This window comes from Streptomyces prunicolor, assembly GCF_045162825.1.
Taxonomy (GTDB): Bacteria; Actinomycetota; Actinomycetes; order Streptomycetales; family Streptomycetaceae; genus Streptomyces; species Streptomyces prunicolor.
Window position 1 is genome coordinate 8,153,233 of the sequence record NZ_CP108676.1, and the last position, 56,901, is coordinate 8,210,133.

A 56,901-nucleotide genomic window follows, 5' to 3' on the forward strand; every position below is an offset into this window, starting at 1 on the left:
CCGCCGGAGGCGCAGATGCCCAGCGCCCCGATGCGGCCGGGGTCGACCTCGTCGAGAGTGCCGAGGAAGGATACGGCGGCCTTGAGGTCCTCGACCCGCTGGCCCGGATCCTCCAGGCTGCGTGGCTCACCCTCGCTCTCACCCTGGTGGGCGGCGTCGAAGGCGAGCGTGACGAACCCGCGCTCGGCGAGCAGACGGGCGTACAGACCGGAGGCCTGTTCCTTCACCCCGGTGCCGGGATGCCCGACCACGATCGCGGGACGCGGCACCCCTGGCGTCACCTCGTCCGGGGTGTAGAGGTGGCCGGCGAGCTTCAGGCCCGCGCTGAGGAAGGTGACATCGGTACGCATGGGATGCACTCCAGTCGGAGGTGAGGGGAAGAGGGGGAGAGGAGGCCGGTGTACGGCCATGCACCCACCGTCGCCCCGCCCCATCCGGCGCCACCAGGGACGGCTCTGCCTATGCGGTTCTGTACCAGGCACGCCTGCGCCGACCCGGGGACACTGGACCCATGGCAGACCGTGACGCGCCGCCCCCCGCCGGCCCTGTCGGCCCCTCCGGCCCCTCCGGCAACGAACTGGGCGACTTCCTGCGCGCCCGCCGCGCGGACCGCGACCCGCACCAGGCGGGCTTCCCCGACGACGGCCGACTGCGACGCGTACCCGGCCTGCGCCGGGAGGAACTGGCGTATCTCGCGCACGTGAGCGTCGACTACATCGTCCGCCTGGAACAGGGCCGCACCCGCAGAGGCTCCCGCGCCGTCCTGGACGCCCTGGCCGACGCGCTGCACCTCGCCCCGGACGAGCGCACCTACCTCTTCACGCTGGCCGAGGTCGCGCCGGGCGCCTCCACCCGGCCGCCCGTACGTCGCGAAGTCGCCCCGCGGCTACGGCAGTTGCTGAACACCATGCACGACATCCCGGCGATGGTGCTGCACCGCGGCATGGACGTGCTCGCCTGGAACCGTGCTGCCGTCGCCCTCCTCACCGACTTCGGCGCGCTGCCCCCGGGCGAGTGCAACCTGATCCGGCTCACCTTCCTGGACGCCGACTTCCGGGCGCTGTACGTGGATTGGCCCCGGGCCGCCCGCGAGTGCGTCGCCGTGCTGCGTATGGAGGCGGGCCGCACCCCGCACGACCCGGCACTTGACACCCTGATCGCCGAACTCGCCGCCCGCGACCCGGACTTCCGCACCTGGTGGGCCGAGCACCAGGTACGGGGACCACGGCAACTCACCAAGACGTACGTCCATCCGGTCGCCGGTGAACTCACCCTCGACGTGCAGCAGTTCACCGTCGACACGCATCCGGAGCAGTTCCTCGTCGCGTACACGGCCCCACCGGACTCGCCTTCGTACGAGGCGTTGCGGTTCCTGTTGCAGTGGGCCGGCCTCAGCAGCACCCAAGCGGGGTGAACTGACGCGTTCAGCCGCCGACCGGTGCGCCCGCCACCGCCGAACTGCCGGGCAGGGGCGTACGAGCGGGTCGTTCGGCCAGTACATCGAGGATGTTGTCCACCGCCAGGTCGACCATCGCGGCCCGGGTCGCCTCGGTGGCCGACCCGATGTGCGGCAGCGTGACGATGTGCGGCTCGGCCACCAGCGGGGACAACTCCGTTCCCATCGGCTCCCGTTCGAAGACATCGAGCCCGGCGGAGTGCAGCCGCCCCTCCCGGACGGCGTCCAACAAGGCCTCCTCGTCCACGACTCCGCCGCGCGAGGTGCTGACCAGCGTGGCCGTGGGCTTCATCGCGGCCAGTTCGCGGGCCGAGATCAGATGGCGGGTCTCGTCGGTGAGCGGCACGTGCAGCGACACGACGTCGGAGTCGGCGAGCAGCGCGGCCAGGCCCACCGAGGTCGACAGGTCGTCGTCGGGCGCGTACGGGTCGTGGTGGATCACGCGCATCCCGAAACCGTGGGCGCGGCGGGCCACCGCGCGGCCGATCTGGCCGTAGCCGACCAGGCCGAGGGTGGCTCCGTGGACGTCCTGGCCGAGGTAGTCGTGCATCCGGAACAGTCCCCAGGAGCCGTCCGCGAGGCTCGCGGAGGCCGCGCCGATGCGGCGGCGGGCGGCGAGGATCAGCGCGAAGGTGAGGTCGGCGGTGGTCTCCGCGAGGACGCGGGGCGTGTGCGTGACGACGATGCCGCGTTCGGCGGCGGCGACGCGGTCGACGTTGTCGAAGCCCATGCTGGCCAGCGCGATGACGCGCAGGGAGGGGCCCGCCGCGTCCATGAGGGCGGCGTCCACGGAGTCGTTGCCGAGGGCCAGTACACCGCTCACGCCCGGGGCGATGGCCGCGAGGTCGGCGGGTTCGGGCTTGGCGGCACCGGGCCAGGCCACCAACTCGGCGCTCTCGGACAGGCGTTGCAGGCCTTCGCCGGGCAGGGTTTCACGGGTGGCGAGGACACGATTCTTCATGTTCTTCTCCAGTGACGAGCCATGTACAGCGATGTGCAGCCGTGCATTACCGGCCGGGCGGATCATTCGAAAGACGTTATTCGAAAGACGCTAGCCGCGGCGGTCACCGGAAACAAATAGCGGATTCGTCTGACGCTATCGGCCTTCCTTATTCTTCTCGATTCTTGTCGCTGTCGATCAGCTCCAGGAACAGATCGTGCACGGCCAGCGCGGGCTCCGAGAGCGGCTGATTGTCCGAGGTGACCACGGACAGTTTCACCGTGATCACGGGTTCCACGATCCGCCGTACGGACAGCGTGCGGACGTCGAGAATGGCCCGCGCCGCCGACCACGGCAGGACCGTCGCGCCGATGCCCGCGTCGACGGCGTTGACGAGGGTCAGCGCGGACTCGACCTCGCCGACCACGTTCAGCCGGAGCGAGGCCTGCTGGAAGGCGGCGTCCACGACCTGCCGGATCGTGTGGATACGGCTGGGGAGCAGCAGGGGCAGGTTCGCCAGCTCCGCCAGGTTCACCTCGCCCTTCCCGCATGGTGCCGTGTCGGCGGGCGCGCCGATCAGATACAGGTCCTCGGTGCGGACGGGCTCGAACTGGACGCCCCGGAGCGGACCGGCGCCGTAGATGAAGGCCATGTCCATGCGGCCGGTCATGATCGCCTCGCTGATCACGCCGCCGAAGTTCTCGTTGATGTGCAGCAGGATGTCCGGGTAGCGCTCGCGGACGCTCTTCAGGAGGGGCAGTGCGAGGGCCGCGCCCAGGCTGTACGGGGCGAGGCCCACCGAGACGCTGCCGGCGGGGGCCCGGCCGGAGACGTCGACGGCGGCCTGCGCGAGGTCCACCTGCCGGAGGATGAGCTGCGCGTGCAGGTAAAGCGCCCGGCCCGCCTCGGTCGGGGCGACCCCGCGCTTGCTGCGGATCAGCAGCTGCTGCCCGAACTGCGCCTCCAGGGCGGACAGTTGCTGGCTCAGCGCCGGCTGGGCGATGTGCAGGATGTCGGCCGCGCGCGTGATGCTCCCCGCGTCGATGATCTTGATGAACGAGTAGAGACGCCTGGTGTCCATTGCGCGGGGCCTTCCAGATGGAGCGAAGCCTCATCGTAGGGAGCGTTCACCCCGAAGCACAGCCCTGATGGGTGGAGGGTGTGAGGGGAGTCATAGCCGTTCGCGATAACGCCAGACCGAACGCATATTGGCGATCACGCGACCGGCGGAATAAGTTGAGCGGAACATCCAGACAGGAACACCCGCCCCGGAACATTCTCCGTTCCCGGTGTCACGAAGACGTGCTGGCATCTGTCATCCAGAATTCCCCGCCCCGGAATTCCCCCTTTCCGGCATTCCCTCCCGGAGGACGTCATGACTCCCATGGTTGATCTCGTCGCCGATCTCGGCGAGGGATTCGGCGCCTACACAATGGGCGACGACGCCGCCCTTCTGGAGTTGCTGACGTCCGCGAATGTCGCCTGCGGATTCCACGCCGGTGACCCCCGCATCATGGACGCGACCGTGCGGACGTGCGTGGAGAAGCAGGTCGCCGTGGGCGCCCACCCGAGCTTCCCCGACCTGGTCGGCTTCGGCCGCCGCGCGATGGACCTCACGCCGGAGGAGGTCCGCACGGACGTGCTCTACCAGATCGGCGCCCTCCAGGCCTTCGCCGTCGCCTACGGCACCCGCGTGCACCACGTCGCCCCGCACGGCCGCCTCGGCAACCTGGTCGCCGTCCGCGCCGACTACGCCCGCGCCGTCGTGGACGCCGTAGCGGCGCTGGACGAGTCGCTGATCGTCCTCGCGCAGGACGGCGAACTGGCCGACGCGGCCCGCGCCCGTGGCCTGCGCGTCGGCATCGTCGGCATCGCGGACCGCGCCTACCGCGCCGACGGCACGCTCGTGCCCCGCTCCGAGCCCGGCGCGGTCATCCACGACCCCGACGAGGTCGCCCGGCGCACCCTGCGCATGGTCACCGAGGGCGTCATCCGTAGCGTCGACGACACGGACGTCCAAGTCGCCTGCGACACCGTCCTGTTGCACGGAGACAGCCCCGGCGCCATCGCGCTCGCCGCCCGCATCCGCGAGCAACTCCTCACCGCCGGCGTCGAGATCACCTCCCTCGACAAAGTCCTGAGCGGCAAGGAGTGACCGACATGAACAGCCTCCTCGCGGACGACCCGATCGTGAACGGGCCCACTGCAAAAGGCAGTTACGGCAACACCAATACGAACGCCAATGCCCACGTGACGATCGCCGACTGTGGCGACTCCGCCCTGGTCGCCAAGGCCGTGGGCCTCGCCGCCGAACCCGCGTGGCAACTCGTCCACGCCCTCGCCGACGCCCTCAACGCGGTCCAACTCACCGGCGTCCACGACGTGGTGCCCACCTACGACGCCCTGCTCGTCGAGTTCGACTGCGCCGCCACCGACCACGACACGGTCCGCCGCGTCCTGGCCCACGAGGCGGCCCGCCTCGGCCCGCACCCCGCGCCCACCACACCCCCGCGCCGCTTCGTCGTTCCCGTCGTCTACGGCGGCGAGTACGGCCCCGACCTCCCCGAGGTCGCCGCCCAACTCGGCCTGACCGAGGGCGAGATCATCGCCCTGCACTCCGGTTCCGACCTCACCGTGCGCTGCCTCGGCGCACCCGCCGGAGCCCCGATGACGGACGGCCCGCCCTTCCCGAAACCGGTACCGCGCCTCGCCTCCCCCCGCACCCGGGTCGACGCAGGCTCGGTCGCGGTCGCCGGACGCCAGGCGGTCATCTGCCCGATGCCTTCCCCCGGCGGTTGGCCGCTCCTGGGCCGCACCCCGGTACGCGTCCTCGACCTGCACAGCGACCCGATCACCGCGTACCGCCCCGGCGACACCTTCTGCTTTCGTCCCATCGAGCCCCAACAGTGGGACGACTACGCCGACTTGAGCCTGGCGGACTGTACGGACCCGGCAGACCTGGCGGGCCAGGAGGTCGGCCATGGCTGACACCCTCACCATCCGCACCCCCGGCATCGTCACCGTCCAGGACCTCGGCCGCGTCGGCCGCTCCCGCTACGGCCTGCCCGCCAACGGAGCCGCCGACCAGCACTCGGCGCGCGTCGCCAACGTCCTGTGCGGCAACCACGACCGCGCCCCGCTGCTGGAGATCACCGCCCTCGACTTCGCGTGCGTCCCCTCCGGCGACACCCTCATCGCGGTGACCGGCGCCCCCGCCGAGGTCACCGTGGAAGGCGTCGCACGCCCGCAGTGGGAACCGGTCCCGGTCCGAGCCGGCGAAACCATCAAGATCACCGGCATCCACCGCGGCCTCCGCGTCTACCTGGCGATCCTCGGCTCGTTCGAGGCCGACTACCTCCAGGGCAGCTGCGCCCCCGACACGATCCTCGGCTTCGGCCCCACGCTCCGCGTCGGCGACGAACTCACCCTGCGCACCGCCTGCCCGCCCATCGACCACCCCTTCTCCCGCATCCCCCTGTTCCGCCTGAAGGCGCCGGTCCCCCCGTTCCCCACCAGCTGGACCATCGACGTCACCGACGGCCCCGACCGGGCCGAGTTCGGCGACACGGGCCGGCGCCTGTTCGACGCCCCCTTCACGGTCACCCCGCGAAGCAACCACATAGGCCTGCGCCTCCAGGGCGCGGTACCCCGCCGCGTCACCCAGGGCGAGGTCCTCTCCCGCGGCGTCCCCATCGGCGCCGTGGAAGTACCCGCGGGAGACGAACTCCTCGTCCTGCACCGCGGCCGCGGCGTCACGGCCGGCTACCCCGTCCTGGCCGTGGTCACCGCCACCGGCCTCTCCGCCCTGGCCCAGGTCCGCCCCGGCCAAACCATCCACTTCCGCCACCGCACCCTCACCCAGGCAGTAACCGCCCACCGCACCCAACGCCAAGCGATAGACGCCCTGAGAACCAGAGTCCACACGGCTTTCGAGGCCCTACGCATCCGCGCCCCTGCGGAGGCCTGACCGCCAGCGCCTTTTCGGCACAGGCCCGCTTACGAAGGGGCGCGGGGCTGTGACATTTGCGGCTCCGCCGCGCGGGCGCGACAAGCCCCCACACCTCCTCGCACTTCTCGAACACAGGCCCGCTCACGAAGGGGCGCGGGGAACTGCGCGACAAGCCCCCACCGACCCGCACCAAACCCACAACCGCTCCCCACCTGCACATAGCCCACCCGCACACAAAACCCACCCGCACCCGCTCACCGCTCCCCGCCAACCCGCTGGAAGCACCCCGCACGGAGCCGTCGTAACGCCCCTCATCCCACGCCTGCTGCCCAGACAGGAGACGCCATGAGTACCGTGGCCGCTCAGCCAGTCCCCAACACGGTCGATCCCAGAACTGCCCGCAAGGTCACCCTCGCCGGGTGCGTCGGGATCTTCGCCGAGCTCTACGACAACGGCATCTTCGGCTTCATGGCCGGATCCCTCGCCGCCGTCTTCTTCCCCGGCTCCGACAACGCCGTCCAGCTCGTCTTCCTCGGCTACGCCGTCTCCTTCTTCTTCCGCCCCCTCGGCGCCGTCATCTGCGGCCACCTCGGCGACCGCATCGGCCGCCAGCGCATGCTGGTCTTCGTCATCCTGCTGATCAGCGCCGCCACCGCGGCCATCGGCGTACTCCCCAGCTACGCCAGCATCGGCATCGCCGCCCCCGCCCTGCTGATCCTGCTCCGCGTCGCCCAGGGCTTCTCCGTCGGCGGCGAGGCCTCCGGCGCGATGAGCTTCCTCGCCGAGCACGCCCCGGAGGGCAAGCGCGGCCTGTACACGAGCTACGCGCAGATCGCCTCGTTCCTCGCGCTGCTCACCGGCACCCTGGTCGCCGCCGCGATGACCAGCGGACTCGGCTCCGCCCGCATGGAGTCCTGGGGCTGGCGCATCCCGTTCCTGCTCGCCGTGCCGCTCGGCATCGCCGGCATCTACATCCGCAAGCGCATCAGCGACACCCCCAACTTCACCCGCCTCAAAGAAGAGGACGGCCTCTCCAAGAACCCGCTCAAGGAGGCCTTCGCCTCCGCCGAGCACCGCCGCGCGATGCTGCTGGCCCTCTTCATCCCCCTGATGAACGGCTCCGGCTACTACGTCCTGTTCAGCTACATGCCCACCTTCATGAGCACCGAGCTGCACTTCGGCAAGGTCCAGGGCCTCCTCGTCACCGCCTCCAGCCTGGTCGCGATCTGTATCGCCATCCCCTACATGGGCCGCCTCTCCGACCGCATCGGCCGCAAGAAGGTCCTCGCCGGATCCGCCATCGCGATGGCCATCGTCGGCATCCCCTGTTACCTGCTGATCGGCACCGGCAACGTGGCCCTCGCCGTGATCGGCGCCTGCATCATGGCCGTTGTGTTCGCCGGCCACACAGGCGTCATCCACATACTCCTCGTCGAACTCTTCCCGACCCGTGTGCGCTACTCCGCCTACGGCCTGGGCTACAACGTCTCCTCCGCCCTCTTCGGCGGCACGGCCCCCCTGCTGATGACCTACCTCATCGACCGCACGGGCAACGTCAACATGCCGGCCTTCTACGCCGTGATCACGGCCCTGGGCACCCTGCTCGCCGTGTCCCGCGTGACGGACCGCGCCCACCTGCCCCTGCGCGACGCCTGACCGCACCACGCACCACGCACCACGCAACTCCCGCACCCGCACGTCCGTACAAAGCCCCCCACCCCGCACAGCAAGGAGCCCTCAGCATGCCCATCTCCGACTACAGGACGGCCCTCGTCACCGGAGCGTCGACCGGCATCGGAGCCGTGGTCGTCGAACGGCTCGCCAAGCGCGGCCTCGAAGTCCACGCCGTGGCCCGCAACGCCGACCGGCTCAACACCCTTGCCGACGAGACCGGTTGCATCCCGCACGCCGTCGACGTCACCGACACCGCGGCCCTCACCGCCGCACTCGACGGCCTGGAGATCGACGTCCTCGTCAACAACGCGGGCGTCTCCCGGACCGGCAACATCCTCACCGCCGACGAGTTCGCCGTCGACGAGCAGGTCGCCGTCAACATCCAGGCCGTCCTGCACCTGGTCCGCCTGCTGATGCCCGGCATGGTCGAGCGCGACCGCGGCCACATCGTCAACATCAGCTCCATCGCCGCCGTCTACAACTTCGGCGGCAACACGATCTACCACGCCACCAAGGCCGCCGTGCACACCCTCTCCCGCCAGCTCCGCGTCGACGGCTACGGCAAGCGCCTGCGCGTCACCGAGATCTGCCCCGGCCGCGTGGAGACCGAGATCTTCGGCCGCCTCCTCGGCGACATGGAGGCCGCCCAGCGCGAGTTCTACGACGGCTACGAGTCCCTGAAGCCCGAGGACATCGCCGACTCCATCGAGTTCGCCGTCGACTCGCCCCGGCACGTCAACATCGGCCACATCGAGATCCTGCCCACCTTCCAGGTGCCCGGCGGCCTCAACTTCGAGCGCAGGGAGGGCTGATCACCGTGAAGACGGCAGAGCGCCTGCGCCGTATCAAGCCCTCGCCGAGCACGGCGGCGGCCCAGCGCGTCCGCGAGCTGAAGAGCCAGGGGCTCACCATCCTCGACCTGACCGTGGGCGAGCCCGACTTCGACACCCCGGACCACGTCAAGGCCGCCGCGATCAAGGCCATCGAGGCCGGCGAGACCAAGTACACGCCGGTGAACGGCACTTCGGCCCTGCGCGCCGCGATCACCGGCAAACTCCGCGAGCGCCACGGCCTGGCGGTCACCGACGCGAACATCACCGTCGGCGGCGGCGCGAAGCAGGTCATCTTCCTCGCCCTGATGGCCACGCTGGACGAGGGTGACGAGGTCATCGTCCCCGCCCCGTACTGGGTGTCGTACCCGGACATGGTCCGCGCCAACGACGGCACCCCGGTCATCGTCGACTGCCCCGAGGCGGAGGGCTTCAAGCTCACGCCGGAGCGGCTGAGTTCGGCGATCACCGAGAACACCCGCTGGGTCGTCCTCAACACCCCGGGAAACCCCACCGGATCGGCCTACACCACCGCCGAACTCCAGGCCCTCGCCCAGGTGTTGCTCGCCCACCCGCACGTCGGCGTCCTCACCGACGAGATCTACGACGAGATCTGGTACGGCGACCAGGACGCCCCGTCCCTCGCGGCGGTCGAACCCCGCCTGGCCGACCGGGTGTTCCTCACCAACGGCGTCTCCAAGACGTACGCGATGACGGGCTGGCGTATCGGATACGGGGTGGGCCCGGCCGACCTGGTGACGGCGATCAACACCCTCCAGTCGCAGACCTCCTCGTGCCCCTCGTCCGTGAGCCAGGCCGCCGCTGCCGCCGCGCTCACCGGACCGCAGGACTTCGTCCAGGACACCGTGCGCGTCTACCGCGCCCGCCGCGACGAGACCGTGAAGCTCATCAACGACGTCCCGCAGCTCAGCTGCACCGTCCCGGACGGCGGCTTCTACCTCCTCGTCAACTGCCGGGCGGCCATGGGGCAGTTCACCCCCGCCGGCACCCGGATCGAGAGCGACGAGGACTTCGCCCTGCACCTGCTCGACAGTCGGCAGGTGGCGGTGATCCACGGAACCGCGTACGGCGCCCCGGGCTACTTCCGTATCTCCTTCGCCACGTCGACGGACGTCCTCACCGAGGCCTGCGAGCGCATCGCGACGGCGTGCGCCGAACTGACCTCCGCACCCACCGCCTGATCCCTCCGAAAGGTCATCATGATCCGCGTCAGCACGAAGTTTGAGCGGCCGGAGCCCGCCGTGGTCAAGCAGTTGAGCGCCTTCTCCTCGGCCACCATCCACGAGGCACAGGGCCGTCTCGGGGCGCTCGACTCGGCGATCAAGCCGGTCGACCACACCATGTCCCTGTGCGGCCCGGCGTTCACCGTCCAGTGCGCCCCGCGCGACAACCTGATGCTCCAGACCGCCATCGCCTACGCCCAGCCCGGCGACGTCGTGGTCGTCTCGGCGGGCAACTACGAGGAGGCCGGCTCCTTCGGCGACGTCCTCGCCAACGCCTGCCAGTCCAAGGGCCTCGCCGGTCTGATCACCGACACGGGCGTCCGCGACACCGAGGACCTGCGCGCCCTGGGCTTCCCGGTCTTCTCCCGCAGCGTCTGCATCAAGGGCACGGTCAAGGAGACCGTCGGCCCGATGTGCGAGCCGATCACCGTCGGCGGCGTGCTCGTCCGCCCCGGCGACATCATGCGCGCCGACGCCGACGGCGTGGTCGTCGTCCGCCGCGAGGACGCGGCCGAGGCCGCCACCCTCTCGCAGGAACGGATCGACGCCGAGGCCGGGTTCATCGCCGCGTACCGCGCGGGCAAGACGGTCGTGGAGATGTGCAACCTCGCGCCGGTGCTCGCGGCGAAGGGCCTCGTGATCGAGGAGTAGGACCGATCCGGCGGCGACCGCTCCTGAGCACCGGGCAGGGAAATACCGTACCCACGGCTGAGACCAAGGTTCGGATGTCAGGATGAGGCGCCATGAGGGCAGGGTGGTGTGCGCGCACAGTGAGGGCCGTGATGTTCGCGGCCGTCTGTGTGGTGCTCGCCGCCCTGGGCCACGTCCTGATGTCCGGCCGCCACGTACCCGGATGGGCCCTGGCCGCCGGACTCGCCGCGACCGGAGTGGTCGGCTGGTCCCTGGCGGGCCGTGAACGCGGCCTCCCGCTGATAGTGACCCTGGTGATCGCCACCCAGGCCGCCCTCCACTCGGCGTTCTCGCTCGCGCAGCCCGCGACGGGGACGACGGCGGGGCAGTCGGCGACCATGGACATGGGGTCGGCAGACATGGGCTCCATGCACATGAGTGCCACGGACTCCATGGATATGGGCCATGTGTCGGCCGCCACCACCAGCGGCACGTCCTCGCCCGGAATGCTCACCGCCCACCTGCTCGCCGCCCTGCTCTGCGGCCTGTGGCTGGCACACGGAGAGCGCGCCGCGTTCCGCGTCCTGCGGTCCGTCGCCGGCCGACTCGCGGCTCCGCTACGACTGCTGCTCGCGCTCCCCGTCCCACCGCACCGTCCGCGTCTCCGGCCGCGCCGCCCCCGTTCCGAGCGGGCGCCGCGGCTTCTCCTTCTCGTCCACGCGATCACCTCTCGGGGTCCGCCCCTGGGGACCGCTGTCGCCTGACGACAGCCGGTACCCCGGGCCGCGCCTACGCGCCTCGGGCCCAGGCCGTACCCCCGCGCCACGCCACTGCCGGGCGGCGCGGGACGGCCGATCCCCTTTCACGGTGACCGAGAAGGACCTCAGGTGATCACTCCTACCCTGCCCGCCTCGCCCGACGTGACGGAGTCGAGCGACGAGTCGCTGACCAACTGGGCGCTCGCCGCCCGCCACGGCGACTCCGCCGCCGTCGACCACCTCATGCGCGCCCTGCACCGCGACGTCCTGCGCTACGTCGCGTACCTCGGCGCGGACCCGCAGGCGGTCGACGACCTCGCGCAGGACACCTTCCTGCGGGCACTCGGCAGCCTGCACCGCTTCGAGGGCCGTTCCTCGGCCCGCACCTGGCTGCTGTCCATCGCCCGCCGCGCGGTGATCGACAGCTACCGCCGCGCCGCCGTCCGCCCACGCCTGTCCGACGTCCAGGACTGGCAACTCGCCGTAGAACTGGCCCAGCCCCAGGGCCTCCCCGGCTTCGACGACGGCGTGGCGCTCCTCGACCTCCTCGCCGTCCTGCCCGACGAACGCCGCGAGGCGTTCCTCCTCACCCAACTCCTGGGCCTGCCCTACGAAGAGGCGGCGGAACTCAGCAACTGCCCTGTGGGGACGGTCCGTTCGAGGGTGTCCCGCGCCCGGGCGACCCTCGTGCACCTGCTGGCCGACGAGGATGTCGCGTGCACCCTCTAGCGCGCTGACCTGCCCAGCCCAGTTTCAACGCGTCGGACCACTTCGGAGACGGGTTCGTCCGGGGTGCCATCGCCAGCGGCGGCGATGGCACCGGCGACCATGGACGGCGCGGCACCGGACGCCCGGAGTAGAGGCTGTAGGGGTACGTGGCCTCCTTCAACGGCAGGTCGGGCAGCGGGTGGAGGACCTCGAGGGAAGGGCAGGATCCGACGTGGACGCCGATGAGGTCGGGCATGCCGAGCAGGGCACTGACGTCTTCCAGCTTGTCCATGTCGAGCCACAGGAAGCGGAGGTTCTTGTGACCGGCCAGGCGGGAGAGGTCCCGCCAGTCGACGCCGTCGATCTGCAGCTCGGTGACCGACCCGGCCGGGAGGTCCTCGATGCGCGGGCAGTCGACGAACTCCAGTCTCCGCAGGGCGGAACAGTCCTCCAGGGCACGCAGCGAACCCAGGTTGGGCACCCGGCAGAAGAACAGGTCGTCCACCGGGGCACCGGTCAGGTCGCGGATCCCGGTCCAGCCGAGGTCCAGGTGGGTGAGCCGGGTCAGCCCGGACAGCTGCGCGGGGCTCTTGAAGGAGCGGCAGCCGCGCAGCGACAGGGTCTCCAGCGCCGGGAACGCCGTACCGAAACCGTCGGTGGAGCGCACCTTGGTGATGCTGAGGTCCAGCTCCCGCAGTTTCCGCAGGGCCGGCAGCGGCGTGAGGTCCTCCACGGCCCGGCAGCGGTGCAGGCCCAGCCGGGTCAGCTCGGTGAGGCGGGCGAGCGGGGCCAGGTCCTCGATGCCCGAACAGCCGTTGAGATCCAGGTCGGTGAGGCCGGTGAGCGTGCCGACCTCGCTCAGGTCGGTGATCTCCTCGCAGCGCTCGATGCCCAGCTCGCGCAGCATGGTGAGGTGGCGCAGACCGGTCAGCGAGGTCAGCCGGCGCAGGCGTACCGAGGTCCGGTTCTCACGTACGAGGGTGGGGGCGAGCAGGGCCGCGCAGAAGCCGTCCGGGTCGGCCACCTTGGGCCACAGCCGGATCAGCGCCTCCGCGCTCAACCCGGCCGTGCCGATGTACCGGGCGGCCAGGGCGAGTGCCGATCCGTCGTCCCGGATCAGGATGAGTTCCCCGATGGCCTTGCGTATCCTGGCCGGCTTGCCTGTTTCCAACAGCTCGCGGAGACCGGCGAGTTGGGAGGGATCGGCGCCGCTGCCCACGTCGCTCGAGTCCATGGCTCGACACTGTAGGGGCCGGGTCCGACAGGGGTGTCAGTTGGCCGCGAGGTCGGGGAACAGCGCGGTCAGCGCGTCCCGTTGCTCCCGGCCCACGAACTGGACGAGTCCCCGCTTGACCGTCTCGGCGAGTGACTCCGAGGCCTCGCGCAGGAGTTGGCGGGCCTTCTCGGTGAGGGCGACCTCGATGCCGCGCTTGTCGCCGCAGACGGACTTGCGGGTGACCAGGCCCGCGTGCTGGAGACAGGCGATCTGATACGTCAGCCGGGTCTTCGGGCGGCCGAGCAGCTCGGCGACCCGGGTCATCCGCAGCCCCTCCGGCTGCTCGGCCAGCAGGCAGAGCACCAGGAACTCGTCGTGCGAGACGTCGAGGTTCCCCTTCACGACCGAGCGCAGCTCCTGCTCCACCGAGCCCGTCGCCGCCACCAGCAGCATCCAGGCGCGCAGCTCGGGCGGGAGCAGCCCGTCGCCCCGCATGGAGGGGCATTGGGGCTGGTCGGCGGGGCGCTCAACAGGGTCGGCCATGGTGTCGAGTCTACCTGTTGTCCAATTTTGGAGGAGGTGGTTGTTCAGATTTGGATAATGGGCTAGCGTGGCGCTCATAAGGCTCATTCAAATTTGGACTACTGGAACCAGTGGGAGAGATCATGACCGTCGCCGTCGAAACCGGGGTGTGGCAGCTCGACCAGACCGCCTCCACCGTGGGCATCAGCCACAAGACGATGTGGGGCCTGGTCAATGTGAAGGGCACCTTCGGCACCTTCAACGGTCAGGGCGAGGTCCGGGGCGACGGCTCCGCGGTCGGCACCCTGACCCTGGACGCCGCTTCCCTGGACACCAAGAACGCCAAGCGCGACAAGCACCTGCGGTCCGCCGACCTGTTCGACACCGACAAGTTCCCGGAGATCACCTTCGCGGTGCGCAGCGTCGAGCTGACCGGAGACACCGTGCACGTCGTCGGTCAGCTGACCGTCCACGGCATCAGCCGCCCGCAGACCTTCACGGCCCGCCTCAAGGGCGCGACCGGTGAGGCACTCACGCTGGACGCCGAATTCACCGTGGACCGCGACCAGTTCGGCCTGGGCTGGAACCAGCTCGGCATGCTGCGCGGCCTGACCACCGTCACCACCACGCTCCGCTTCCTGCGTACGGCGGCCTGACGTACCGTCAATTCCTCGGCTGCAGCTTGATGTCCGAGCTCGACAGAGTCTGCGGCGTGGCGGTGAAGGCACGCAGCCGGATGCGGACCTTCTTGTGGGGCAGGACGAACGTCCCGTCGGGCGGCCGGAGTTCGATGGTCGCCGTGCTGTGCGCGGGCAGCGTCGCCGGGCCGCCCACCTGGGACCAGTACTTGCTCATGCCCTGACCCGTGGTGAGCGTGTAGTGGGGCGTGAGGGCGGTGCCGGACGAGTTGGTCACCTGGACCGTCAGCCGGGTCACGACGGTGGACACCGCGCGCCGAACTCCCGTGATTTTCATGGTCATCGGCGGTTCCCCCGTCGCCGCCACGGCCGCGCCCGCCAGCGCGGGCGTGAGCAGGAGCACGGCCGCCGCGACCCTGGCCGGGCGGCGGTGCGGACCGGACAGCAGTCGGGGGCGCGGCTGCCACGCGTCACGGAACTCGGTGATCGGAGCGGTCACCGCCGACGCCAGCCACAACGGCGTCATCATCAGGTAGTAGCCGTCCTGCGAACGCGTCGCCAGATAGAAGGCGCACCACGGCAGAACGGTCGCCGCCGGCCCCAACCGCCGTACGAACAGCACGAACACGGCGAGCAGACCCGCCGCCAGCAGGATGCTCGCGTGGGAGTACCAGTCGAGCCGGTCGCTGCCGTTCGTGAAGTACAGCGAGATGTCCACCAGGCCCTGACCGTGCACCACCGCGCCCTGCGTCAGCGGCAGCGCGATGCCCGCCAGCCAGGTGCGCGGCTCGTGCACGATGAAGTACGTGTTGATCAGCAGCCACACGGTGACGGCGATCCCGACGACCCGCAGGAGCACCAACCCGGCCTGCCGGGCACCGAGTTCACCGCGCCGCACCGCGTAGATCCCGGCCAGCAGGAACGGCGTGAGGAACCACGGGAGTTGCTGTGCCGCGCAGGCCGCCCCGAGGCATGCGGCCTGGGCGATCCCGGCGGGACCGAGGCGGCCGCCCCTGCCGATCCGGGGCCAGCGGATCACCACCGGCACCAGCAACGCCATGGCGAGCACGGCCGGATAGCCCTGACGGCCGTAGGTCGGCAGCAGGCCCAGACCCAGGCATGCCAAGGTGGCCGCCGACCGCCACGGCACCGGCAGCAGCCGCCACATGAGGACGGCGGCGGCGATCAGCGCACCGGTGGCGACGGCGGTCGCGGGGGCGCCGCCGTGCCCGATCCACAGCAGGGGCGCCGTCAGGAGCGTCTCCAGCGGGGGATAGCCGTAGGTGTAGTCGTAGCCGCCGGTCACCGTCGGGGTCAGGGCGACGCCGTGGTTCGGGTGGAAGAGCCACGGCCAGGGCTGGCCGTAGATCGGGTGTCCGGCGACCAGTTCCCTGGCGGCCTGGGTGGTGAGGACCGCCTCGTCGCCGCCGCTGTGGAACACCGACCACGCGGACAGCGTCAGCAGCACCGCCGTCACCAGCACGGCGAGATCGATCCGGGCCAACGACCGCGACCGGCGGACCACCAGGGCCAGCACCCCGCACACCAGGATCGAGGCGTAGCAGAGGCAGACGACCGCCGCCACGGCGAGCCGATGACTGGCCGCCTGCGTCCACACCGAGCGGACGCCGATGAACAGACTGATGTCGGCGAGCAGGGTGAGGACGCGGTGCCACTGCGCGGGGGGTTCCGGGGCGGACACCGCCGACTGTGTCCGCCGACCGGGTGCCACCTGATGTGTTTCTGCCAAGTGCACGACACAAGACGCTAATCCCGCCTGGTGAGCGAGGTGTCGACAATCGAGAAGATTCCGGTGTGAGAGGGGTAAGAAGGCCTCGTTGTGGCCTAAATGGGGCAAACTCGAACGGCGTTGTTCAACTGGCCGTGACCATCAGTTCATTCAGTAAACATCGCGCACATACCGCTTCGCCGCCGCCAGTTGCTTCACATACGCGGCCGCCTCGCCCTCGTCCAGCCCGCCGTGCGCCACCGCGATGTCACGCAACGCCCGCTCCACGTCCTTCGCCATCCGCGAGGCGTCCCCGCACACATAGAAGTGGGCACCCTCCCGCAACCAGTGCCACAACTCCGGCCCGTGCTCCCGCATCCGGTCCTGCACATAGACCTTCGCGCGCTGATCCCGGGAGAACGCCGTGTCCAGCCGGGCGAGCACGCCCTCGTCCAGCAACCCCGCCAGCTCCTCCTCGTAGTAGAAGTCCGTCGCGCGATGCTGCTCCCCGAAGAACAGCCAGTTCGGCGCGGGATGCCCGAGCGCGCGCCGCTCCTGCAGGAAACCGACGAACGGCGCCACTCCGGTGCCGGGCCCGACCATCACCATCGGTGTCGCGGGATCGGCGGGCGGGCGGAAGTGCGGGGAGCGTTGCACGAACACCGGTACCTCCGTGTCCGCCTCCACATCGGCATCCGCCAGGAACGGCGAACAAACCCCGCCGCGCGGACGGCCGTTGAGACCCTCGTACCGCACCACCGACACCGTCAACGAGACGCTTTGCGGGTCGACGAGCGGGCTGGACGAGATCGAATACAGCCGCGGCTGAAGCTTCTTCAGCACCCCGGCCCACTCCTGCGCCCCCGCCTTCACCGGATACTCGGCCAGCACGTCCACCGCCTGCCGCCCCCAACTCCACTGCGCGAGCCGGTCCTTGTTGTCCGGCCGCAGCAGCCCGCGCAACTCCCGGTCGTCCCGGGCCCGTTCGGCCACGAAGCGGAGCAGGTCCGGGGTGATACGGGTGATGTCCAACTGCCGGTGGAGCGCTTCGGCGAAGGTCGACTCCCCAACACCGTCCAGTTCTACGACCGCTGCGGCATCGGTGCCGGTGGCGGCGAGCCATTCGTCCACCAGGGAGGGGGAGTTGACCGGCCGGACGCCGAGTGCGTCACCGGTCTCGTACGTCAGGTCGGTGCCGCTGGTGTCGAAGGTGAAGCGCCGGACCTCCTTGCTCGCGCCGGGGCGGCTGAGCAGTTGGTTGCCGACGAGGCGGGCGCTGGTGGGAGTGGGCTTGGGGGACCGGGTCGGTGACTTGGAGGCTGCGGTCTCGGTGGCCCTTTCGGTGTCCAGTGCCGTGAGCACCTGGCCCAGCCAGGCATCCGCCGACGGCTCGAAGTCCGGCTCGCAGTCGGTGCGCGGGGCCAGCCGCACCCCGCCCAACTCGTCCAGCCGCGCGTCCAGTCGGCGCCCGTGCCCGCAGAAGTCGCCGTACGACGAGTCGCCCAGGGCGAGCACCGCGAACCGCACTCCGTCCAGCCGTGGCGCCTGTTCACCGGCGAGCGTGTCCCAGAACCCGGAGCCGTTGTCGGGGGCGTCGCCGTCGCCGAACGTGCTGGTGATGAAGAGGAGATCGGCGTCGGCGGGGAGCGCGCCGACATCGGCCTCGTCCATGCCGACCAAGGTCGTCCGGTGTCCGGCCGAGCCCAGCCGTTCGGCGGTGGCCGTCGCCAACTCCTCTGCATTGCCGGTCTGCGAGGCCCACAGGACGACTATCTGCCGGGCGGGCTGCGGCTGTTGCTGCGGTTGCATCGGGGGATCGGGAGTCGTCGACCTCGAATACATGCCGGCGAGAACGCCGTTGACCCACAGTGCGTGCTCGGCACTGAAGGGCGCGTCCGGCGGGAGCGTGGGCACACCCGGGGCGCCGGACTCGATACCCGCGAGGAAGCCGGTGAGATAGAGGCGTTCCTGCGCGGAGAGGACGGGCGGCGGGGCGGGATCGAGCCCGAAGGGATTCGCGCCCGGGGTTACCGAAGTGGGGACAAGTGCCTTCTCTGGAGCCGGTGTTGGAGCCGGTGCCGCACTCGCGACCTTCGCCAACGACACCGCGCACACCTTGAACTCCGGCTGGAACGACACCGGATCCACCGCGTCGCTGGTCACCGCGTTGACGCTCAGGTACTCACCGAAGAGGTCGTTCCAGTGGAACGGTGCGAAGCAGCCCCCGGGGCGCACCCGGTCGGTGACCACGGCCGGCAGCACCGCCCGCCCCCGCCGCGACGCGACCTCCACCGAGTCGCCCTCGGTGATCCCCAACTCCCGTGCGTCCAGCGGATGCAGCTCCACGAACGGACCGGGGTTCAGTTTGTTGAGCTTGGCGACCTTGCCCGTCTTCGTGAGCGTGTGCCACTGGTGCTGGAGCCGCCCGGTGTTCAGCACGAACGGGTAGTCGTCGTCAGGCAGTTCGGCGGCGGGCAGGTGCGGGCGGGCGTGAAAGACCGCTCGCCCACTGGCGGTCGGGAAGCGCAGGTCGCCCCCGCCCACGTACCGGATGGGATTGCGGTCCGGCCCGTCCACCTCCGCCGCCGGCCACTGCACCGGCGTGGACCGCAGCCGCTCGTAGGTCACCCCGCGCAGATCCCAGCCGGTCACCGGGTTCCAGAACTGCCTTATCTCCTCGAAGACTTGCTCCGCGCTGTCGTAGGAGAAGCCCTTCTCGTAGCCCATCGCGCAGGCGACGGCCGCGATGATCCGCCAGTCGGCCATCGCCTCGCCAGGCGGGGCGACGACGGGGCGGGCGAGGGTGAGGGTGCGTTCGCTGTTGACGAGGACGCCCTCGGACTCGGTCCACAGCGCGCCGGGGAGGACGACGTCGGCGTAGGCGTTGGTCTCGGTGTCGGTGAAGACGTCCTGGGTGATGACGAACTCGGCTGCTTCCAGGCCCTCGATGACGGTCCGTCGGTTCGCGACCGAGGCGACGGGGTTGGTGCAGATGATCCAGCAGGCCTTGATGTCGCCGTCGGCCATCTTCCGGAACATCTCGACGGTGCCCCGGCCCACGCCGTCCGCGCGGATCGTGCCCGGCGGCAGGCCCCACACCTCCTCGGTGAACTCCCGTTCCGCGTCGACGAGTACGGACCGCTGGCCCGGCAACCCCGGTCCCATGTAGCCCATTTCACGGCCGCCCATCGCGTTCGGCTGGCCGGTGAGGGAGAACGGGCCGCTGCCGGGGCGGCAGATCGCACCCGTCGCGAGATGGAGATTGATCAGGGCGTTGGTGTTCCAAGTCCCGTGCGTGGACTGGTTGAGGCCCATCGTCCAGCAGCTCATCCACTCGCCCGCCTCGCCGATCAGCCGGGCCGCCGTACGGAGGTCGTCCTCGGCGAGACCGGTGAGGGCGGCGACGGCGTCCGGCGCGTAGTCGGCGAGGAAGCCGGGCAGAGCCTCCCAGCCCTCGGTGTGCGCGGCGATGAACTCCGGATCGGTGTGCCCGTTCTCGTGCAACAGCCTCAACAGGCCGTTGAGCAGGGCGAGATCGGTGCCCGGCGCGATCTGGAGGAAGAGGTCCGCCTTCGCCGCCGTGGCCGTCCGGCGCGGGTCGACGACGATCAACTTGGCGCCCGCCTTGACCCGTTCCATCATCCGCAGGAAGAGAATCGGATGGCAGTCGGCCATGTTGGAGCCGATGACCAGGAACACGTCCGCCCGCTCGAAGTCCTCGTACGACCCAGGCGGCCCGTCCGCGCCCAGCGACGACTTGTAACCGGCGCCCGCACTCGCCATGCACAGCCGGGAGTTGGACTCGATCTGGTTCGTCCGGACGAACCCCTTGGCCAGTTTGTTCGCCAAGTACTGCGCCTCCAGGCTCATTTGGCCGGAGACGTAGAGGGCGACCGCGTCCGGCCCGTGCTCGTCGACGATTCGCCGCAGGCGCCGCGCGGTCTCGGCGATAGCTTCGGCCACAGGCGTCGGCGCAGGCTCCTCGCCGCGCTCGCCCCGCACGAGCGCCCCGGTCAACCGGCCCGGTGCGGCGAGCATCTCGGCCGTGGTCGCGCCCTTGGTGCACAGCCGCCCGGCGTTCGCCGGGTGCGCCTTGTCGCCGGACGCCCTGAGGACCGTAGGCCTGCCGTCGGGACCCGCGCCGACGTCGAGCAGCATCCCGCAGCCCACACCGCAGTACGAGCAGACCGTCCGTACCCGCTGCGTCTGGAGGCTCGTCGTCATGCCGTAGACGCTACGAATTGCCCGTTACGCCGAGGTCACGCGGCCCGATCATGAGGGGTTACGCCCGGTGCACAACGGGCCGGGGGTCGGTGTGAGATGCGCCCGATCTTGTCGCGGAGTGTGTCGCAGTTGGGCCGAACGGGTGACAGTGCGCAACAATCGAGGGATGCAGACTGCCAGCGCGACCCAGGACGGAGCATGCCGGTGAACAGCCACGATGTCACCGACGAACAGTGGGAAGGGCTCGCCCAGGTAGTGCCGCTGCGGGGGCGTGACGCCTGGCCGTCCGCCGTGGGCCACCGGGCGATACCCGAGGCCCGGACCGAGCCTCGCCGCCGTTTTGTCGTCCTCCGGGTGAATGTGTTCGGGGACGCGCGCGAGGTCGCGGAGACCCTGATGGCGGGCATACCGGTGCTGCTCGACCTCACCGGCGCGGAGACCGAAGTCGCCAAGCGGGTGCTGGACTTCAGCACGGGCGTCGTCTTCGGCCTGGCGAGCGGGATGACCCGCGTCGACCGGAACGTGTTCCTGCTCACACCGCCCGGGACGGAAGTCCGGGGGTTGATGGAGGGGGCCGGGGTCCCGGGAGTGTGAGGTGAGCGCGCCCGTCGCTCGATCGTAGGAAGGTCCCTGGGGCGGAACGGTTCGCCTGACGGCGGAGGCCTACGGTCCGGATATGACCGTGTCAGCGCATTCGCCCCAGTCATCTCCTTCGTCGGACTCCTCCCGGTTCTCCGGGTCGCCCGCGTCCTCCCGGTCGTCCGAGTCCGTGCCGCCACAGGGGCGATCGCCCGAAGCCCGCTCGCCCCGGGCCCGGCCCGCGCCGGAGCCGTCGGCCGGCGTCGCCCCGCCGTCGTCGAGGGCGCCCGCGCCGATGAACCCCGGGCGTTTGGAGGCGCACGCCGACCGGCCACACCTCACCGAGCTGCGGCTCTCTGCGTTCGCCACGCACCGGGGCGCCGGATTCCCGCTCGGGCCGCTCACCCTCTTCGCCGGGCCCAGCGGGTACGGCAAGACGAGCGCGCTGCTGGCGTACGAGGCGCTCGCGCGGCTCGGCGCCGGGGGCGAGGTGGGGGCGGTGTTCCCGGACCCGGTCGCCTGCGTCCCGGAGCGCGCCCGGCCCGATGCCCAGCGCCGACGCGGGTTCCGGATCGGCTGCACGGCGGACGGGCCCGAGGGTCCGGTACGGCTCGACGTCGCCGTGCAGGCCGAGCCCGAACTGCGCATCGTGGGCGAACGGTTGACGTCAGGCGGCCTGGTCCTCCTGGAGACCGCGCTGCGCGACCCGGCGCGCCGTACGGTGCAGGCCTCCTGGCATACGGGCGGCTCGTCGCCGGTCACCCGCGCACCGCTGCCGGACGACCGGCTCGGTACCGCCCTGCTGCCGTTGCGGGTCGCCGGCAAGACCGACGGGCAGCGCCAAGTCCTCGCCGCCGCCGAGCAGATGGTGGTCGCCCTGCGCTCCGTCTTCGCCTGCGATCCGGTGCCCGAGCGGATGCGCGACGCCGTACCGATCGGCGACGGGCGGCTGCTGCGGGACTGCGGCAACCTCGCCGACGTGCTGTGGCGCACCCGGAGCGAGTGCGGGCGACGGCACGGGCAACTCGTCACCGCCGTGCGTACCGGATGCGCCGGACCCGTGGTCGACGTGCTCGCGGAACCGCTGCGCGACGGGACGCTGCGCGCGGTGCTCGACCGGGGCGAAGGCTTACGCACCGGCTTCGAACGGCTCGGCGACGGCGAACTCCGGTACGCGGCCCTCGCGTTGGTGCTCCTCACCGGCCCCGGCGTGCTGGAGGTCGACCCGCCGGGCGAGGTCCCGGCCGCGATGCAGACCCTGACCGTCCTCGCCGACGGCCTCGACCGGGCACTCGACGTACGGCAACGGGCCGAACTGCTGCGGCTCGCGGCGCGGATGTGCGAGCGCGGGCACATCCGGCTGGTCGGCGCGGTGAGCGACGCGTCCTGGGCCACCCGGATCGACGGGGTCACAGTGGTACACCTGGACCCGTGACAGAACATCTCGACGTGGCGAAACTGCAGCACAGACTGGCCGAGTTCGCGGCCGCGCGGAACTGGCAGCAGTACCACACCCCCAAGAACCTCGCCTCCGCGCTCAGCGTGGAGGCCTCCGAACTCGTCGAGATCTTCCAGTGGTTGACCCCCGAGGAGTCGACGCGGGTCATGGACGACCCGGACAGCGCGCACCGGGTGCGGGACGAAGTCGCCGACGTCCTCGCGTACTTGCTGCAACTGTGCGAGGTGCTCGGCATCGACCCGCTCGCCGCGTTGGACGCGAAGATCGACCGGAACGAGGGCAGGTTTCCGGCGTCGTAGCCGACAAGTCCGCGCAGCAGGCGATCGATGCCGTAGGCGATCGATTGGGGGAGTCCGCGCGTCCATTTTCACTCTCCGGAGTCATCCATCTGTCCGCAACCGATTTGTTGTCCACAGATTTCCGCCTTCCTCTGGCTTTTCGTCTCAGGGACTCTCACTCTGGGTAGTGGACAAGGGAGTTCGGGCGGACGTGCGAACAGCACGTCGGGATATGACGGGGGCAGCGCATGGACGCGATGCGGCTCATCGTGACGAGCAGGCGCGCCCTGGCCGGAAGCGGCGACGTGTCTCAGACCATGACGGAGGTGTGGCAGGCGCAGGCCCTCGCCCAGGCGATAGGCAGCCGCCTCGCGGTCTTCGGGCCGCCCGAACTGCGGGGCGAGGCACTGGGGTTGACCGAGTTGGCGGGCCGGGGGTGCGGAGTGCTGGACACCCCGGTGCTGGCGATCGAGGACTTACGTGCGGCCCAGCTCACGGAGCTGGGCGACGCGCGCCTGGCCCTGCTGTGCCTCGGCATCCTGCTGGGCGAGGTCGGTATCGCCCTCGTCGGCATCGCCTGCGCGGCGGATGACGAGGGGACGTACTGGCAGTGCATGGAGGCGATCGACGCGGCGGACGAGTCCCGGGACCGGGTGTTGGAGATGCTCCGAAGACTGGCGGACCGGGAAGCTGCGGCGGTACCGGAGCGGGAGGCGGGGTGACGGTGCGGGGGAGTTGCGGTTTGTAGGGTCTGCGCGACGCCGTCGTGGCTGGTCGCGCAGTTCCCCGCGCCCCTTTGAGGGCGCTTCACGTTAAGAGCGCTTCACGCGGTCCGTGTTGTCCATCGACGTCGATTGCAGATCCGCGTCCAGGGCGGACAGGTCCGCGTTCAGGGACGCCATCAGCTCCTCCATCTGCTGCAACAACCCCTTGGGTTGTGCAGGTACGCCCTGCTGCGGCACGGCTTCTTCGGACATGACGGCCTCCTCGGCCCGTGGCCTCCCCGGCGAGGAGGAGGCGGGAATCCGGGCGGTCCGGCTCCGCCCGAGCCAACGATCATCAACGGGGCCGGTCACTGGCGCGGGCGCCTCCCGTGCGCACGGTTGACGCAATTTCACCCGACCGGGCACGAGATGGGCCGGAGGGACCGATGGGGTTGACCGGGACCCGAGCGTGCAGGATGGAACCATGGATCTGCGCATCTTCACCGAGCCCCAGCAGGGGGCGACCTACGACACCTTGCTCGCCGTGGCCAAGGCCACCGAGGACCTCGGCTTCGACGCCTTTTTCCGCTCCGACCATTACCTCGCCATGGGCTCCGGCGACGGACTTCCCGGTCCCACCGACGCCTGGATCACGCTGGCCGGCCTCGCCCGGGAGACCAAGCGCATCCGTCTGGGCACCCTGATGACGGCCGCCACCTTCCGCCTCCCCGGCGTCCTCGCCATCCAGGTCGCGCAGGTCGACCAGATGTCGGGCGGCCGGGTCGAACTCGGCCTGGGCGCGGGCTGGTTCGAGCAGGAGCACACGGCTTACGGCATCCCCTTCCCGAAGGAGAAGTTCGCGCGCCTGGAGGAGCAGCTCGCGATCGTCACCGGCCTGTGGGCGACCAAGCCCGGCGACACCTTCGACTTCCACGGCACGCACTACGACCTCACCGACTCGCCCGCGCTGCCCAAGCCGGCGCAGGCGAAGATCCCGGTGCTGATCGGCGGTCACGGCGCGAGCCGCACCCCGAAGCTGACCGCGCGGTTCGCCGACGAGTTCAACATGCCGTTCGCCTCGATCGAGGACAGTGAGCGGCAGTTCGGCCGGGTCCGTGCCGCCGCCGAGGCGGTCGGCCGCAAGGCCGACGACCTCGTCTACTCCAACGCCCTTGTGGTCTGCGTCGGAAAGGACGACCAGGAGGTCGCCCGCCGCGCCGCCGCGATCGGCCGCGAGGTCGACGAACTCAAGGAGAACGGCCTCGCGGGCACCCCGTCCGAGGTCGTCGACAAGATCGGCCGCTACGCCGAGATCGGCTCCCGGCGCTTCTACCTCCAGGTCCTCGACCTCGCCGACCTGGACCACCTGGAGCTCATCTCGGCCCAGGTGCAGGCTCAGCTGTCGTAGCCGGCGTATGTGACGCGGGCGGGGTGTCGGACCCTGTCCGCCGCACGGCCGTCGCCCCCCCACCCTCTCTGAAAAAGTGTGACACTTTCGGCGAAACTGACACACTTTTTCAGGACACCTACCTCCGTGCCCCCGCTCCGGCGGAGGCCGCAGCAGGCACCCCCACGTCCGCCGGGACCCGCCGCCCCGGCAGGAACGCCGCCAGCAGCAGGGCCGCCAGGGACGCCGCCGAACCGATGCCCATGATCACGCGGAAGCCGTTGTGGGAAGGGACGGTCAGGGAGCCGAAGCTCGTCGTCATATGGGCCAGGACGACTCCGGCGACTGCGCTGGAGGCCGACGTACCGATGGACCGCATCAGGCTGTTGAGGCTGTTCGCGGCGGCCGTCTCGGACAGCGGCACGGCCCCCATGATGAGCGCGGGCATCGCGCCGTAGGCGAAACCGACCCCGGCGGAGATCACGCAGCACACCACCACGACCTGCCAGACCGCGGCCATCATGACGACCCCGAGCCCGTAACCGGCGGCCACGATGAGCGCGCCCAGCATGAGGGTGATCTTGGGGCCCGCCGCCGCCGAGATCCGGGCGGAGAGCGGTGCGGTCGCCATCATCACCAGGCCGGAGGGGCCCAGCGCGAGCCCGGCCGCGAGCACGGTCTGACCGAGGCCGTAGCCGGTGGACGTGGGCAGTTGGAGCAGTTGCGGCACGGCCAGCGACATCGCGAACATGGCGAAGCCGAACACCACGGACGCGAGGTTGGTGAGCAGCACCTGGCGGCGCGCGCTGGTGCGCAGATCGACCAACGGCCGTACGGTACGCAGCTCCCACCAGCCCCATATCAGGAGCACCACAACCGCCGTGGCGAACAGGCCCGTTGTCGTGTCGCTGCCCCAACCCCAGTCCGCACCCTTGGAGATGGCCAGCAGCAGACACACCAGGCCGATGGACATCCCGACACCGCCGACCACGTCGAACCGGCCGCCGCTGCGCACCGCCGACTCCGGTACGAGGGTCACGACGAGCGCGGCCACGACGCCGCCGAGTACCGCCGCCGTCCAGAACAGCACGTGCCAGTCCGCCTTTTCGGCGATGAACGCGGCCGTCGGCAGCCCGAGCGCACCACCCACACCCAGCGACGCACTCATCAGCGCGGTCGCCGATCCCAGCCGCTCGGGCGGGAGTTCGTCCCGCATGATGCTGATGCCGAGCGGGATGACGGCCATGGAGACGCCCTGGAACGTCCGCCCGACGATCATCGGCACGAGCGTGTCGCTGAGTGCACCGATCACGGACCCGACGATCAGCAGGACCAGGCTGAGCAACAGCATCCGCCGCTTGCCGTACATGTCCCCGAGCCGCCCCACCACCGGGTTGGCGACGGCACCGGCGAGCAGGGTCGCGGTGATCGCCCAAGTGGCGTCGGACGGCGAGGAGTTCAGCAGCTTGGGGAGTTCCGGCACGATCGGGATGATCAGCGTCTGCATCAGCGAGACGGTGATCCCGCCGAGCGCCAGGACCCAGACGACAGCGCCGGAGCGGGACGAACCGACCCCCTCGACGGGAACGGGAGGGGAGGGGGAGCTGGACGCGGACATGGCGAAGCCTCCGGCGGGTGCGTGCTGGTGCGTGCGACACGGGGCTGAACGAAATGAGTCTGGCATGTTTTTCGTATGACGTACGCAAAATAGACGGAGGTGGGCCGGCGCGGGCTGGAGAAGGTGCCGGAGCGGTAGCCTTCACCTGTCCGGGCACGGCTGTCGCGGACGGAGAGGTGCAGCGAATGGCGCAGGTGGCGACGGGTTCCGGCCGCCGGGGCAGGGGGCGTCCGCCCCGGTTGTCGCGGGAGCGGATCGTCGAGGGCGCGGTCGAGGTACTGCTCGCCGAACCGGCCGTCTCCCTCACCATCAAGCGCGTCGCCGATGTCGTCGGCGCCGCCCCCATGGCCCTCTACCGCTACTTCCCGGACCGCGACGCCCTCCTCCAGGCGACCGCCGACCACGTACTGGAAGCCATGCGGCGCGCCCCCATCGCCGACGGCCCCTGGCCCGACCGCCTCCGCGCCTGGATGCGGGCGGCCCAGGCCAACCTCCGCCCCTACCCGCAGCTCATGCCGTACATGACGACGACCCGGCACCCCGCCTGGATCCCCGGCCTGACCCGGCTGCGCGAGATCCTCAGCCCGGCCGGACTCTCCGACGAGGACCTCGCCCTCGCCGTGGCGCTGATCTCGTCCACGATGCTCGGCCACGCCGTCTACGAGGGGTACCGCAGGCCGGACGAGGAGATGACGGCCCTGCTCGACGACATCCCCCGCCCCGACCCCACGGCGGACGCCCTGCGCCCCCTCCTCGCCGGGCTGCCCGCCGCCCATGCCCGCCTCTACGACACGATCCTCGACCAGACGGTCACGACGGTGGAGCGGCTGGCGGCCGGGTCGGCGTGACGGTCGAGGGCGCAATTCGCCTGACCTGCGCGGTAGTTGGCCGGGGCAGCGGGCCAGGCGGGGCGTACCGTACGGTGCGGTTGCAGGACCGGGTCGGGGCGGGGGAGGGCGTGTGAGCGAACAACGGGCCAGTGGGCGCGGTGCTGTCGCGGAGGCCGGGACGCCGGGCGGCGCGATGGTGGTGGTCGAGGATCTGCGCCGGAGCTACGGCAGCGGTGACACCGCCGTCCATGCCCTGCGCGGTGTCTCCTTCAGCGTGCCGCGCGGTGAACTCGTCGCGCTCCGGGGGCGATCCGGGTCCGGGAAGACCACCGTACTCAACCTGGTCGGCGGGCTGGACACCCCGGACGGTGGCCGGATCACGCTGGACGGCACCGACCTGGCCGGGCTCGGTGCCGACGAGTTGCTGGCGCTGCGCCGCGACCGGATCGGCTTCGTCTTCCAGTCCTTCGGCCTCATCCCGATCCTGACCGCCGCCGAGAACATCGGGGTGCCGTTGCGCCTGCGGAAGGTCCCGGCCCGTGAACGCGAGGCCCGCGTCGGCCTGTTGCTGTCTCTGGTCGGTCTCTCCGACCATGCCGACCAGCGTCCCGGTGAGCTGTCCGGCGGCCAGCAGCAGCGGGTCGCGATCGCCCGCGCGCTCGCCAACAACCCGGCCCTGATCATCGCCGACGAACCCACCGGGCAGCTCGACGCGGACACCGGTCTCACCGTGATGGACCTGCTGCGCGCCGTCGTCCGCAGCGAATCGGTCACCGCCCTCGTCGCCACCCACGACACCCAACTCCTCGCGCTGGCCGACCGGGTGCTGGAACTCCGCGACGGGCGGATCGTCGACGACGAGTGACCGTGTCGTCGGTCCTCGGCACTACCCGCACTACCCTGGCCGCTGTCCGACATCGTTATCCGCAGACCTCACTTCCGCAGACTTCATCTCCTCGGGGGACCGTGTGGCAGTTCACCAACAGCCCACCGGGGCACCGGACTTGGCCGAGCTGCGGCGCCGGGCCACCGAGGCCGCCGTCCCTCGGCGCGAGGAGGGTCTTGTCGTCTGCGAGAACCTGGTGCGGATCTACCAGACCGAGGGCGTCGAGGTGCAGGCCCTTCAGGGGCTCGATCTCACCGTGGCCCAGGGCGAGATGATCGCGGTGATCGGGGCCTCCGGTTCCGGCAAGTCCACCCTGCTGGGCATCCTCTCCGGCCAGGACGTGCCGACCGCGGGCGCGGCCGAGGTCGCCGGGCACGACCTGCTGGCGATGAAGCGCCGGGAGCGGCTCGACTACCGCCGTAGCACCGTGGGTTTTGTCTGGCAGCAGACCTCCCGGAACCTGCTGCCGTACCTCACGGCGGCCGAGAACGTGATGTTGCCGATGACGTACACCGGGATCAAGCGCTCCCAACGCCGGTCCCGAGCCGAGGAGTTGCTCGACCTGCTGTCCGTCGGGCACTGCCGGGACCGCACCCCCGACACGCTCTCCGGCGGTGAGCAGCAGCGGGTCGCCGTCGCCGTGGCCAACGCCAATGAGCCCCGGGTGCTGTTCGCCGACGAACCCACCGGCGAACTCGACACCGCCACCAGCGACGAGGTCTTCGCCGCCCTGCGCCGGGCCAACGAGGAACTGGGCGTCACCGTGATCGTGGTGACCCACGACGCGTTGGTGTCCGAGCAGGTCCAGCGCACCGTACGGATCCGCAACGGCCGTACCTCCACGGAGGTGTTGCGCCGGGTCGCCACCGGTGAGGACGGCGTCGAGGTGCGCACCGCCGAGGAGTACGCGGTGCTGGACGCCGGCGGCCGGCTGCAACTGCCCGGCGAGTTCACCGAGCGCCTGCACCTGCGCAAGCGGGTGCGGCTGGCGCTGGAGAGCGACCACATCGGCGTATGGCCCGACGAGGCCGCGCGGCGGGCGAAGTCCGAGGCGGACGGCGCAGATGGCGCTGACGGTACGGAGCGCGTGCAGTAACCGGCCTGGCCCCAGGGGAGGTTCAGGTCAGAGGGCGTTCAGGTCAGGCGGAGTACCGCTCCCAGGCGGCGCCTGCGGGCGAGGACCGTCTCGGTCGCCGCAGCTGCCAGGATCAGCGCGGTCACGCCGGCGACGAGGGCGAGGGTCAGCGAGTAGTCGGTGTGCAGTGCCGGTTGGGCCGGGCCGCCGGTGAACTGCCGTAGGTCCAACGTCCCTGCCAGGAGCCGCGGTTCGAGCAGGCCGAGCAGCGTGCCGCCCACCGCCGAGGCCACCGCCAGTGGCAGCAGTTGCAGGAAGTGGATCGCCCCGGCTTCCCTGCCGCCGAGTCCGAGCGTGCGCAGGAACGAGGTGGTGCGGCTGCGTTCGTGGGAGGTGAGGGTCAGTTCCAGGGCGAGCGCGAGCAGGCCGGACAGCGCGGCCAGGATCGAGCTGGTCGTGTAGAGCGTGCCGAGTCCCTGTGTCAGGCCGTCCGCGCGCAGGGCGCTCAGCGTCTCGGCGCGAACCCGGATCCGGGCCAGCGGCCCGAGCGCCTTGGCCGCCGCCGACCGCAGTGCCGTAGGACTGGCACTGCTCCCGCCGTCGCCTTTATCGTCGCCCTTGAGAAGCAGGACCGTGCTGCCCGAGGCCTGTGCGGACAGCAGGTGATCGGCGGACGCGGTGGTGATCAACATCGGTGTCCCCTCCGGGAGTTGGGCCGTGACCGGGCCGAGGAGGGGGTCGCGCAGTTCGGCGTCGGTGAGGGTGCCGACCGGCTTGAGGGTGAGGTTCACCGGGGGCTGCCCCTGGGTCACCACGGTGGTGGTGAAGCCACCGGTGCGCTCGCGCGCCCGCAGGCCGGGGGAGAGGAAGGAGGGGAGAGGGACGCTCGCGTCGAGTCGGGTTCTCGGCGGGGTGGTGGCGAGTCCGGTCAACAGGGCGTCGGCCAGCGGTGACTCCGGGGCGATGGCGGTCAGTTGGCGGGGATCGACGGTGATCACGGCGACCTGGGAGACCACCGCGCCGTCGGCCTGCCCCGCGAGGTCGAGGGTGCGCAGATGCTGGAGGGCGGTTCGAATTCCGGTGGGGGCGACAGCAGTTGTGCCGGCGGGAGCCACGGTCCCCGCGACCGTCGCACTCGCGTCCGCGCCGGTGCTCCAGGCCGCCCCCGTGGTCAGCCCGTCGTCGACCGTCCGCTGTACGAGGCCGCCGAACACCGCCGTGCCCAGGGTCAACACCAGGACGAACAGGGCCAGTCCGGTCGCCGGTGCGTCATGCGCGGCCCGGGCCGCCCCGACGAAGCCCACCACGCCCCGGCCGCGTCGGGTCTGCCGTAGGACCAGGCGGAGCACCAGCGGATAGACGCGCAGCAGGAGCAGTACGACGGCGAGCGCCACCAGAATCGGTACCGCGCCCAGGACTCCGTCCGGGCCCTGGGAGCGGAGCGCGGCCACGCCGGCCGTCGTCGCGAGCAGCACCGTCAGTTCCAGGACCAGGCGTCGGCCCACGGCGGTTCTGCGGCGGGTGCGGCGCAGTCGGCCGGGTCTGCGGGGTTCGCGGACCGCGAGCCAGGTCATCAGCGGCACCGTCAGCAGCACCACGGCGGTGGTGAGAGCGGCGGGGAGCGGTTGCGGGGATCCCGAGGTGCCGGTGGGGGCGAGGGACGCGCCGCCCGCCCAGCCGAGCAGCGCGGCGATCAGCACCACCGGCCAGGCCACGGCGCAGCGCAGCAGGACCAGCCGTGCGGTGGACGCGCCCCGCGCGCGCTGCAACCGCAGATGCGGCTGTCTGCGGCGCAGCAGCAGCCGTACCGCGACGGCCACGGTGGCCAGCGCGACCGCGGCGAGCGCGTCGACGGCGTACGTCGCGAGGGCCCTGGCCTGCTGGTCCTGAGCGGTGAACGTGGTGAGCAGCGGTGTCAGGGAGTCGGTCACCAGCAGGGACTGGGTGGACTGGCCGCCGACCTGACAGGCGATGTCGCCGGTGACCCAGTCGCTGCCCTGGCACAGGGCGGCGCTCAGGTCCGCGCCGAAGTGGGACAGCGGCCCGGTCAGCGCGCGGGCCCGGTCGAGCGCCGCGCCGGACAGGTCGGCGCGCAACTGCCAGGTCACCCGGGGGCCGCCCACCCCGGCACCGGCCAGCAGATCGGCGGCGTCGCGGCCGACGAGGCCGCGCACGGCGAGCACCGTGCCGGCGGAACGCTCCGCCTGGTAGCGGGAGGGCTGGTCCAACGTCTCCCGGCCGGTCCAGAAACCGTCGGTCGCGGCCTCGGTACGGTAGACCCCGCTCACCACCAACTCCGCGTCGGGCGCGGCGTTCTGGGCCCCCGGCGTCTTCGGGAACTCCACGCTCAGCCGGCTGCCGGTCCGGACGCCGAGCGCCCGCGCGGTGGCCTGCGACAGCCCGATCTGGGGCGCGGTGGTCAGCGGTGTGTGATCGGCGGGCGCGCGACCGCTGACGTAGCGGAGATGAGCCCGCGCGGACGGCAGATAGCTGACCGTCAGCTGGGTGCTCGTGCTCGCCGGGCCCGGCGGCCGGGGCGTAAGCAGGGACGCCGGGTCGTAGTCGTAGCTGCCGCCGCCGGTGAAGGACAGGTGCCGCGCGGCGGCGCCGCTGAGCGGGTGCGTGAGGGTGCGGCCGGCGGCGAGCAGGGCGGCCATGTCCACGGAGGGCGGTGAGGTGTTGAAGACCTCCGGTGTGGTGCTCAGGCTGATCAGGGGCGCCTGGGCCTGCGCGGCGTCGACGCGCTGCCGCAGCGCCCGGTCCTCCTGACGGCCCGCGAGGGCGGGGGCCCAGGCGCACAGCGCCGTCAGCACCAGGACCAGCACGGCAAGACAGGCCAGCATCGGCAGGTCACCGCGGGACTCCTTGCGGATCAGGCGCCGGGTCACGGCCGCACGGTTCATCGGTCCTCCCCCGCCCGCAACACCCGCACCAGATCCACCCGGGCCAACAACCGCGCGAGGCCCAGCGCAACTGCGCTGATCGCCAGGGCAGTTGCCACCGCCGTCAGCGCAACCGTGCCCCAGGGAATGACCTGCGGCAGCGGCGGATAGGGAGCCTCTCCGCTGTCGTCCACCGTGACCAGAGGCAGGACCGCTGACGCCAGGCCCATGCCCATCAACGCCCCCGGAATCACCGCGAACAGCGCCAGACCGACCTGTTCGGCGCCGAGCAGCGCGGACAGGCCGGCGGCGCGGACGCCGATCGCCCGGAGCAGCGCGAACTCCTTGCGGCGCTGCCGGGTGGAGACCACCGCGTGCACGGTGAAGGCGATGACCGCGAAACCGGGGGCCAGATAGCGGACCAACTCCAGTACCCGGCGCAGCCCGGCGCGGAACGGGTCGCTTTGGAGGGCCGCGGCGGTGCGTGCCGTGGTGGTGACGGCGCCCAGCGCGGGCTGCGCCTCGGCGGCGGCGGCCGTACGCGCGCTGTCGGTGCTGCTCAGCCACCAGAACGCGGGGTCCTGCCGATCGGCACCGGACAGCGTGAGCGCGGTGGAGAGTTGCCGCTGGTCAGCGATCAAGTGCCCCTGTCCACGGCCCAGTCCGGGCGTCGCGTCGACGCGGCCGACGATCCTGGCGGTGATCCGGCCGCCGCCCAGGTCGAGTGTCGTGGTGCTGCCCACGTGCAGGCGGGCGGCGCGCAGCGTCGCGGCGTCCGCGCGGACCGGAAGCGGTGCCGGACCGTCCAACGGGCCCGCCACGAGCCGAACTTGGCTGCCGGGCAGCGTGTCGTAGTCGCTGTCGGACAGACCGCCGAAGGAGTCCGAGATCGCCGGGGAGGGACGGATGCCGGTGCTGACGGTCGTCCGGAGTACTGCCGAGCTGCCGGGCACGATCGAGCACACCCCGGGCGTGCCGGGGTTGTAGGTGTCGGTCAACTTCCCTTTGCAGGCGCCCTCGTTGGAGTCGGCGGCGTGGTCCGTGCCGTCGGACCAGACCTGCCTGCCGGGCAGCCGGGAGACCCAGGTGTCGGAGGTGCTCCTGGTTTCCCGCGCGCCGACCCGGATCAGGTCCAGGTCCAGCCGCGCGGGAGGCGTGCCCGGCTGCGGGAGGACCGCGACGGCGGTCACCGTCAGCGGATACGCCCGCGGGTGGCCGCCGCTCAGCGCCACGTCGAGCGGCACCACGACGGTGTGCCGGGCCCCGTCGGCGGCGGGCAGCCGCGCCGGTACGACGCTGACGAGACCGGCCGCGTCCTGCACGGTCAACTCCAGCCCCGGCGCCACCCGGCTGCCGTCGCTGCGCAGCCGCTCGTCCAGCAGCAGCGCGGTCGGCCGCCCGGGCAGCGGTATCCCGGGCACGACCGGCGACGGGGTACGGGGCGCGGGCCCGCCGACCGTGCCGACCAGGTCCTCGGTGGCGCCGCCGGGCAGGTTCACCGTCGACCGCGTCACCGGCCGCACGCCGGTCACCCCCGGCAGCGCGCGATAGGCGGCGGCCAGCACCGCGGAGGGGTAACCGTCGTCCGCCGACGGATCGATCCGCACATCCGCGCCGACGGTGAACGCGGCCTGCTCGGACGCCAGTCCGCCCAGACAGGCCAGCGCGGTGGTGGCGAAGGCGCTCACCGACACGGCCAGGCACATCAGCACCACCGGCCCCGCGTTGCGCGCGGCCCGCCGGCTCAACTGCCAACCGGCCAGGGCGAGTACGAGCCCTCGGCTACGCCGCCCGAACGCGTCCAGCAGCAGCGAGGTCAGCGGCAGCAGCCGCAGCAACAACAACGCGGCGGCGCCGGCCACCAGGGTCGGCACCAGGACCAGCACCGGGTCGGCGGACGCGCTGCCGGTGCCCACGTCGGCGATCAGCGAGTGGTGCCGTCGTAGCTCCAGATACCCCAGGGCCGCCACGGCCAGCAGCGCCAGGTCCGCGCTCAACCGCTGCGCGGCGGCGGCCCGCGCGCCACGGGCCGGCCGCGAGCGCGCCGACGGCAGCACGGGCAACAGCACCGCCGCCGCGTGCACCAACAGGGTCAGACCTACGGCCGCCCACGCGTCGGCGCTCCGGCTGCCGGGGTGCAGCAGCCCGGCCAGAAAGGGCGCGACGAGGGCGGCCGGTACGCCGGTGAGCGCCCACTCGGCCGCCGCACCGCGCAGCAACCTCAACGTGCCCGCGCCCCTTGCCTGTTGGAGGGCCAGTTCGTCCCGCCGGCGTTCGGTCAGCTGGCGGGCGGCCAGTACCAGGGTGGCCAGGGCGAGGACCGCCAGCAGCACGCTCGGCAGGTACAGCGAGGAGCGGGCCGCCACCGTCGGCACCGTCAACTCGTCGATCGCGCCCGGCAGTCCGGAGGCCACGGTGAGGTCGGTGAGGGACGGCTGCCGCCCGCCGAACACGGACACCCCGCTCTGGCTGCCGGAGAACGCGCGCAGCCGGTCGTGCAGTCCGGCGAGGCGGTCCGCGTCGAGCCGGGAGAGGTCGGGCTGCACACTCCAGTGGGCCGTCAGATGCCCGTTCAGGACGGCGCTGCCGTTGAGCGCCGCCGCCGAGACCACCAACAGGCCCTGGTCGGTGGTCCCGTCCTGGGTCAGATCGCCGGCCATCGCGGGCCAGAACCCGACCGCACCGGTCGCCCGGAAGACCCCGGTGACCCGCAGCGTCATGGCACGACTGAAGGCGTCCTGCACCCGAAGGCGCGAACCGGGCCTGAGATCAAGGCGTTTGGCGAGCGCGTCGGGCACCGCCGTGTCGACCGGCGCGGTGGACCCGGTGGCGACCGGCACATCGGGCAACGAGGTGAACGCACCGGCCGGTGCGTCGGCCGTACCGGCGGGCCACCGCCCGGCGACCAACTCCCCGAATCCGCCCGTGTGTTGCACCGCGACCGGATGCAGCCCACTGCCCCCCGGACCGCGCGGCGGCCCCACGACCCCGTCGATCCCCGTCACCGACACCGCAGACGTGCCCAGCAGTCCGACATAGGTCCGCTGCGGCACCCCGGCGAACACCCGCTCCGCGGCGGCCCGTACATCCCGGTCGGCGACGGCCATCCCCCCGGCCCGGTAGGACGCGTTGACGTTCACCTGCGCGTTGGGGTCGGCCGCCAGCCGCCGCACGGCCCCGGCCTGCACCGAACTCCCCGCCAGCCCCGCGAGCGCGGCCAGCGCCGTCGCACACAGCAACACGGTCACCGAGACGGCGGCCAGCACCAGCCCGTGCTGCGCGGCCCGCCGGACAACTGCCGGAAGGCGCCGCCGAGTTGGGGGCGATCCGTCGGGACGCTGCCGCGGCGAGGAAGTGAAGGCCGTGGCGACCACATGAACCCCCGCAGAATCGAACATGTGACGGTGACGGCGCGTCACAGTCCTACCAGCCCTGCCCCCGGCGACACAACAACCGCTGATCTTTTCAAGGGTGTTGCCCTCCACGGGCCGGGCACTAGGGTCCCGTCATGGAGATCATCAAGGGCGCGGGCGTGTGGACGCATCCCGGCGAAGCGGGCAATGACTGGGTCGAGCAGGTGCGGACGGCGGATCTGTCGGTGGGGACGTACTGCATCCCGGCCGGCGGGCTGGATACCCAGAGCCCGCACACCGAGGACGAGATCTACGTCGTCACGGCCGGACGCGCCAGGATCGAGACACCGGGCCGGGCGGCCGAGGTGGGTCCCGGGGCGGTGATCTTCGTGCCGGCCGGTGAAAAGCACCGATTCACCGAAGTGGCCGAGGACTTGGTGCTCCTCGTGGTCTTCGGACCCGCGTACGGCTCACGCTCCCCGTCAAGGGGGAGGGAAAATGCCTGACCAGGTCAGGGATGTTCCCTGTACGTTGGGCGGACGCGCCCCCCGGGTTCAGGGGCGGCGCGCTTTCCCAGCTCAGAGGCTCAGTAGACGTTTCGAGGCAGACCCACCGTGTTCCTGACGTACAGCCTGGCTCGTCTGTCTAAAGGGCTCTGAACTGGCCTTATGGGCCGGTCGGGGCCCTTTCCCGTGTCCGGAGGCTTCCCGCTTCTACCTCCGAGTTCCCGGGAGTTCCCGTGGAAGTGTGCACGCGTTGTGCACTGGGATGGCGCCCCGGTGGTGGGTCTGATGAGTGATGCCACCGACCCCCGGGAGGGAGTCACCGGGAGCCGGGGCTTCGATCTCGATGCGTGGGTCCGCCCTCTGCGCGCTCTCGTGGTTGCCGGGGACGCGGCCTACTCCTCATATGTTCACCAGCGGGAGTTCGCGTCGCAGGGTGGGGCGGACACGGTCAGCGCCTCGTTGTGGCCGCTGTCCGTGGACGGCCTCTTGCTCTTGGCCACGGTCGGCTTGCTGAAGCCTTCCGGGACCCACACTCGCCGGGCCCGAGGCGCGGTGTGGTCGGCGTTCCCTCTGGGTATCGCGGTTTCCCTGGCTGCGAACGTTGCGGCAGCCCCGGCTTTGGAGTGGAAGCCGGTGCTGGGCGCTGGGTGGCCACCGGTAGCACTGCTGTTGTCGGTGGAGCTGCTGGTGCTCCGTCCAGATGGCGTGCGCGGGCGGACGTCGAAGTACTGGGAGATCACCGTCTACGGCAGCCGCTGGACGGGGCCGTCCCAGTTCCACATGGACTACCTCTACGAGTGTGGTGTCAACATCCCCAACGCCTCGGACGAGACCTGTTCGACGTGGAAGAGCGACGGGGCGCAGGGCCATGGTTCCGGTGTCGCCGTGAACAAGCAGCAGATCGTGAAGAACTTCGGCCGTACGGCTGTGGTGACCAAGTTCCCCATGATCAATATGTTCGTGACCTTCGCCGACGGTTCGCACGCGGTCGGCGACGATGGGAAGTCCGGAGAGAAGTTCCGCGGCAGGGACGTCTGCGTGACCAACACGACCACGAAGCTGTGCCACAGTACCGGCGACGGCAGTTGAGCCGGTGTACGGCGGAGGACAGAGACAGTGAACTGGACCGAGCTGCGGGACCTGCTGACCCGCTCGCCCACTCCCGCCGTAGTGGGCCTTCACACCTCGATCCAGCCCCGGCGTGACAACGGACGTGGCTGGCCTCCCGCCAGCGTGGTTCGTACCTCCACACGCTTCGCCTACCGTCCTCCCCACGACTGGTTTCTCGACCACGGCAACGGAGACATCTCCCTCGACGTGCGCGAACCGGATGAGGGTCCCCGAGCGGAGGATGCGACGCGCGGGCTGGAGTTTGGTGCGGAGTTCCCGTGGGACCTCGCCCCCGAGCCGGCCCGCCTGATCTCCCCTGTGCCCGGTTCGGCGCTGACAGAGGCGACGAGCCAGGGCGATCCGGCGGCGGTACGCCACGACGGACGGGATGCCTGGGCGGTCACTCTGACAACGCCTTCCGTCCCTCATCCCTTGCACGTAGTCGTCGACGCCCGGACCGGCATCCTTCTAGCGGCCGAGATCGAAGAGGCCGGATACCGGGAAGCGCTGTCGGAGCTGGAGTCTCCCGGAGAACTGCCGGACAGCCGCGTCCAGTGGAGCGATGCCGTGGCCGAGGCGGAAGAAGTCCACCAGCGACGACGCGACGAACTCGCCGCGCACTACCGCGAGGAGACTCTGCCCCTTCCGGCCTTCTGGCCTGGCGGCCGCGACCACTTCGAACCCCACGTGTTCGACGGCGATCTCGCCACCGGCGTGCTCGCGATCGACCTGTACAACGACGGGGCACCGCAAGAGACGCCCGCCATGGCGGTGCTCATCAGGCAACAGCTGGGCTCCGCGCCCTTCGAACCCGGATGGGTCGCGGACCCAGAAGCCTTCGTGCACCGCTGGCAGGACGGCAACTGGCAGTGGACGCTGGCCTTGTGGGGACAACCGCTGTCCCCCGAGCAACTGGAGCGCGTCACGGGCTCCATGCCCGAGAACTGAGAAGGGCGACGGGTCGGAGAGGCGTCCAGGACGTCACCGTCGGCGGTGACGACTTCCAGAGAGAGGAAGTTGTCACAGGTCAGGCCGTGTTTGCGAGTGAACCGTCCGACGCCGCCGCCCCGGATCGAGGTGGCCACTCGGAGCCGACGGGCCGCGTTCACGGCGGTCACCACGTCTTGTGTGTCGGTGCGCCGGGCGATCATTCCGGGTCGTCGGTCCGCCATGGTGTTCCACACTGTTCGGGCTGCTTCGTACTGGCCGCTGTCGGGACCGATGAGCGTCCCTTTGAACAGGGGGGCGAGTTCGGCGGTCAGCCGGGCGCGCAACGCGTCGTCAAGGAACCGGAGTTCGCCGGGTGCGGGGCCGGGGGAGGATGCTGATGAGGACGCCGGGGTCATGGGGAATCTCCCGTCAGGGATGGGATCTCGGCGCGGTGCGGGCGGAGGACGCGCGGGGAGAGGGGTACTGACACCGTGCCAACTCCCTTGCCGCAAAGGGGAAGTGGATTCCGGCCGCTGTCTCCTCGCACTCGCTCCGGTGCGCAGCGTCCGGCACCAGCGGACGTGTACCGGGCGCCGCCTGCGGCGACAGCGGCGGCCGACGGAGGAGCGGCCGAACAGCAGTGGCACGAATGTGTCGGAGCCGACCACTTCGAGGGTGTGGCCCAGGTAGAGCTCACCGGGCTGGAGCACGTACCCGCTGCTGCCGATCTCGATCGCCCGGGTGGGGTTGGGCCGATGGGCGTCGATCACGTCGTCGGTGTAGGTCAGCAGGGTGGGGCCGAGACGGACGTTGTAGTTGTTGGGGTTGACCTGATCCGGCTTGAGTGGGTGATCGTTAACCGTCCGTCGCGGGCGGCGGTGGCGATCTCGGGACCGGTGAGGATCATCCGGTTACCCCTTTCGACGATGTCGAGGGCAGGTCGGTCGCGAGGGTGCGGCGGACGCAGTCGCCGAGCCCGAGTCCGGCCTCGTGAGGGCGTCCGCCGAGGTAGGTGTCCGCGAGGTAGCTGGTGGTCAGCACAGTGACCAGGCCTGCGGGCAACGGGTCGGGGGCGGTGGCCAAGGGGCCGGTCTGCTCGGTCGGTTCGGCGATCGGGTGGGCAGGGCCGTCCGTGTACCGGGCGGGGGAGAAAGGCGTGCACGAGCTGGTTGTCGAACGGTTCGACGGTCAGCAGATCGGCGAGGGTGAGCACGTCGCCGAGCACGGTGGTCCGCAGGACCGTCTCGTTCAGCACGACTGCGGAGGCCCCGAGCCCGGTGTGGAGCCGTGCGGCAATGTCTGTCAGCAGGCGGCCACGGTCCAGCTGCCCATGCCGGTACGGCTCGTTGATGGTGCCGAGTGGGGTGGCGAGCCGACGGCGGAGCACGGTGATCTTCTCGGCCAGTTCTGCGAGCGGCCCGGGCAGGATGCCGCTGGACGCCGGTGCAGCAGAGCACCCTGAGCCACGCACTCGATGCAGCGAAGCAAAAGGCCCGAGCACGGGGAATCGCGGTCCCTGAGGACATGACTTTCCGGGACCTGCGTCATTTCGCTGACGCTGTTCTCATCGCCTCAGGACTGGAGCCGCGGAAGGTCCAAGCACGTATGCGACACGGTCACCTCAGCGAGACGCTGGACACCTACGGCTATCTGGTGTGGGAGGTCGACTGGGAGAACGCACCTGCTTCGTTCGTGGAGTTGTACGGCCTCAGCGCTCCGGCCGGTCTGCCGGAGGCGGCACTGGTGCCTGCGGCCGAGCGCGTGCGGCGGAGGGAAAATGCCTGAGTACGTCAGGGATGTTCGCTGTACGTTGTGGAGGCGCGCTGGACAAGGGGCGCCTCGTGGCCGACTGATCGCTGCGTGGCGTGCACATCACTACGAGGGCGAGGACAGCTCCGGAGCAGTGATCGCCGAGGCGCGCTCTCCCATCGTCGTGGTTCCCCGGCATTCGGCGCGTGTGCACGGAATGTGCACTCTGTTGGACCGCACGACAAGTATCCGCAGATCAGAAGACGTTTCGAGGCATACCCACCGTGTTCCTGACGATCAGTACCACCGGCACCCCCGAACGCCCCGCCACCGACCTCGGTTTCCTGCTCCACAAGCATCCCGACAAGGCGCAGGCGTTCTCCACCTCCTACGGCAAGGCGTACGTCCTCTACCCCGAGGCGGATCCCGCGCGCTGCACGGCGGCGCTGTTGCTGGAGGTCGACGCGGTGGCGCTGGTCCGGCGCGGCAAGGGCAAGGGACGCGGCGGCGCACCCGACGCGGCACTCGCGCAGTACGTCAACGACCGTCCGTACGCGGCCTCTTCGCTGCTCGCCGTCGCGCTCAGCGCGGTCTTCTCCAGCGCCATGCGGGGCGTGTGCAACGCCCGCCCCGAGCGCGCGGAGCAGCCGCTGCCGCTGCGCATCGAGGTGCCCGCGCTGCCCGCGCGCGGCGGCCCCGATCTCGTACGGCAGCTCTTCGCGCCGCTCGGCTGGACGGTCACCGTCGAACCGGTCGCGCTGGACGCCGAGTTCCCCGAGTGGGGCGACTCGCGCTACGTCCGTCTCGTACTGGAGTCGGAGACGCTGACCCTCGCCGAGGCGCTGCGCCACCTGTACGTCCTGCTGCCGGTCCTCGACGACGCCAAGCACTACTGGGTGTCGCCCGACGAGGTCGACAAACTGCTGCGCGCCGGTGCGGGCTGGCTGCCCACGCACCCCGAGCAGAAACTCATCACCAGCCGTTATCTGTCCCGCCGTTGGTCCCTCACCCGGGAGGCGATGGAGCGACTGGAACTCGTGCGGCTCGCCGAGGCCGACGACAGCGAGGTCGAGGAGATCGACAACGCCGTCGAGCCGGAGACTGAGGCCGAGGAGAAGCCGACACCGCTCGCCGTGCAGCGCCGGGACGCGATCGTCGAGGCGCTCAAGTCGTCCGGTGCCGCACGCGTGCTCGATCTCGGGTGCGGGCAGGGCCAGTTGGTGCAGACGCTGCTCAAGGACACCCGGTTCACGGAGATCGTCGGCACCGACGTGTCGATGCGCGCGCTCACCATCGCGAGCCGCCGCCTCAAGCTCGACCGCATGGGGGAGCGGCAGGCCGCACGCGTCCAGCTCTTCCAGAGCTCGCTCGCCTACACCGACAACCGCCTCAAGGGCTACGACGCCGCCGTGCTCAGCGAGGTCATCGAGCACCTCGACCTGCCCCGACTCCCGGCGTTGGAGTACGCGGTGTTCGGCGCCGCTCGCCCCAGGACGGTCGTCGTCACGACCCCGAACGTCGAGTACAACGTCCGCTGGGAGACCCTCCCCGCCGGACACGTCCGGCACCGCGACCACCGCTTCGAGTGGACCCGCGCGGAGTTCGGGGAGTGGGCCGGGAAGGTCGCCCAACGGCACGGCTACGACGTCGAGTTCGTACCGGTCGGACCCGACGACCCCGAGGTGGGACCGCCCACCCAGATGGCTGTTTTCACCATGAGCGCAGTCCAGCAGAAGACCACGAAGGAGGCGAAGGCGGCATGACCGAGACCGAGAACCAGACCAAGGGGCGCGTCCTGCCCGTCACCGACCTCTCCCTCGTGGTGCTGATCGGCGCCTCCGGCTCCGGCAAGTCCACCTTCGCGCACCGCCACTTCAAGCCGACCGAGATCATCTCCTCGGACTTCTGCCGGGGCCTGGTCGCGGACGACGAGAACGATCAGAGCGCCAGCCGGGACGCCTTCGACGTCCTGCACTACATCGCCGGCAAGCGCCTCGCCGCCGGCCGCCGCACGGTCGTCGACGCGACCAACGTCCAGCAGGACGGCCGACGCCAACTGATCGACCTGGCAAAGCAGTACGACGTGCTGCCCATCGCCATCGTGCTCGACGTACCGGAGGAGGTGTGCGCCCAGCGCAACGCCTCCCGCTCCGACCGCGCCGACATGCCCCGCCGCGTCATCACCCGCCACACTCGCGAACTCCGGCGCTCCCTGCGGGGATTGGAGCGCGAGGGCTTCCGCAAGGTGCACATCCTGCGCGGCGTCGAGGCGATCGACCACGCCACGATCGTCACCGAGAAGCGCTACAACGACCTGACCCACCTCACCGGCCCCTTCGACATCATCGGCGACATCCACGGCTGCGCCGCCGAACTGGAGACCCTGCTCGGCAAGTTGGGCTACGACGACGGCGTCCACCCGGCGGGCCGTACGGCCGTCTTCGTCGGCGACCTCGTCGACCGCGGCCCGGACTCGCCCGGTGTGCTGCGCCGGGTGATGTCCATGGTCGGCTCGGGCAACGCGCTGTGCGTACCGGGCAACCACGAGAACAAGTACGGCCGTTACCTGAAGGGCCGCAAGGTCCAGCACACGCACGGCCTGGCCGAGACGATCGAGCAGATGGAGGAGGAGACCGAGGAATTCCACGCCCAGGTAAGGGAGTTCATCGACGGACTCGTCAGTCACTACGTCCTCGACGGTGGCAGGCTCGTGGTCTGCCACGCCGGTCTGCCCGAGAAGTACCACGGCCGCACCTCCGGCCGGGTCCGCTCGCACGCGCTCTACGGCGACACCACCGGCGAGACCGACGAGTTCGGCCTGCCGGTGCGCTACCCGTGGGCCGAGGACTACCGGGGCCGTGCGGCCGTCGTCTACGGCCACACCCCGGTCCCCGAGGCCAGCTGGCTCAACAACACCATCTGCCTGGACACGGGCGCCGTCTTCGGCGGCAAGCTGACCGCGCTGCGGTGGCCGGAGCGGGAGTTGGTCGACGTACCGGCCGAGCAGGTCTGGTACGAGCCGACCCGCCCGCTGCTCACCGAGGCACCCGGCGGCCACGACGGCCGCCCGCTCGACCTGGCGGACGTGCACGGCCGCCGGGTGGTGGAGACCCGGCTCGCCGGCCGGGTGTCGGTCCGCGAGGAGAACGCGGCGGCGGCCCTGGAGGTCATGAGCCGCTTCGCGGTCGACCCGCGCCTGCTGCCGTACCTCCCGCCGACGATGGCCCCGACGGCGACCTCGCACGTCGAGGGCTACCTCGAGCACCCGGCGGAGGCGTTCGCGCAGTACGCCGACGACGGGGTCGCGCGGGTCGTGTGCGAGGAGAAGCACATGGGCTCGCGGGCGGTGGCGCTGGTGTGCCGGGACGCGGAGGCGGCGGCGAAGCGGTTCGGTGTGGACGGCGGGCACGGGCCTACGGGGTCCCTGTACACGCGTACGGGCCGTCCCTTCTTCGACGATGCGGCGGTGACCGAGGAGATCCTGGGCCGACTGCGGACGGCGCTCGACGAGTCGGGTCTGTGGGCGGAACTGGACACTGACTGGCTGTTGCTGGACGCGGAGTTGATGCCGTGGTCGCTGAAGGCGTCCGGGCTGCTGCGGGGTCAGTACGCGGCGGTCGGCGCGGCGGCCGGTGCGGTGTTCCCGGGTGCGCTGGCCGCGCTGGAGGGTGCCGCGGGGCGGGGTGTCGACGTGGACGCGCTGCTCTCCCGGCAGCGGGAACGCGCCGCGGACGCCTCGGCGTTCACCGACGCGTACCGGCGCTACTGCTGGACCACGGACGGCCTCGACGGTGTCCGGCTCGCCCCGTTCCAGATCCTCGCGGTCCAGGGACGCAGCCTCGCCGGACTCCCGCACGACGAACAACTCGCCCTGCTGGACCGGCTCGTGGAGCACGACAGCACCGGCCTGCTCCAGACCACGCGCCGGCTGTACGTCGACACCGGTGACCCCGAGTCGGTACAGGCCGGTGTCGACTGGTGGCTGGAGATGACGGGTCGTGGCGGCGAGGGCATGGTCGTCAAGCCGGTCGGGGCGGTCGTGCGCAGCGAGCAGGGGAGACTGGTCCAGCCCGGTATCAAGTGCCGTGGCCGTGAGTACCTGCGGATCATCTACGGCCCGGAGTACACGCGTCCCGACAACCTCGCCCGGCTGCGGGGCCGTTTCCTCAACCACAAGCGGTCACTGGCGATCCGGGAGTACGCGCTCGGTCTGGAGGCCCTTGACCGGTTGGCCGAGGGCGAGCCGCTGTGGCGGGTGCACGAGGCGGTGTTCGGGGTGCTGGCGCTGGAGTCGGAGCCGGTGGACCCGCGGTTGTGACCTGGCCTGTGGGCCGGGGTGCCCACAGGATGCGCACGGCACCCTTGTGTCCCTCCCGTCTCCGTCCGTAGGGTGAACAGCCTTGTTGCGTACGGGAGTTCGGGAGGGGCGCGTTGATGGACATCAAGAAGACAGTGATCCGTGAGGAAGAGCGCACGAACCGCCGACCGGCCGTCATGGAGAAGCGGCCGACCCGCTGACCGGGCGAGGAGCGGAGGCGGAAGTCCGCGGAGGCGGTATGCGCGTTCGGCTGGTGACCATGCCCTGGCATCCGATCGATCTGCCCTCGCTCCAGGTGGGCCTGCTGCACACGCTGTTGCGGCAGGCCCGTCCGGACGACGAGGTGAGCGAGTACCACGGCTCACTGAGCTTTGCGGAGCTGCTCCTCGAGCGGTCCGGCGGGCACCTGCGTCCCGGTGACTACGAGGCGGTCGGCAGCGACTCGATCTTCCACGGGCTCGGCGACTGGGTCTTCTCGGGTGTGCTGTACGACGACCCGGACTGGGGTGTCGCCCGCCTCGGGGACTACGCGGCGCAGCGCGGGATCGCCGTCGACACCGCCTCCGAAATGCGTGCCCACGCGGCCGAGTTCATCGACCGTAGCGCCACCGACGTACTCGCGGACGACCCCGAGGTCGTCGGGTTCACCACCACCTTCATGCAGAACGTGCCCTCCCTCGCGCTGGCCAAGGAGCTCAAGCGCCGCCGCCCCGGGCTCGTCGTCGTCTTCGGCGGCAGCAACTGCGACGGACCCATGGGGCACGCCCTGCACCGCAACCACCCGTTCGTCGACCACGTGGTGCGCGGCGAAGGGGAGTACGCCTTCCCCGCCCTCCTGCGCCACCTCGACGACGGCACGCCGCCCACGGACGTCCCGGGCCTGTGCTGGTGGGACGGCGAGGTGTCCCGGGCCAACACGGAGACCCGGCGGACCGTGGCGCCCGCCGACATCCCCTCGCCCGACTACGACCAGTGGCAGGCCGCCCTGGAGGCGTCACCCGTCATCGAGTACGTGTACCCGAAACTGGTCGTCGAGGGGGCGCGGGGCTGCTGGTGGGGAGAGAAGCACCACTGCACCTTCTGCGGGCTCAACGGCTCCGCCATGGCCTTCCGCGCCAAGCCGGGGGAGCGGCTGTGGAGCGAGGTCGACCGCCTGGTACGCCGGCACCACATCCTCGACGTCGTCACCGTCGACAACATCATCGACATGGCGTACTTCAAGGACTTCCTCCCGCTCGCCGCCGAGAGCGGCTGGGACCTGCGGATGCACTACGAGGTCAAGTCCAACCTCACCCGTGAGCAGATCGAACTCCTGGGCAGAGCGGGCGCGGTGCTTCTGCAGCCCGGCATCGAGAGCCTGAGCAGCAGGGTCCTCGACCTCATGGACAAGGGGGTCGCCGGCGCCCGCAACATCCGTACGCTCCGGGAGTTCGAGAACCACTCGATAACCTGCACCTGGAACTATCTGTACGGATTCCCGGGTGAGACCGCCGAGGACTACGCCTCCGTCATCGAGCAGCTGCCCGCGCTCGTCCACCTCCAGCCGCCGGGCGGCGCCCACCGCATCCAGCTCGAACGGTTCAGCCCGCACTTCACCGACCCCGGCCTCGGCTTCGGCAAACGCCGTCCGGCCGAGATGTACCAGCACGTCTACGACCTGCCCGAGGACGAACTCGCCGATCTGGTCTACCTGTTCGACACGGAGGACGCGGGCGTGGGAGGGACGACGGAGGCGGCCCTGAAGAGGGCCGTGGAGGCCTGGATCACCGGGCATCCGGGATCGAGCCTGCTGATGGAGGATGAAGATGAAGGGGATGAAGGGGATGAAGGGGGCAACGGGAGCGCCCTGTCGGTCCACGACCGGCGACACGGAATGCCGCACCGCACCCACCGCTTCACCGGCTGGCGGGCCGCCGCGCTGCGCCGCCTGGAGGACGGCCGGACCGAGCCCGCGCTGCACCGGCTGCTGACCGGAGACGGACACGACGTCCCCGCCGGCGCGCTGGACGAGTGGCTGAGACATGTCCTGTCGCTGGGCCTGTTGTTCCGCGACGGGCGGACGTACGTGGCCCTGCCGACGCGTGATCTGCCGGTCCGCGTCGACCGCGGCCCGGCCGACAGTGCCCCGGCCCCACAGGTGGCCGCGGGATGACCGGGCTCGGGCTGCCCGAGGGCGTCGCGCACCGCACCACCGGCCGGCGGATCGACGTGGCGGAGCCGCTCCGACTGGGCGTGGGAGGGCGGCAGACGGCGGTGGCCGTCCAGTTCCTGCGCGAGTGCCAGAGCCACGGCCTCGACACGCACTGGCGCACGGCGGACAACGAGACGGCGGGCAACGAGACGGCGGACGGGATGGCGACGTACGACACACGGATCCTGCGCCACCTTCCACCGCCCGCCGAACACCCCGGCGAGACAAGCGAGTTGACGGACTGGCGGGCCCGGTATGCGTACAGGATGTGCTATCACCGCCGTGGCCCGGACTTCGTCTCCGTCATGGACCGCAGGAACCGCCCCGCCTCGGCGCGCTTCACCCTCGACCACCCCGACCTGATCGCCGCGTTCGACACTCTCCAGGCGGCAACGCCCGTCGACGCGCTGAGCCCCGTGCACCGGGAGGCGCTCGATCTGCTGGCGGCCGAGCGGCTCGCCCTGGTCACCGACGGCTGGGCGGTGGCTCTGCCGCCACGTCTGAGGCGCTGGCCGGTTCCCTGCACGGGTATCTGACGGATGACCCTGCTGCTCGACGACCGCTCGTTGCGGCGGCACCGCCCCTTCATCTTGCTGTGCGTGGAGCAGGCCGTCGGCTCCGTGGGCCGGCAGGTCACGGGGCTCGCGCTGATGCTGCTGGCCGTGACCGAGCTGGACGCCGGGCCGTTGGGCGCGGCGGTGATCATGGCGCTGACGTATCTGCCCGGAGCGCTGCTGAGTCCGTTCGCCGGAGTGCTGGTGGACCGGGTGCCGCTGCGCCGGCTGCTGGTGTCGGCCACGTCCGCGCAGGCTCTCGTCGTCGGATCGGTGGCGTTCGCCGCTGCCGTGGGGCGGGTGACCTGGCCGCAGGTCTACGTGGTCGCGGGCGTCTCCGGCGCCCTGACCTTCACCCTCTCGGTCGGCCTCCAGGCCGCGCTGCCCCGGGTCGTCGGCCCCGAGCGGCTGCTGGGCGCCAACTCGGTGCTGACCGGGGCCCGTACAGCGGGCCAGATCGGTGGACCGGCGCTCGGCGGTGTGCTCGTAGGCTTCGTCGGCGCCGCCCCGGCGCTGGAGGCGGGGAGCGCGGCGTACGCCGTGGAGGCGCTGCTCCTGTTCGCGTTACCCGTCGCCCTCGACACCCCGGTCGGCCGACGGGACACTCCCGGTGAATCGCCGACTGCCGCGCTACGGGCGGGACTTGCCGTCGTACGCGGCGAATGGCAGCTGTGGCGCATGGTCCTCGCGGGCGCCGGGCTCAACCTCGGCAGCGGGGCCGCGGCGGCCCTCTTCGTGCTCTACGCGACCCGTGATCTGGGGCTGCCCGCCTGGCAGTTGGGCATCGTCTTCGCCATGATGAGCGCGGCCACGGTGATCGGGATCCTGCTGGCCGGGCGGCTCGGCAGGACCATGGGACTGTGGCGGGCGACCCGGCTCTGCGGGCTGCTCACGGGCGCCTCGGTGTTCCTGATCCCGGCCGCGTCCTGGGGCGCCGCCTTCCCGCTCCTGCTCGCCTACCAGCTCCTCTACGGTCTGTCCGGCACCGTCTGGGCGATCTCCATGACCACCACGCAGCAACTGGTCACACCGGCGGACCTGCAGGGCCGGGTCGCGGGCTTCACCCAGGCCGCGCTCCTGGTGACCGTGCCGGTCGGAGCGCTGGGCGGCGGGGTGCTGGCGGCCTGGCTGGGCAATGTGCCGGTGCTCGTCGCCTCGGCGGCGGTGGCACTGGCATCGGCGGCGACGATGTGGGCACCGTCGGGGACGCGGGAGGGCGTCAGCCCGTCAGCCGCAGAGCCGTCGCCGCCCTCCCCACACGCACCGTCTGCCCCCAGGTGAGTTCCAGGGCGTCCCCGTCCATCCCGTCCCCGAACACGATCAACTGCTCTGACTCGACCGTGAGTTGCAGCACCGCAGATCCGGCCAGCTCACCGGCCACCAGCGACGTCCCCGTCACCGGTGAAGGCCAAGCCTCCCGCACGAACCACACCAACCTGTCTTCCGAGGGGTGTGGCAGGGACAGGGCACTGCCCCGCTCCTGCCACACCGACCGGAGCCATCCCGTGGCCCCGGTGCCCGTTCCCACGAGCACCCCGGAAGAAGCCTGGGCCTCGACGACACCCCCGTCGCCCTCCAGGCCCAGGCGGTATCGGGCCGTCTGATGTCCGACGGCTCCCAGATAGATCTCGTTGAGCGCGACCAGCCGCTGTGTGTCGTCGGCGACGGCCTCGACCATGGTCAGTTCGTCCACACCGGTGCCCGCCGCGTGCGCCGACCGCAGCAGAGTTGCGGCGGCCGACGGCCGGTGCCGTACCAGGACGCCCGGGTTGCGCCCGGGGTCCGTGTCGAAGCCCAACACCGGTTGCCCGGCGAGGTACTTGGCGACATTCGCGACCAGCCCGTCCTGCCCGACAACGACCACCACGTCCTCCGGCGCGAACAGGAACCGGTCCAAGTCGGCGCGCTCGACCTGTGTCTGACGCCAGGTCAGGGGAATCGCCCCCGACACCTCGGCCAGCGCCCGCCGGGTCCGCCGGTGCCGTTCGGCGACCTCCTCGATGTCCCGACCCCGCGACCGAAGGAAGTACGCGGCCTGCCCGTGCGTCCCGTGCCGGGCCACCAACTCCTCGTACTCCGTGGTCCGATGGACGAGAACAGCCCGCGGTGCGAGACTCACGCGCCGACCTCGCCGCCACCGCCATCGGCACCGGCACCAAGCCTGCTGAGCAACCCCGTCAGCACGTCCGGCGAGATCGTCACGCTGTCGATGTTCGGCAGGTTCTCCGCCAGCCGCGTCCCGGTGAGCGCGTGCAGGGTCGCCACGTCCACGTCGGAGTGCACCCGCAGCCACGCCGCCTGGGCATGCGCCCGCGCGTCACCCACCTCGCGCGCACCCTCGGCCTCGGCACGGGCCAGCCGTACGGAACGCGCCGCCTCGGCGTCGGCCAGCCGTACCGTACGCGTCGCCTCCGCCTCGGCCCGTACGCCGTCCGCGGCCGCGTGCTCCTCGGCCTCGCGGCGCGCGTTCGTGCCGCGCTGGTCGACCAACTGCTCCTCGCGGCGCGCGAGTTCGATCTGGCTGTCGAGTTCGTTCTCGGCGATCGCGCGCTCCCGTTCGACGGCCACGGCCCGGCGTTCGTAGGTGGCCTTGTCCGCCTCCTGCTGGATCTGTTCGCGGGCCGGGGTGCGCAGCGCCCGTTCCACCTCGGGCTCGGGGCGGATGGCCATCACGCGGACGGCGACCACCTCGATGCCCGTGGCCGGCAGGCGCGGTTCGGCGCCGAGGCCTTCCGCGATCCGCTCCCGTACCGCCGTCACCCCGTCGACCAGCGCGGATGCGAGAGGTGTGCGGGCGAGCACGGCCAGCGCGTGCTGTTGAGCCGTCTCGGTCAGCAAGGTGCCGAGCTGTTCAAGGGGCGATCCCCGCCACACGCCCGTGTCCGGGTCGACCGAGAAGTCGAGCCGTGCGGAGGCCAGGGCCGGATCGCTGATGCGGTAGGTGACGGTCGCCTGGACCGCCACGTCCTGGAAGTCGGACGTACGGGCATGGAAGGTCATGGCCAACTCCCGGTCGTCCACCGGCACTTCGGAGAGCGCGGCGGTCAACGCGCGGAACCAGAAGCTGAGTCCGGGCCCGTCGTGCAGCAGCTTGCCCGAGCGGTGGTGCCGGATGTGCGCCGTAGGAGCTCCGCGCAGGTGGCGCCAGCCCAGGCGCCGGGTGATGTCGGCCATCAGACTTCCTCAGATTCCGTCAGTTCCCGTGGGATCCGGTCAGATCCCGCATCGATCTCGTCAGTAAGACGATAATCGCGCGGCCCACTTGTCGTCAAGGGGACGAAAATAAGTGGCGGGAAGTGAAACGGTGGCGGTAGGTGAAGTAAGGGGGTGAACTCGGCCGTAGATGGTCAGGATGGAGACATGGCACTCCATGTCGACTCCGAGACCGGGCGGCTTCGCCGCGTCATCCTGCACCGGCCGGATCTGGAGCTCAAAAGGCTCACCCCCAGCAACAAGGACGCCCTCCTCTTCGACGACGTGCTCTGGGTGCGCCGGGCGCGCGCCGAGCACGACGGCTTCGCGGACGTACTGCGCGACCGCGGTGTCGCCGTCCACCTCTTCGGCGACCTGCTCGCCGAGTCCCTGGCGATCCCGGCGGCCCGCGCGCTCGTCCTGGACCGCGTCTTCGACGAGAAGGAGTACGGCCCGCTCGCCACCGACCACCTGCGCGCCGCCTTCGAGGCCCTGCCCGCGCCCGAACTGGCCGAGGCGCTCGTCGGCGGCATGACCAAGCGGGAGTTCCTGGAGGCCCACGCGGAGCCGACCTCCGTCCGCTTCCACGTCATGGACCTCGACGACTTCCTCCTCGCCCCCCTCCCCAACCACCTCTTCACCCGCGACACCTCCGCCTGGATCTACGACGGCGTCTCCGTCAACGCGATGCGCTGGCCGGCCCGACAGCGCGAGACCGTCCACTTCGAGGCGATCTACCGGCACCACCCGCTCTTCCGCGCCGAGAAGTTCCATGTCTGGTCCGAGGGGCAGGCCGACTACCCGTCCACCATCGAGGGCGGAGACGTGCTCGTCATCGGGAACGGTGCCGTGCTCATCGGCATGAGTGAGCGGACCACCCCGCAGGCCGTCGAGATGCTCGCGCACAAGCTGTTCGCCGAGGGCTCCGCGCGGACGATCGTGGCGCTCGACATCCCCAAGCAGCGCGCGTTCATGCACCTCGACACGGTGATGACGATGGTCGACGGCGACACCTTCACCCAGTACGCGGGGCTCGGCATGCTCCGGTCGTACACCATCGAACCGGGCGTCGGCGACAAGGAGTTGAAGGTCACCGACCATCCGCCGGAGCATATGCACCGTGCGATCGCCGCCGCCCTCGGTCTTGACGCGATCCGCGTCCTGACCGCCACCCAGGACGTGCACGCCGCCGCGCGCGAGCAGTGGGACGACGGCTGCAACGTCCTCGCCGTCGAGCCCGGCGTCGTCGTCGCCTACGAACGGAACGCCACCACCAACACCTATCTGCGCAAGCAGGGCATCGAGGTGATCGAGATCCCGGGGAGTGAGCTGGGCCGAGGTCGGGGTGGGCCGCGCTGTATGAGCTGCCCGGTCGAGCGGGACGCCGTATAGAAATTCTATGGATCGTATAGAATTCCAAACGTAAGCATCTGATCCCCTGTACCCGCATCTCTGGAGCGCCCCCATGGCGACAGTCCCGACCGCCCTCGCCGGCCGCCACTTCCTCAAGGAGCTGGACTTCTCCGAGGAGGAGTTCCGCGGTCTGATCGAGCTGGCCGCCGAGCTGAAGGCCGCCAAGAGGGCCGGGGACGAGACGCGGTACCTGTCGGGCAAGAACATCGCGCTGATCTTCGAGAAGACCTCGACGCGCACCCGCTGCGCGTTCGAGGTCGCCGCGGCCGACCAGGGTGCCTCGACGACCTACCTCGACCCGTCGGGCTCGCAGATCGGGCACAAGGAGTCCGTGAAGGACACCGCGCGCGTGCTCGGCCGCATGTTCGACGGCATCGAGTACCGCGGGGACAGTCAGGCCGCCGTGGAGGAACTGGGTGCGTACGCGGGCGTGCCCGTATACAACGGGCTCACCGACGACTGGCACCCCACCCAGATGCTCGCCGACGTGCTCACCATGACCGAGCACAGCGCCAAGCCGCTGAAGCGGATCGCCTTCGCCTACCTCGGCGACGCCCGCTTCAACATGGGCAACTCCTACCTGGTCACCGGCGCGCTGCTCGGCATGGACGTACGGATCGTCGCCCCGAAGTCGTACTGGCCCGCCGAGGAGATCGTCACCGTCGCCCGGGAGCTCGCCGAGCGGAGCGGTGCGCGCATCACGCTCACCGAGGGGATCGAGGAGGGCGTGGCCGGCGCCGATTTCGTCGTCACCGACGTGTGGGTCTCCATGGGCGAGCCCAAACAGGTCTGGGACGAGCGGATCACGGCCCTCGCACCGTACGCCGTGACCATGGACGTCCTGCGGGCCACCGGCAACCCGGACGTCAAGTTCCTGCACTGCCTGCCGGCCTTCCACGACCTCGGTACCAAGGTCGGCCGCGAGATATACGAGACCCACGGTCTCGACTCGCTGGAGGTCACGGACGAGGTCTTCGAGTCCGCCCACTCGGTCGTCTTCGACCAGGCGGAGAACCGACTGCACACGATCAAGGCCATCCTCGTAGCCACACTGGCCTGACCTGCGCTGATGTCGTTCGGCGGCTATCCCGCCGGGTGCCACTGCGGCGGTACGACGGGCAGCCTGAACCACACCGCCTTGCCCGACTCGGTCGGGCGGTGGCCGCACGAGGAGCTGAGGGCGCGGATCAGCAGCAGGCCGCGCCCGTGCTCCTGCCAGGGGTCCGGCTCCTCGTCGGCGGGCTTGGTCAGACTCGTGGGCGGCACCGGGTCGGGGTCGTGCACCTCGACCTGGCAACCGGTGGGCAGCAGCTCGACCACGAGCTCTATGGGGGCGTCACCGGCGGTGTGCTCCACCGCGTTCGCGACCAGTTCCGCCGTCAGCAGCTCCGCGGTGTCGCTGTCGGCCGTGTACTTCACCTCGGACAGAGCGGTACGGACCAGTGCGCGGGCCACCGGCACGGCCGCGGCGGTGTGCGGCAGTGCGATGCGCCAGGAGGCGGAGGCGGAAGGGCGTTCTTGCAAGGCGGGTCCGTTCATGGAGCAGGCTGTCCTGCTTTCAACTATATGAATGGTACGGCGCCCTTTGTCAGAGTCTGTCGACGGGCTCCGCACGGGACCTTCGTCCCGGTACCGAGCGGCATACCCCGTTCAACGGCCTGCCTCGCACAGCTGCTCCCGTTGTTACCGCGCTATTGACGACTCGTGACGGATGCGACGGCAACAGGTCATTTCGACGGGCTAACAGGCCGGGCACAAGAACGCCCTCGGACCCCGTACGAAACGGGGCCCGAGGGCGTTCTGCGGTCTCTGCGGGCGAGGATCAGCCCAGGTCGGCCATCCCCGCGGTGAGCGTCGCGCCGTCCGCCGGGTCGATCACCAGGAACGCTCCCGTGCGGCGAGAGACCGCGTAGTCGTCCAGCGCGAGCGGCTCGGCGGTGCGCAGGGTGATCCGCCCCAGGTCGTTCGCGGTCAGCTCGGCCGCGCCGGCGAGGTCTTTGACGATCGCCTTGACCGTGCGGGTCGTGTGCCGCACCAGCACCCGGTCGCCGACCCGCAGCGGCCGGTCGGCCAGATGGCATACGGCGGCCCGCACGTCCTGGGTGAGCGCGGGCCCGTCGGCCCCGGCGGTGATCATGTCCCCGCGCGACACGTCCCGTTGATCCGCGAGCCGCAGACTGACCGACTGCGGCGCGTACGCGGCCCCGGCCTCGATACCGAGCACCGAGATCCCGGTGATCTCGGAGCCCTCCCCGGAGGGATGCACCGTCACCCGGTCACCGACCCGCAGCGAGCCGGACACCAACTGACCCGCGTACCAACGGACTTCGCCGTCCCGGATGACGTACTGCACGGGGAATCGAGCCGGTGCGTCGGACGGGTCCGCGCCGACCGGCACGTCCTCCAGGAACTCCAGCAGCGCCGGACCCTCGTACCAGTCCATGTGTGCCGAACGGTCCACCACGTTGTCGCCGACCAGCGCCGACACCGGGATCGGCGTGAAGGAGGGCAGCCCCAACTCGGCCGCGTGGCCCGCGAATTCCTCGACGATGCGCTCGAACACCGGCTGCCCGTACCCGACGAGGTCCATCTTGTTGACGGCCAGGACGACGTTGGGCACCCGCAGCAGCGCGGCAACTGCGGCGTGCCGCAAGGTTTGTTCGACCACACCGTTGCGCGCGTCGACCAGAATGATCGCCAACTCGGCCGTGGAGGCACCCGTCACCATGTTGCGGGTGTACTGCACATGGCCCGGGGTGTCGGCGAGGATGAACCGCCTGCGCGGGGTGGCGAAGTAGCGGTATGCCACGTCGATCGTGATGCCCTGCTCCCGCTCGGCCCGCAGCCCGTCCGTGAGGAGCGCGAGGTCGGGTGCGTCCTGCCCACGATCGGCCGACACCCGCTGCACCGCCTCCAGTTGATCGGTCAGCACCGACTTGGAGTCGTGCAACAGCCGCCCCACGAGCGTGGACTTGCCGTCGTCGACCGAACCGGCCGTCGCGAACCGCAGTGTGTCGATGGTGATGGTGCTCATGGCTAGAAGTACCCCTCGCGCTTGCGGTCTTCCATCGCGGCCTCGGACAGCTTGTCGTCGGCACGGGTGGCGCCCCGCTCGGTGACCCGGGAGGCGGCTATCTCGGTGATGACCTGCTCCAGCGTGGCGGCGTCGGAGTCCACAGCGCCGGTGCACGACATGTCACCGACGGTCCGGTACCGGACCTGGCGCTTCTCGACGGCCTCGCCCGCCTTCGGGCCGCCCCACTCACCGGCGGTCAGCCACATGCCCCCACGGTTGAACACTTCGCGGTAGTGGGCGAAGTAGATCTGGGGGAGGTCGATGCCCTCGCGGGCGATGTACTGCCAGACGTCCAGCTCGGTCCAGTTGGACAGCGGGAACACGCGGACGTGCTCGCCGGGCGCGTGCCGCCCGTTGTAGAGGTTCCACAGCTCGGGGCGCTGCCGTCGCGGGTCCCACTGCGAGAACTCGTCCCGAAGGCTGAACACCCGCTCCTTCGCCCGCGCCTTCTCCTCGTCCCTACGACCGCCACCGAACACGGCGTCGAAGCGCTCGCTCTGGATCTTCTCGGTCAACGGCAGCGTCTGGAGCGGGTTCCGGGTCCCGTCGGGGCGTTCGCGCAGCACACCGCGGTCGATGTAGTCCTGTACGGAGGCCACATGGAGCCGCAGCCCATGTGCGGCAACCACACGGTCCCGGTACTCAAGGACCTCGGGGAAGTTGTGTCCGGTGTCCACATGCAACAGCGAGAACGGCACCGGCGCCGGCGCGAACGCCTTCAACGCCAGATGCAGCATGACGATGGAGTCCTTGCCGCCGGAGAAGAGAATCACCGGCCGCTCGAACTCACCCGCCACCTCACGGAAGATGTGCACCGCCTCGGACTCAAGCGCGTCCAGGTGCGAGAGCGTGAAGGCTTCTGTGGTCGTCACCGCGCTCACACCAACCCCCGCTCGGACAGCACCGCGTACACCGCGTCCGCCGACTCCCGCGGGCTCTGCGTCTGCGTCGGCAGGGTGAGCGCCGGGTCCGTGGGCGGCTCGTACGGGTCATCGACTCCGGTCAGGCCGGTGAGGTGGCCCGCGGCCTGGCGGGCGTAGAGGCCCTTGACGTCGCGGTCGCTGCACACCTCGACGGGGGTCGCGACATGCACCTCGATGTACGGCGTCGCGCTCGCCTCGTGGCGTTTGCGGACGGCCTCGCGGCTGTCGGCGTACGGCGCGATGACCGGGACGAGGGAGAGGACGCCGTTGCGGGCGAGGACCTCGGAGACGAGGCCGATGCGCTGGACGTTGGTGTTGCGGTCCTCGCGGGAGAAGCCGAGACCGGCCGAGAGGAAGCGGCGCACCTCGTCGCCGTCGAGGACCTCCACGCGATGTCCCTCGGCTCTCAGCCGCTCCCCGAGATGTTGGGCGATCGTCGTCTTACCCGCGCTCGGCAGTCCGGTGAGCCAGACGGTGGCTCCCTGAGCCCGTGCCGTGGTGGTCATGCGCAACAGTCCTCTTTCTTACCCGACGAGCGACGTCGTCGAAGGCTAGGTAAGAACTCTGAGAGGACCTGCTAAAGAAGCTGAGGTTTAGCTGAGTGACAGGCGGTGCGCAAGAGGTCGCACCCCTTCGTCATGAACTGTTCATGATCAGCCGCTACGACGACTGCGGCCGCACCCCCGCGAACACCGCCCCGGCGTCCCGCAGCCGCTCGTGCAGCGCCCGGAACACCTCCGCCGAGCGGGCGCCCGGCCAGTCCCGGGGGAGCAGGCTCGCGGGCAGGCCGGGGTCGGCGTAGGGGAGATGGCGCCAGGAGTCCAGGGCGAGGAGGTAGTCGCGGTATGCGTCCTCGGGCGGGGTGTCCGCGCGCTGCTCCCAGGCGTGCAGCACGGGCGCGTGGCGGTCGAGGAACGCCTGGTGCCGGTCGGCGATCGCGGGCAGGTCCCACCAGCGGGCCACGGCCTCGGCGGTCGCCGCGAAGCCGAGGTGCTCACCGCGGAAGAAGTCCACGTACGGGTCGAGACGCAGCCGTTGGAGGATGTGCCGGGTCTCCTCGTACAGGCGGGCGGGCGCGATCCACACGCCCGGGGCGGCGGTGCCGAAGCCGAGGCCGGACAGGCGGGAGCGCAGGACGTGCCGCTTCTGGCGCTCGGACTCGGGTACGGAGAACACCGCGAGCACCCAGCCCTCGTCCTCCGGGGGCGTGGTCGCGTAGACGCGCCGGTCGCCGTCGTCGAGCAACTGCCTTGCCTCGGGCGAGAGTTGATACCCGGCGGCGCCTTCTGCCGTACGGGCGGGCACGAGCAGCCCGCGCCGTTTGAGGCGGGACACCGACGAGCGCACGGAGGGCGCGTCGACGCCGGCCG

At 70.8% G+C, this 56,901-nt stretch carries 50 protein-coding genes and 2 pseudogenes (2 of these 52 cut by a window edge); 32 read left to right on the forward strand and 20 right to left on the reverse strand.

Translation table 11 applies throughout. From position 1 onward, the window contains the following. Window positions 1–350: the 5' end (the start) of an alpha/beta hydrolase gene (locus OG588_RS37435; protein ID WP_405951084.1), read on the reverse strand. 568 nt of this gene lie to the left of the window's left edge; 350 of the gene's 918 nt are visible here — the first part of the coding sequence; it begins with the start codon at window positions 348–350; the stop codon falls past the left edge of the window. 161 nt (window positions 351–511) lie between these two features. Here OG588_RS37435 and OG588_RS37440 point away from each other — a divergent pair, with 161 nt between their 5' ends. Then, on the forward strand, window positions 512–1,414 hold the full coding sequence (locus OG588_RS37440; protein WP_405951085.1) for a helix-turn-helix transcriptional regulator: 903 nt from the start codon (window positions 512–514) through the stop codon (window positions 1,412–1,414). A 10-nt stretch (window positions 1,415–1,424) separates the two neighbouring features. Here the strand turns inward: OG588_RS37440 and OG588_RS37445 are convergent, their stop codons facing one another. Both OG588_RS37445 and nac read right to left on the reverse strand, forming a co-directional pair. Next, on the reverse strand, window positions 1,425–2,417 hold the full coding sequence (locus OG588_RS37445; protein ID WP_405951086.1) for a 2-hydroxyacid dehydrogenase: 993 nt from the start codon (window positions 2,415–2,417) through the stop codon (window positions 1,425–1,427). 148 nt (window positions 2,418–2,565) lie between these two features. Then, entirely contained in the window at window positions 2,566–3,477 is a 912-nt protein-coding gene (gene nac, locus OG588_RS37450) for a nitrogen assimilation transcriptional regulator NAC (RefSeq protein ID WP_019061094.1), read from the reverse strand. Window positions 3,478–3,771: 294 nt separating this feature from the next. Between nac and OG588_RS37455 the strand changes: the two genes are divergently transcribed. From OG588_RS37455 to OG588_RS37495, 9 genes are all read left to right on the forward strand, one after another. Beyond that, window positions 3,772–4,551, forward strand: coding sequence for a LamB/YcsF family protein (locus OG588_RS37455; RefSeq protein WP_405951087.1), 780 nt, complete (start codon window positions 3,772–3,774; stop codon window positions 4,549–4,551). A gap of 5 nt (window positions 4,552–4,556) precedes the next feature. After that, a complete protein-coding gene (locus OG588_RS37460; RefSeq protein WP_405951088.1) occupies window positions 4,557–5,384 on the forward strand; it encodes an allophanate hydrolase subunit 1 in 828 nt (275 codons plus the stop codon). Then, on the forward strand, window positions 5,377–6,363 hold the full coding sequence (locus tag OG588_RS37465; protein WP_405951089.1) for a biotin-dependent carboxyltransferase family protein: 987 nt from the start codon (window positions 5,377–5,379) through the stop codon (window positions 6,361–6,363). The genes OG588_RS37460 and OG588_RS37465 overlap by 8 nt, the downstream gene beginning before the upstream one ends. A gap of 327 nt (window positions 6,364–6,690) precedes the next feature. Next, entirely contained in the window at window positions 6,691–8,001 is a 1,311-nt protein-coding gene (locus OG588_RS37470) for an MFS transporter (RefSeq protein ID WP_366098631.1), read from the forward strand. 86 nt (window positions 8,002–8,087) lie between these two features. Further along, window positions 8,088–8,831: an SDR family oxidoreductase gene (locus tag OG588_RS37475; RefSeq protein WP_019061099.1), complete on the forward strand. Its 744-nt coding sequence runs from the start codon at window positions 8,088–8,090 to the stop codon at window positions 8,829–8,831. Between the two features lie 5 nt (window positions 8,832–8,836). Further along, window positions 8,837–10,051, forward strand: coding sequence for an aspartate transaminase (locus OG588_RS37480; protein WP_405951090.1), 1,215 nt, complete (start codon window positions 8,837–8,839; stop codon window positions 10,049–10,051). 18 nt (window positions 10,052–10,069) lie between these two features. Continuing rightward, a complete protein-coding gene (locus OG588_RS37485; protein WP_405951091.1) occupies window positions 10,070–10,744 on the forward strand; it encodes a 4-carboxy-4-hydroxy-2-oxoadipate aldolase/oxaloacetate decarboxylase in 675 nt (224 codons plus the stop codon). A 131-nt stretch (window positions 10,745–10,875) separates the two neighbouring features. Then, on the forward strand, window positions 10,876–11,487 hold the full coding sequence (locus OG588_RS37490) for a hypothetical protein (RefSeq protein WP_405953303.1): 612 nt from the start codon (window positions 10,876–10,878) through the stop codon (window positions 11,485–11,487). Window positions 11,488–11,610: 123 nt separating this feature from the next. After that, window positions 11,611–12,210, forward strand: a complete 600-nt coding sequence (locus OG588_RS37495) for a sigma-70 family RNA polymerase sigma factor (RefSeq protein WP_405951092.1) — start codon at window positions 11,611–11,613, stop codon at window positions 12,208–12,210. Here the strand turns inward: OG588_RS37495 and OG588_RS37500 are convergent. Together OG588_RS37500 and OG588_RS37505 are read right to left on the reverse strand one after the other, a co-directional pair. Further along, window positions 12,110–13,423 carry a hypothetical protein gene (locus OG588_RS37500; protein ID WP_405951093.1) on the reverse strand — a complete coding sequence of 438 codons (1,314 nt, stop codon included), beginning with the start codon at window positions 13,421–13,423 and terminating at the stop codon, window positions 12,110–12,112. The two genes, OG588_RS37495 and OG588_RS37500, sit on opposite strands and share 101 nt — an antisense overlap. Window positions 13,424–13,459: 36 nt before the next feature. After that, on the reverse strand, window positions 13,460–13,948 hold the full coding sequence (locus tag OG588_RS37505; protein WP_405951094.1) for a MarR family winged helix-turn-helix transcriptional regulator: 489 nt from the start codon (window positions 13,946–13,948) through the stop codon (window positions 13,460–13,462). A gap of 122 nt (window positions 13,949–14,070) precedes the next feature. Between OG588_RS37505 and OG588_RS37510 the strand changes: the two genes are divergently transcribed. Beyond that, window positions 14,071–14,583: a YceI family protein gene (locus OG588_RS37510; RefSeq protein WP_405951095.1), complete on the forward strand. Its 513-nt coding sequence runs from the start codon at window positions 14,071–14,073 to the stop codon at window positions 14,581–14,583. A gap of 7 nt (window positions 14,584–14,590) precedes the next feature. On the opposite strand, the gene OG588_RS37515 is transcribed toward OG588_RS37510, so the two are convergent. Together OG588_RS37515 and OG588_RS37520 are read right to left on the reverse strand one after the other, a co-directional pair. After that, window positions 14,591–16,267 (reverse strand): hypothetical protein, encoded by a 1,677-nt coding sequence (locus OG588_RS37515; protein WP_405951096.1) that lies wholly within the window; start codon window positions 16,265–16,267, stop codon window positions 14,591–14,593. A gap of 198 nt (window positions 16,268–16,465) precedes the next feature. Further along, a complete protein-coding gene (locus OG588_RS37520) occupies window positions 16,466–20,518 on the reverse strand; it encodes a molybdopterin-dependent oxidoreductase (protein WP_405951097.1) in 4,053 nt (1,350 codons plus the stop codon). Window positions 20,519–20,716: 198 nt separating this feature from the next. Here OG588_RS37520 and OG588_RS37525 point away from each other — a divergent pair, with 198 nt between their 5' ends. The 4 genes from OG588_RS37525 to OG588_RS37540 all read left to right on the forward strand — a co-directional run bounded on the left by OG588_RS37525 (window position 20,717) and on the right by OG588_RS37540 (window position 23,556). Continuing rightward, window positions 20,717–21,112, forward strand: coding sequence for a cell division protein SepF (locus tag OG588_RS37525; RefSeq protein WP_405951098.1), 396 nt, complete (start codon window positions 20,717–20,719; stop codon window positions 21,110–21,112). Between the two features lie 280 nt (window positions 21,113–21,392). Next, entirely contained in the window at window positions 21,393–22,532 is a 1,140-nt protein-coding gene (locus OG588_RS37530; protein WP_405951099.1) for an ATP-binding protein, read from the forward strand. Continuing rightward, window positions 22,529–22,855, forward strand: a complete 327-nt coding sequence (locus OG588_RS37535) for a nucleotide pyrophosphohydrolase (RefSeq protein ID WP_019061111.1) — start codon at window positions 22,529–22,531, stop codon at window positions 22,853–22,855. The genes OG588_RS37530 and OG588_RS37535 overlap by 4 nt, the downstream gene beginning before the upstream one ends. Before the next feature lie 227 nt (window positions 22,856–23,082). Next, window positions 23,083–23,556: a DUF6099 family protein gene (locus tag OG588_RS37540; RefSeq protein WP_405951100.1), complete on the forward strand. Its 474-nt coding sequence runs from the start codon at window positions 23,083–23,085 to the stop codon at window positions 23,554–23,556. Window positions 23,557–23,646: 90 nt separating this feature from the next. On the opposite strand, the gene OG588_RS37545 is transcribed toward OG588_RS37540, so the two are convergent. After that, the gene (locus OG588_RS37545; protein ID WP_405951101.1) at window positions 23,647–23,811 is read right to left on the reverse strand and encodes a hypothetical protein; all 165 of its coding nucleotides are present in this window, start codon (window positions 23,809–23,811) and stop codon (window positions 23,647–23,649) included. 211 nt (window positions 23,812–24,022) lie between these two features. On the opposite strand from OG588_RS37545, the gene OG588_RS37550 reads away from it, so the two are divergent. Further along, window positions 24,023–24,946, forward strand: coding sequence for an LLM class F420-dependent oxidoreductase (locus tag OG588_RS37550; protein ID WP_405951102.1), 924 nt, complete (start codon window positions 24,023–24,025; stop codon window positions 24,944–24,946). 118 nt (window positions 24,947–25,064) lie between these two features. On the opposite strand, the gene OG588_RS37555 is transcribed toward OG588_RS37550, so the two are convergent. Beyond that, a complete protein-coding gene (locus tag OG588_RS37555; protein WP_405951103.1) occupies window positions 25,065–26,543 on the reverse strand; it encodes an MFS transporter in 1,479 nt (492 codons plus the stop codon). A gap of 185 nt (window positions 26,544–26,728) precedes the next feature. On the opposite strand from OG588_RS37555, the gene OG588_RS37560 reads away from it, so the two are divergent. The 3 genes from OG588_RS37560 to OG588_RS37570 all read left to right on the forward strand — a co-directional run bounded on the left by OG588_RS37560 (window position 26,729) and on the right by OG588_RS37570 (window position 29,355). Beyond that, entirely contained in the window at window positions 26,729–27,391 is a 663-nt protein-coding gene (locus tag OG588_RS37560; RefSeq protein WP_405951104.1) for a TetR/AcrR family transcriptional regulator, read from the forward strand. A 175-nt stretch (window positions 27,392–27,566) separates the two neighbouring features. Then, a complete protein-coding gene (locus OG588_RS37565; RefSeq protein ID WP_405953304.1) occupies window positions 27,567–28,238 on the forward strand; it encodes an ABC transporter ATP-binding protein in 672 nt (223 codons plus the stop codon). Window positions 28,239–28,341: 103 nt separating this feature from the next. Next, a complete protein-coding gene (locus OG588_RS37570; protein WP_405951105.1) occupies window positions 28,342–29,355 on the forward strand; it encodes an ABC transporter ATP-binding protein in 1,014 nt (337 codons plus the stop codon). A gap of 38 nt (window positions 29,356–29,393) precedes the next feature. On the opposite strand, the gene OG588_RS37575 is transcribed toward OG588_RS37570, so the two are convergent. Continuing rightward, window positions 29,394–32,237 (reverse strand): hypothetical protein, encoded by a 2,844-nt coding sequence (locus OG588_RS37575; RefSeq protein WP_405951106.1) that lies wholly within the window; start codon window positions 32,235–32,237, stop codon window positions 29,394–29,396. Further along, entirely contained in the window at window positions 32,234–35,614 is a 3,381-nt protein-coding gene (locus OG588_RS37580; RefSeq protein WP_405951107.1) for an FtsX-like permease family protein, read from the reverse strand. Before OG588_RS37580 ends, OG588_RS37575 begins: the two co-directional genes overlap by 4 nt. Window positions 35,615–35,724: 110 nt before the next feature. On the opposite strand from OG588_RS37580, the gene OG588_RS37585 reads away from it, so the two are divergent. The 4 genes and pseudogenes from OG588_RS37585 (at window position 35,725) to OG588_RS37600 (ending at window position 38,133) form a co-directional block, all read left to right on the forward strand. Continuing rightward, window positions 35,725–36,075 (forward strand): cupin domain-containing protein, encoded by a 351-nt coding sequence (locus tag OG588_RS37585; RefSeq protein ID WP_405951108.1) that lies wholly within the window; start codon window positions 35,725–35,727, stop codon window positions 36,073–36,075. Between the two features lie 285 nt (window positions 36,076–36,360). Continuing rightward, window positions 36,361–36,687: pseudogene (locus tag OG588_RS37590) on the forward strand (DUF2637 domain-containing protein); the annotation flags it as partial. Between the two features lie 75 nt (window positions 36,688–36,762). Continuing rightward, window positions 36,763–37,164 carry a hypothetical protein gene (locus OG588_RS37595; protein ID WP_405953425.1) on the forward strand — a complete coding sequence of 134 codons (402 nt, stop codon included), beginning with the start codon at window positions 36,763–36,765 and terminating at the stop codon, window positions 37,162–37,164. Between the two features lie 27 nt (window positions 37,165–37,191). After that, window positions 37,192–38,133, forward strand: coding sequence for a hypothetical protein (locus OG588_RS37600; RefSeq protein ID WP_405953426.1), 942 nt, complete (start codon window positions 37,192–37,194; stop codon window positions 38,131–38,133). A gap of 593 nt (window positions 38,134–38,726) precedes the next feature. Here OG588_RS37600 and OG588_RS37605 read toward each other — a convergent pair. Further along, window positions 38,727–39,022, reverse strand: a pseudogene (locus tag OG588_RS37605) (dCTP deaminase domain-containing protein); the annotation flags it as partial. Continuing rightward, window positions 39,019–39,198, reverse strand: a complete 180-nt coding sequence (locus OG588_RS37610; RefSeq protein WP_405951109.1) for a hypothetical protein — start codon at window positions 39,196–39,198, stop codon at window positions 39,019–39,021. The gene OG588_RS37610 and the pseudogene OG588_RS37605, both read right to left, overlap by 4 nt. 73 nt (window positions 39,199–39,271) lie before the next feature. Here OG588_RS37610 and OG588_RS37615 point away from each other — a divergent pair, with 73 nt between their 5' ends. The 7 genes from OG588_RS37615 (at window position 39,272) to OG588_RS37645 (ending at window position 48,208) form a co-directional block, all read left to right on the forward strand. Then, window positions 39,272–39,577 (forward strand): hypothetical protein, encoded by a 306-nt coding sequence (locus tag OG588_RS37615; RefSeq protein ID WP_405951110.1) that lies wholly within the window; start codon window positions 39,272–39,274, stop codon window positions 39,575–39,577. Window positions 39,578–39,720: 143 nt separating this feature from the next. Then, window positions 39,721–39,900 carry a hypothetical protein gene (locus OG588_RS37620; RefSeq protein ID WP_405951111.1) on the forward strand — a complete coding sequence of 60 codons (180 nt, stop codon included), beginning with the start codon at window positions 39,721–39,723 and terminating at the stop codon, window positions 39,898–39,900. Between the two features lie 248 nt (window positions 39,901–40,148). Then, window positions 40,149–41,627: a 3' terminal RNA ribose 2'-O-methyltransferase Hen1 gene (locus OG588_RS37625; RefSeq protein WP_405951112.1), complete on the forward strand. Its 1,479-nt coding sequence runs from the start codon at window positions 40,149–40,151 to the stop codon at window positions 41,625–41,627. Beyond that, the gene (locus OG588_RS37630) at window positions 41,624–44,182 is read left to right on the forward strand and encodes a polynucleotide kinase-phosphatase (RefSeq protein ID WP_405951113.1); all 2,559 of its coding nucleotides are present in this window, start codon (window positions 41,624–41,626) and stop codon (window positions 44,180–44,182) included. The genes OG588_RS37625 and OG588_RS37630 overlap by 4 nt, the downstream gene beginning before the upstream one ends. 238 nt (window positions 44,183–44,420) lie before the next feature. Then, entirely contained in the window at window positions 44,421–46,334 is a 1,914-nt protein-coding gene (locus OG588_RS37635) for a RiPP maturation radical SAM C-methyltransferase (protein WP_405951114.1), read from the forward strand. After that, entirely contained in the window at window positions 46,331–46,909 is a 579-nt protein-coding gene (locus tag OG588_RS37640; RefSeq protein WP_405951115.1) for a DUF5825 family protein, read from the forward strand. The genes OG588_RS37635 and OG588_RS37640 overlap by 4 nt, the downstream gene beginning before the upstream one ends. Before the next feature lie 3 nt (window positions 46,910–46,912). Beyond that, window positions 46,913–48,208 carry an MFS transporter gene (locus tag OG588_RS37645; RefSeq protein ID WP_405951116.1) on the forward strand — a complete coding sequence of 432 codons (1,296 nt, stop codon included), beginning with the start codon at window positions 46,913–46,915 and terminating at the stop codon, window positions 48,206–48,208. On the opposite strand, the gene OG588_RS37650 is transcribed toward OG588_RS37645, so the two are convergent. Continuing rightward, window positions 48,147–49,046, reverse strand: coding sequence for a hypothetical protein (locus OG588_RS37650; RefSeq protein ID WP_405951117.1), 900 nt, complete (start codon window positions 49,044–49,046; stop codon window positions 48,147–48,149). The genes OG588_RS37645 and OG588_RS37650 overlap by 62 nt on opposite strands. Beyond that, window positions 49,043–50,101 carry an SPFH domain-containing protein gene (locus tag OG588_RS37655; RefSeq protein ID WP_405951118.1) on the reverse strand — a complete coding sequence of 353 codons (1,059 nt, stop codon included), beginning with the start codon at window positions 50,099–50,101 and terminating at the stop codon, window positions 49,043–49,045. Before OG588_RS37655 ends, OG588_RS37650 begins: the two co-directional genes overlap by 4 nt. 186 nt (window positions 50,102–50,287) lie before the next feature. Here OG588_RS37655 and OG588_RS37660 point away from each other — a divergent pair, with 186 nt between their 5' ends. Continuing rightward, complete coding sequence (locus OG588_RS37660; RefSeq protein ID WP_317774890.1) at window positions 50,288–51,511, forward strand: arginine deiminase; 1,224 nt, start codon at window positions 50,288–50,290, stop codon at window positions 51,509–51,511. A 73-nt stretch (window positions 51,512–51,584) separates the two neighbouring features. Continuing rightward, window positions 51,585–52,592 carry an ornithine carbamoyltransferase gene (gene argF, locus OG588_RS37665; protein WP_405951119.1) on the forward strand — a complete coding sequence of 336 codons (1,008 nt, stop codon included), beginning with the start codon at window positions 51,585–51,587 and terminating at the stop codon, window positions 52,590–52,592. 23 nt (window positions 52,593–52,615) lie between these two features. Here the strand turns inward: argF and OG588_RS37670 are convergent, their stop codons facing one another. The 5 genes from OG588_RS37670 to OG588_RS37690 form a co-directional block, all read right to left on the reverse strand. Then, on the reverse strand, window positions 52,616–53,071 hold the full coding sequence (locus OG588_RS37670) for an ATP-binding protein (protein ID WP_393031676.1): 456 nt from the start codon (window positions 53,069–53,071) through the stop codon (window positions 52,616–52,618). A gap of 283 nt (window positions 53,072–53,354) precedes the next feature. Further along, on the reverse strand, window positions 53,355–54,566 hold the full coding sequence (locus OG588_RS37675; RefSeq protein ID WP_405951120.1) for a sulfate adenylyltransferase subunit 1: 1,212 nt from the start codon (window positions 54,564–54,566) through the stop codon (window positions 53,355–53,357). Between the two features lie 2 nt (window positions 54,567–54,568). Beyond that, window positions 54,569–55,489 carry a sulfate adenylyltransferase subunit CysD gene (gene cysD, locus OG588_RS37680; protein ID WP_405951121.1) on the reverse strand — a complete coding sequence of 307 codons (921 nt, stop codon included), beginning with the start codon at window positions 55,487–55,489 and terminating at the stop codon, window positions 54,569–54,571. Further along, the gene (gene cysC / locus OG588_RS37685; RefSeq protein WP_405951122.1) at window positions 55,486–56,037 is read right to left on the reverse strand and encodes an adenylyl-sulfate kinase; all 552 of its coding nucleotides are present in this window, start codon (window positions 56,035–56,037) and stop codon (window positions 55,486–55,488) included. The genes cysD and cysC overlap by 4 nt, the downstream gene beginning before the upstream one ends. A gap of 154 nt (window positions 56,038–56,191) precedes the next feature. Continuing rightward, window positions 56,192–56,901, reverse strand: the 3' portion of a protein-coding gene (locus OG588_RS37690; RefSeq protein WP_405951123.1) for a PaaX family transcriptional regulator C-terminal domain-containing protein. 118 nt of this gene lie beyond the right edge of the window; only the last 710 of its 828 coding nucleotides appear in the window; the start codon falls outside the window, past its right edge; its stop codon occupies window positions 56,192–56,194.

Bases quoted from the DNA above. Each gene is read 5' to 3' on its own strand.
- OG588_RS37440 (WP_405951085.1), top strand. From the start codon at position 512: ATGGCAGACCGTGACGCGCCGCCCCCCGCCGGCCCTGTCGGCCCCTCC.
- OG588_RS37445 (WP_405951086.1), bottom strand. From the start codon at position 2,417: ATGAAGAATCGTGTCCTCGCCACCCGTGAAACCCTGCCCGGCGAAGGC.
- nac (WP_019061094.1), bottom strand. From the start codon at position 3,477: ATGGACACCAGGCGTCTCTACTCGTTCATCAAGATCATCGACGCGGGG.
- OG588_RS37455 (WP_405951087.1), top strand. From the start codon at position 3,772: ATGACTCCCATGGTTGATCTCGTCGCCGATCTCGGCGAGGGATTCGGC.
- OG588_RS37460 (WP_405951088.1), top strand. From the start codon at position 4,557: ATGAACAGCCTCCTCGCGGACGACCCGATCGTGAACGGGCCCACTGCA.
- OG588_RS37465 (WP_405951089.1), top strand. From the start codon at position 5,377: ATGGCTGACACCCTCACCATCCGCACCCCCGGCATCGTCACCGTCCAG.
- OG588_RS37470 (WP_366098631.1), top strand. From the start codon at position 6,691: ATGAGTACCGTGGCCGCTCAGCCAGTCCCCAACACGGTCGATCCCAGA.
- OG588_RS37475 (WP_019061099.1), top strand. From the start codon at position 8,088: ATGCCCATCTCCGACTACAGGACGGCCCTCGTCACCGGAGCGTCGACC.
- OG588_RS37485 (WP_405951091.1), top strand. From the start codon at position 10,070: ATGATCCGCGTCAGCACGAAGTTTGAGCGGCCGGAGCCCGCCGTGGTC.
- OG588_RS37490 (WP_405953303.1), top strand. From the start codon at position 10,876: ATGTTCGCGGCCGTCTGTGTGGTGCTCGCCGCCCTGGGCCACGTCCTG.
- OG588_RS37500 (WP_405951093.1), bottom strand. From the start codon at position 13,423: ATGGACTCGAGCGACGTGGGCAGCGGCGCCGATCCCTCCCAACTCGCC.
- OG588_RS37505 (WP_405951094.1), bottom strand. From the start codon at position 13,948: ATGGCCGACCCTGTTGAGCGCCCCGCCGACCAGCCCCAATGCCCCTCC.
- OG588_RS37510 (WP_405951095.1), top strand. From the start codon at position 14,071: ATGACCGTCGCCGTCGAAACCGGGGTGTGGCAGCTCGACCAGACCGCC.
- OG588_RS37520 (WP_405951097.1), bottom strand. From the start codon at position 20,518: ATGACGACGAGCCTCCAGACGCAGCGGGTACGGACGGTCTGCTCGTAC.
- OG588_RS37525 (WP_405951098.1), top strand. From the start codon at position 20,717: ATGCCGGTGAACAGCCACGATGTCACCGACGAACAGTGGGAAGGGCTC.
- OG588_RS37530 (WP_405951099.1), top strand. From the start codon at position 21,393: ATGAACCCCGGGCGTTTGGAGGCGCACGCCGACCGGCCACACCTCACC.
- OG588_RS37540 (WP_405951100.1), top strand. From the start codon at position 23,083: ATGGACGCGATGCGGCTCATCGTGACGAGCAGGCGCGCCCTGGCCGGA.
- OG588_RS37545 (WP_405951101.1), bottom strand. From the start codon at position 23,811: ATGTCCGAAGAAGCCGTGCCGCAGCAGGGCGTACCTGCACAACCCAAG.
- OG588_RS37550 (WP_405951102.1), top strand. From the start codon at position 24,023: ATGGATCTGCGCATCTTCACCGAGCCCCAGCAGGGGGCGACCTACGAC.
- OG588_RS37555 (WP_405951103.1), bottom strand. From the start codon at position 26,543: ATGTCCGCGTCCAGCTCCCCCTCCCCTCCCGTTCCCGTCGAGGGGGTC.
- OG588_RS37560 (WP_405951104.1), top strand. From the start codon at position 26,729: ATGGCGCAGGTGGCGACGGGTTCCGGCCGCCGGGGCAGGGGGCGTCCG.
- OG588_RS37565 (WP_405953304.1), top strand. From the start codon at position 27,567: ATGGTGGTGGTCGAGGATCTGCGCCGGAGCTACGGCAGCGGTGACACC.
- OG588_RS37575 (WP_405951106.1), bottom strand. From the start codon at position 32,237: ATGAACCGTGCGGCCGTGACCCGGCGCCTGATCCGCAAGGAGTCCCGC.
- OG588_RS37580 (WP_405951107.1), bottom strand. From the start codon at position 35,614: ATGTTCGATTCTGCGGGGGTTCATGTGGTCGCCACGGCCTTCACTTCC.
- OG588_RS37585 (WP_405951108.1), top strand. From the start codon at position 35,725: ATGGAGATCATCAAGGGCGCGGGCGTGTGGACGCATCCCGGCGAAGCG.
- OG588_RS37620 (WP_405951111.1), top strand. From the start codon at position 39,721: ATGCGACACGGTCACCTCAGCGAGACGCTGGACACCTACGGCTATCTG.
- OG588_RS37630 (WP_405951113.1), top strand. From the start codon at position 41,624: ATGACCGAGACCGAGAACCAGACCAAGGGGCGCGTCCTGCCCGTCACC.
- OG588_RS37635 (WP_405951114.1), top strand. From the start codon at position 44,421: ATGCGCGTTCGGCTGGTGACCATGCCCTGGCATCCGATCGATCTGCCC.
- OG588_RS37640 (WP_405951115.1), top strand. From the start codon at position 46,331: ATGACCGGGCTCGGGCTGCCCGAGGGCGTCGCGCACCGCACCACCGGC.
- OG588_RS37645 (WP_405951116.1), top strand. From the start codon at position 46,913: ATGACCCTGCTGCTCGACGACCGCTCGTTGCGGCGGCACCGCCCCTTC.
- OG588_RS37655 (WP_405951118.1), bottom strand. From the start codon at position 50,101: ATGGCCGACATCACCCGGCGCCTGGGCTGGCGCCACCTGCGCGGAGCT.
- OG588_RS37660 (WP_317774890.1), top strand. From the start codon at position 50,288: ATGGCACTCCATGTCGACTCCGAGACCGGGCGGCTTCGCCGCGTCATC.
- argF (WP_405951119.1), top strand. From the start codon at position 51,585: ATGGCGACAGTCCCGACCGCCCTCGCCGGCCGCCACTTCCTCAAGGAG.
- OG588_RS37670 (WP_393031676.1), bottom strand. From the start codon at position 53,071: ATGAACGGACCCGCCTTGCAAGAACGCCCTTCCGCCTCCGCCTCCTGG.
- OG588_RS37675 (WP_405951120.1), bottom strand. From the start codon at position 54,566: ATGAGCACCATCACCATCGACACACTGCGGTTCGCGACGGCCGGTTCG.
- cysC (WP_405951122.1), bottom strand. From the start codon at position 56,037: ATGACCACCACGGCACGGGCTCAGGGAGCCACCGTCTGGCTCACCGGA.